Origin of the sequence: Methylobacterium sp. Leaf93 (assembly GCF_001422345.1) — a bacterium.
Classification (GTDB): Bacteria; Pseudomonadota; Alphaproteobacteria; order Rhizobiales; family Beijerinckiaceae; genus Methylobacterium; species Methylobacterium bullatum.
The window spans coordinates 1-57671 of record NZ_LMMS01000009.1 but is presented as its reverse complement, the minus strand read 5'-3'; the positions used below and the strand labels follow the sequence as shown (position 1 = coordinate 57671).

General features: G+C 64.4%; 51 protein-coding genes, 1 other RNA gene and 1 pseudogene (1 of these 53 running past the window's edge). 28 read left to right on the top strand and 25 right to left on the bottom strand.

Translation table 11 applies throughout. The features are described from left to right. From ASF26_RS08120 to ASF26_RS08070, 11 genes are all read left to right on the top strand, one after another. Window positions 1-1121, top strand: the 3' portion of a protein-coding gene (locus tag ASF26_RS08120) for a porin (protein ID WP_082477560.1). The gene continues 163 nt to the left of window position 1, outside the view; 1121 of the gene's 1284 nt are visible here — the last part of the coding sequence; its start codon lies off the left edge, out of view; its stop codon occupies window positions 1119-1121. A gap of 133 nt (window positions 1122-1254) precedes the next feature. Then, window positions 1255-1833, top strand: a complete 579-nt coding sequence (locus ASF26_RS08115; RefSeq protein WP_056251972.1) for a DUF6505 family protein — start codon at window positions 1255-1257, stop codon at window positions 1831-1833. Then, window positions 1830-2840, top strand: coding sequence for a DUF6352 family protein (locus tag ASF26_RS08110; RefSeq protein ID WP_056251967.1), 1011 nt, complete (start codon window positions 1830-1832; stop codon window positions 2838-2840). The genes ASF26_RS08115 and ASF26_RS08110 overlap by 4 nt, the downstream gene beginning before the upstream one ends. Then, on the top strand, window positions 2837-3379 hold the full coding sequence (locus tag ASF26_RS08105; RefSeq protein ID WP_056251963.1) for a DUF3305 domain-containing protein: 543 nt from the start codon (window positions 2837-2839) through the stop codon (window positions 3377-3379). Before ASF26_RS08110 ends, ASF26_RS08105 begins: the two co-directional genes overlap by 4 nt. Further along, complete coding sequence (locus tag ASF26_RS08100) at window positions 3376-4038, top strand: DUF3306 domain-containing protein (protein WP_056251960.1); 663 nt, start codon at window positions 3376-3378, stop codon at window positions 4036-4038. The genes ASF26_RS08105 and ASF26_RS08100 overlap by 4 nt, the downstream gene beginning before the upstream one ends. Window positions 4039-4169: 131 nt before the next feature. Next, window positions 4170-4781 carry a molecular chaperone TorD family protein gene (locus ASF26_RS08095; RefSeq protein ID WP_056252002.1) on the top strand — a complete coding sequence of 204 codons (612 nt, stop codon included), beginning with the start codon at window positions 4170-4172 and terminating at the stop codon, window positions 4779-4781. 43 nt (window positions 4782-4824) lie between these two features. Then, window positions 4825-5052, top strand: coding sequence for a formate dehydrogenase (locus ASF26_RS08090; protein ID WP_056251959.1), 228 nt, complete (start codon window positions 4825-4827; stop codon window positions 5050-5052). Between the two features lie 7 nt (window positions 5053-5059). Further along, complete coding sequence (locus ASF26_RS08085; RefSeq protein ID WP_056251956.1) at window positions 5060-8002, top strand: formate dehydrogenase subunit alpha; 2943 nt, start codon at window positions 5060-5062, stop codon at window positions 8000-8002. Window positions 8003-8014: 12 nt separating this feature from the next. Beyond that, window positions 8015-8611, top strand: coding sequence for a formate dehydrogenase FDH3 subunit beta (gene fdh3B / locus ASF26_RS08080; protein ID WP_018044800.1), 597 nt, complete (start codon window positions 8015-8017; stop codon window positions 8609-8611). A 47-nt stretch (window positions 8612-8658) separates the two neighbouring features. Further along, window positions 8659-9690, top strand: coding sequence for a formate dehydrogenase subunit gamma (locus ASF26_RS08075; protein ID WP_056251953.1), 1032 nt, complete (start codon window positions 8659-8661; stop codon window positions 9688-9690). Between the two features lie 63 nt (window positions 9691-9753). After that, window positions 9754-9957, top strand: a complete 204-nt coding sequence (locus ASF26_RS08070) for a hypothetical protein (RefSeq protein ID WP_056251948.1) — start codon at window positions 9754-9756, stop codon at window positions 9955-9957. Window positions 9958-10087: 130 nt separating this feature from the next. Here ASF26_RS08070 and moeB read toward each other — a convergent pair whose 3' ends face one another. Continuing rightward, window positions 10088-10855: a molybdopterin-synthase adenylyltransferase MoeB gene (moeB, locus tag ASF26_RS08065; protein ID WP_056251945.1), complete on the bottom strand. Its 768-nt coding sequence runs from the start codon at window positions 10853-10855 to the stop codon at window positions 10088-10090. 112 nt (window positions 10856-10967) lie between these two features. On the opposite strand from moeB, the gene dapE reads away from it, so the two are divergent. Continuing rightward, window positions 10968-12173 (top strand): succinyl-diaminopimelate desuccinylase, encoded by a 1206-nt coding sequence (gene dapE / locus ASF26_RS08060; RefSeq protein ID WP_056252000.1) that lies wholly within the window; start codon window positions 10968-10970, stop codon window positions 12171-12173. A gap of 45 nt (window positions 12174-12218) precedes the next feature. Here dapE and ASF26_RS08055 read toward each other — a convergent pair whose 3' ends face one another. The 5 genes from ASF26_RS08055 to recR form a co-directional block, all read right to left on the bottom strand. Then, window positions 12219-13445 carry a hypothetical protein gene (locus ASF26_RS08055; protein ID WP_156462914.1) on the bottom strand — a complete coding sequence of 409 codons (1227 nt, stop codon included), beginning with the start codon at window positions 13443-13445 and terminating at the stop codon, window positions 12219-12221. A gap of 250 nt (window positions 13446-13695) precedes the next feature. Further along, window positions 13696-14466: a tRNA pseudouridine(38-40) synthase TruA gene (gene truA / locus ASF26_RS08050; RefSeq protein WP_056251940.1), complete on the bottom strand. Its 771-nt coding sequence runs from the start codon at window positions 14464-14466 to the stop codon at window positions 13696-13698. 25 nt (window positions 14467-14491) lie between these two features. Beyond that, window positions 14492-15421 carry a methionyl-tRNA formyltransferase gene (gene fmt, locus ASF26_RS08045; protein WP_056251936.1) on the bottom strand — a complete coding sequence of 310 codons (930 nt, stop codon included), beginning with the start codon at window positions 15419-15421 and terminating at the stop codon, window positions 14492-14494. 28 nt (window positions 15422-15449) lie between these two features. Beyond that, entirely contained in the window at window positions 15450-15968 is a 519-nt protein-coding gene (locus ASF26_RS08040) for a peptide deformylase (RefSeq protein WP_056251934.1), read from the bottom strand. A 121-nt stretch (window positions 15969-16089) separates the two neighbouring features. Continuing rightward, window positions 16090-16695: a recombination mediator RecR gene (gene recR, locus ASF26_RS08035; protein ID WP_056251929.1), complete on the bottom strand. Its 606-nt coding sequence runs from the start codon at window positions 16693-16695 to the stop codon at window positions 16090-16092. 347 nt (window positions 16696-17042) lie between these two features. On the opposite strand from recR, the gene ASF26_RS08030 reads away from it, so the two are divergent. Further along, window positions 17043-18659, top strand: a complete 1617-nt coding sequence (locus tag ASF26_RS08030) for a phosphoenolpyruvate carboxykinase (RefSeq protein ID WP_056251996.1) — start codon at window positions 17043-17045, stop codon at window positions 18657-18659. 64 nt (window positions 18660-18723) lie between these two features. Here ASF26_RS08030 and ASF26_RS08025 read toward each other — a convergent pair whose 3' ends face one another. The 4 genes from ASF26_RS08025 to ASF26_RS08015 all read right to left on the bottom strand — a co-directional run bounded on the left by ASF26_RS08025 (window position 18724) and on the right by ASF26_RS08015 (window position 21474). Then, a complete protein-coding gene (locus ASF26_RS08025) occupies window positions 18724-19044 on the bottom strand; it encodes a YbaB/EbfC family nucleoid-associated protein (RefSeq protein WP_056251926.1) in 321 nt (106 codons plus the stop codon). 60 nt (window positions 19045-19104) lie between these two features. Continuing rightward, the gene (locus ASF26_RS08020) at window positions 19105-20970 is read right to left on the bottom strand and encodes a DNA polymerase III subunit gamma/tau (RefSeq protein WP_056251923.1); all 1866 of its coding nucleotides are present in this window, start codon (window positions 20968-20970) and stop codon (window positions 19105-19107) included. 87 nt (window positions 20971-21057) lie between these two features. Beyond that, window positions 21058-21154, bottom strand: an RNA gene (ffs, locus tag ASF26_RS21930) — signal recognition particle sRNA small type. Between the two features lie 56 nt (window positions 21155-21210). Next, window positions 21211-21474: a PepSY domain-containing protein gene (locus ASF26_RS08015; RefSeq protein WP_056251918.1), complete on the bottom strand. Its 264-nt coding sequence runs from the start codon at window positions 21472-21474 to the stop codon at window positions 21211-21213. Between the two features lie 145 nt (window positions 21475-21619). Between ASF26_RS08015 and ASF26_RS08010 the strand changes: the two genes are divergently transcribed. Further along, on the top strand, window positions 21620-23155 hold the full coding sequence (locus ASF26_RS08010) for a YifB family Mg chelatase-like AAA ATPase (protein WP_056251916.1): 1536 nt from the start codon (window positions 21620-21622) through the stop codon (window positions 23153-23155). A gap of 15 nt (window positions 23156-23170) precedes the next feature. Here the strand turns inward: ASF26_RS08010 and ASF26_RS08005 are convergent, their stop codons facing one another. From ASF26_RS08005 to ASF26_RS07995, 3 genes are all read right to left on the bottom strand, one after another. After that, window positions 23171-24604 (bottom strand): mannose-1-phosphate guanylyltransferase/mannose-6-phosphate isomerase, encoded by a 1434-nt coding sequence (locus tag ASF26_RS08005; RefSeq protein WP_056251913.1) that lies wholly within the window; start codon window positions 24602-24604, stop codon window positions 23171-23173. A 176-nt stretch (window positions 24605-24780) separates the two neighbouring features. Further along, the gene (scpA, locus tag ASF26_RS08000) at window positions 24781-26946 is read right to left on the bottom strand and encodes a methylmalonyl-CoA mutase (protein WP_056251910.1); all 2166 of its coding nucleotides are present in this window, start codon (window positions 26944-26946) and stop codon (window positions 24781-24783) included. A gap of 139 nt (window positions 26947-27085) precedes the next feature. Continuing rightward, window positions 27086-27523: a hypothetical protein gene (locus ASF26_RS07995; RefSeq protein WP_056251908.1), complete on the bottom strand. Its 438-nt coding sequence runs from the start codon at window positions 27521-27523 to the stop codon at window positions 27086-27088. A 98-nt stretch (window positions 27524-27621) separates the two neighbouring features. On the opposite strand from ASF26_RS07995, the gene ASF26_RS07990 reads away from it, so the two are divergent. Together ASF26_RS07990 and ASF26_RS07985 are read left to right on the top strand one after the other, a co-directional pair. Continuing rightward, entirely contained in the window at window positions 27622-28527 is a 906-nt protein-coding gene (locus ASF26_RS07990; RefSeq protein ID WP_056251905.1) for a DUF817 domain-containing protein, read from the top strand. Between the two features lie 74 nt (window positions 28528-28601). Beyond that, entirely contained in the window at window positions 28602-28802 is a 201-nt protein-coding gene (locus tag ASF26_RS07985; RefSeq protein ID WP_056251902.1) for a hypothetical protein, read from the top strand. Between the two features lie 222 nt (window positions 28803-29024). Here ASF26_RS07985 and ASF26_RS07980 read toward each other — a convergent pair whose 3' ends face one another. After that, entirely contained in the window at window positions 29025-29240 is a 216-nt protein-coding gene (locus ASF26_RS07980; RefSeq protein ID WP_018044781.1) for a hypothetical protein, read from the bottom strand. 424 nt (window positions 29241-29664) lie between these two features. On the opposite strand from ASF26_RS07980, the gene ASF26_RS07975 reads away from it, so the two are divergent. Both ASF26_RS07975 and ASF26_RS07965 read left to right on the top strand, forming a co-directional pair. Then, window positions 29665-30798 (top strand): trypsin-like peptidase domain-containing protein, encoded by a 1134-nt coding sequence (locus ASF26_RS07975; protein WP_056251899.1) that lies wholly within the window; start codon window positions 29665-29667, stop codon window positions 30796-30798. Between the two features lie 341 nt (window positions 30799-31139). Continuing rightward, complete coding sequence (locus tag ASF26_RS07965; protein ID WP_056251891.1) at window positions 31140-31853, top strand: DnaJ domain-containing protein; 714 nt, start codon at window positions 31140-31142, stop codon at window positions 31851-31853. A 146-nt stretch (window positions 31854-31999) separates the two neighbouring features. Here the strand turns inward: ASF26_RS07965 and ASF26_RS07960 are convergent, their stop codons facing one another. Further along, on the bottom strand, window positions 32000-33490 hold the full coding sequence (locus tag ASF26_RS07960; protein ID WP_056251890.1) for an SPOR domain-containing protein: 1491 nt from the start codon (window positions 33488-33490) through the stop codon (window positions 32000-32002). A gap of 300 nt (window positions 33491-33790) precedes the next feature. On the opposite strand from ASF26_RS07960, the gene ASF26_RS07955 reads away from it, so the two are divergent. From ASF26_RS07955 to ASF26_RS07940, 4 genes are all read left to right on the top strand, one after another. Further along, window positions 33791-34135, top strand: coding sequence for a phasin family protein (locus ASF26_RS07955; RefSeq protein ID WP_056251993.1), 345 nt, complete (start codon window positions 33791-33793; stop codon window positions 34133-34135). Window positions 34136-34444: 309 nt separating this feature from the next. Continuing rightward, on the top strand, window positions 34445-34891 hold the full coding sequence (clpS, locus tag ASF26_RS07950; RefSeq protein WP_244475873.1) for an ATP-dependent Clp protease adapter ClpS: 447 nt from the start codon (window positions 34445-34447) through the stop codon (window positions 34889-34891). Between the two features lie 23 nt (window positions 34892-34914). Further along, a complete protein-coding gene (clpA, locus tag ASF26_RS07945) occupies window positions 34915-37404 on the top strand; it encodes an ATP-dependent Clp protease ATP-binding subunit ClpA (protein ID WP_056251887.1) in 2490 nt (829 codons plus the stop codon). 336 nt (window positions 37405-37740) lie between these two features. Then, window positions 37741-38016, top strand: coding sequence for a hypothetical protein (locus ASF26_RS07940; RefSeq protein WP_056251986.1), 276 nt, complete (start codon window positions 37741-37743; stop codon window positions 38014-38016). Between the two features lie 3 nt (window positions 38017-38019). On the opposite strand, the gene egtD is transcribed toward ASF26_RS07940, so the two are convergent. Together egtD and egtB are read right to left on the bottom strand one after the other, a co-directional pair. Further along, on the bottom strand, window positions 38020-38994 hold the full coding sequence (gene egtD / locus ASF26_RS07935) for an L-histidine N(alpha)-methyltransferase (RefSeq protein ID WP_056251984.1): 975 nt from the start codon (window positions 38992-38994) through the stop codon (window positions 38020-38022). A 59-nt stretch (window positions 38995-39053) separates the two neighbouring features. Further along, window positions 39054-40328 carry an ergothioneine biosynthesis protein EgtB gene (egtB, locus tag ASF26_RS07930; RefSeq protein WP_056251980.1) on the bottom strand — a complete coding sequence of 425 codons (1275 nt, stop codon included), beginning with the start codon at window positions 40326-40328 and terminating at the stop codon, window positions 39054-39056. Between the two features lie 195 nt (window positions 40329-40523). On the opposite strand from egtB, the gene murI reads away from it, so the two are divergent. Beyond that, on the top strand, window positions 40524-41402 hold the full coding sequence (gene murI, locus ASF26_RS07925; RefSeq protein ID WP_056251884.1) for a glutamate racemase: 879 nt from the start codon (window positions 40524-40526) through the stop codon (window positions 41400-41402). Window positions 41403-41606: 204 nt separating this feature from the next. Then, the gene (rpsD, locus tag ASF26_RS07920; RefSeq protein WP_018044769.1) at window positions 41607-42224 is read left to right on the top strand and encodes a 30S ribosomal protein S4; all 618 of its coding nucleotides are present in this window, start codon (window positions 41607-41609) and stop codon (window positions 42222-42224) included. Between the two features lie 254 nt (window positions 42225-42478). Here rpsD and gltA read toward each other — a convergent pair whose 3' ends face one another. Together gltA and gltX are read right to left on the bottom strand one after the other, a co-directional pair. Further along, a complete protein-coding gene (gene gltA, locus ASF26_RS07915) occupies window positions 42479-43768 on the bottom strand; it encodes a citrate synthase (protein WP_056251880.1) in 1290 nt (429 codons plus the stop codon). A gap of 229 nt (window positions 43769-43997) precedes the next feature. Next, complete coding sequence (gltX, locus tag ASF26_RS07910; RefSeq protein ID WP_056251877.1) at window positions 43998-45425, bottom strand: glutamate--tRNA ligase; 1428 nt, start codon at window positions 45423-45425, stop codon at window positions 43998-44000. A gap of 178 nt (window positions 45426-45603) precedes the next feature. Between gltX and ASF26_RS07905 the strand changes: the two genes are divergently transcribed. Further along, a complete protein-coding gene (locus ASF26_RS07905) occupies window positions 45604-47865 on the top strand; it encodes a ComEC/Rec2 family competence protein (protein ID WP_056251874.1) in 2262 nt (753 codons plus the stop codon). Here the strand turns inward: ASF26_RS07905 and lexA are convergent. Further along, the gene (lexA, locus tag ASF26_RS07900; protein ID WP_056251872.1) at window positions 47859-48596 is read right to left on the bottom strand and encodes a transcriptional repressor LexA; all 738 of its coding nucleotides are present in this window, start codon (window positions 48594-48596) and stop codon (window positions 47859-47861) included. The two genes, ASF26_RS07905 and lexA, sit on opposite strands and share 7 nt — an antisense overlap. A 416-nt stretch (window positions 48597-49012) precedes the next feature. Beyond that, complete coding sequence (locus ASF26_RS07895; RefSeq protein WP_026176100.1) at window positions 49013-49705, bottom strand: GntR family transcriptional regulator; 693 nt, start codon at window positions 49703-49705, stop codon at window positions 49013-49015. 659 nt (window positions 49706-50364) lie between these two features. Here ASF26_RS07895 and oxc point away from each other — a divergent pair. Together oxc and frc are read left to right on the top strand one after the other, a co-directional pair. Then, window positions 50365-52104, top strand: coding sequence for an oxalyl-CoA decarboxylase (gene oxc, locus ASF26_RS07890; protein ID WP_056251869.1), 1740 nt, complete (start codon window positions 50365-50367; stop codon window positions 52102-52104). Between the two features lie 90 nt (window positions 52105-52194). Further along, window positions 52195-53469: a formyl-CoA transferase gene (gene frc, locus ASF26_RS07885; RefSeq protein WP_056251866.1), complete on the top strand. Its 1275-nt coding sequence runs from the start codon at window positions 52195-52197 to the stop codon at window positions 53467-53469. A 132-nt stretch (window positions 53470-53601) separates the two neighbouring features. Here frc and ASF26_RS23080 read toward each other — a convergent pair whose 3' ends face one another. The 4 genes from ASF26_RS23080 to ASF26_RS07870 form a co-directional block, all read right to left on the bottom strand. Next, complete coding sequence (locus tag ASF26_RS23080; protein WP_018044761.1) at window positions 53602-53763, bottom strand: hypothetical protein; 162 nt, start codon at window positions 53761-53763, stop codon at window positions 53602-53604. Window positions 53764-53957: 194 nt separating this feature from the next. Then, on the bottom strand, window positions 53958-55784 hold the full coding sequence (locus tag ASF26_RS07880; protein WP_056251863.1) for a zeta toxin family protein: 1827 nt from the start codon (window positions 55782-55784) through the stop codon (window positions 53958-53960). Window positions 55785-55858: 74 nt separating this feature from the next. Further along, a complete protein-coding gene (locus tag ASF26_RS07875) occupies window positions 55859-56197 on the bottom strand; it encodes a hypothetical protein (RefSeq protein ID WP_244475872.1) in 339 nt (112 codons plus the stop codon). A gap of 263 nt (window positions 56198-56460) precedes the next feature. After that, window positions 56461-56883 (bottom strand): CBS domain-containing protein, encoded by a 423-nt coding sequence (locus tag ASF26_RS07870; RefSeq protein ID WP_056251860.1) that lies wholly within the window; start codon window positions 56881-56883, stop codon window positions 56461-56463. Between the two features lie 581 nt (window positions 56884-57464). On the opposite strand from ASF26_RS07870, the pseudogene ASF26_RS21925 reads away from it, so the two are divergent. Then, a pseudogene (locus ASF26_RS21925) lies at window positions 57465-57671 on the top strand (oxalate/formate MFS antiporter); the annotation flags it as partial.

Genomic DNA, 57671 nt, shown 5'->3' with positions numbered 1-57671 from the left:
CATTTCCCAACAATGCCATGATGTTACGCATCGGCGGCCGGCTTCACCTCGATTTCGGTGTGGCCGGTATCCGCCAATCTGGCTTCGGCGACCCGTTCACCGATACCATCGCCGTGCGCCGTTCGTGGATCGAGACGACTTTGAGCCTCGGCAAGGACGTCGGCCTCGGCTTCCAATACGATTTCGCCGATCCGGTGACGCCGATCAACGACGCGGTCCTGGTCTATCGCGGCGTGCCGGACATGCTCTTCAGTATCGGCAACGAGAAAGAACCGTTCGGTCTCGATCAACTCGCTTCCAACAACACTATCCTCTTCACCGAGCGGGCCTTGTCCGACGCTTTCGTGCCGGCCCGAAACTTCGGTTTCGCCGTCGGACGACACGGCAAGGACTGGAGCGTCGTCACCGGAGTTTTCGGCGGCAACGCCAATACCGGCATCGGCACCGAAGGCATCGCCTCGACCAGCCGCGTCACCTATGCGCCGATCAACGACGACCACCGGACCCTGCATATCGGTCTCGCCGGCAGCTACCGCGACCTGCCCCGCGACGAGAGCCCGCTCTCCCTGTCCAGCCGGTCGGAGGCGTTCCTCTATACCAGACGCTTCGTCGATACCGGCGACATCCGCGATGCCGCCAGCATCGCCCGCCTCGGCGCCGAGCTGGCCTACCGCTCCGGTCCGCTGCTGGTGAGCGCGGAATACACACGGACCGAGATCGGCCGCTTCGACCGCGCTAAGCCACTGAATTTCCAGGGAGGATACGTTCAGGCGAGCTGGGTGCTAAACGGCGACAACCGGGCCTATCGCATGGCTCCCGACTTCAACGGGACGAGCTACGCGGTCTTCGGCGGCGTCAAGGTCGCCGAGGCCCAGCGCATCACCCGCGGCGGCTTCGGCGTGTTCGAGCTCGGACTGCGGTTCTCGGCCATCGATCTCGACGATGACGGCATTCGCGGCGGCATCGAGCGGGACGGCACGGTGGGACTATCGTGGTATCCCGACACCAACATCCGCATCATGGCCGATTACGTCCGGTCGCACACGTCCCCCTCCGCGCTCCAGAATGGGCGGACCATCGATGCCGATACGTTCATCGGCCGGTTCCAACTGTACTGGTGAACCCGTGCCGACCTTGTCCGCGAGCAATTGCGGACGCCCCGCACCAGATACCGGCCTTGAACGCCACGATCATCGCCGTCATCCGGAGCGCGAGTTCCACTAGCGGCGACAGGATTGGGCCTCGGAATTGTCGATGAGCAGTCTCAAACTCCCACGGACCATTCGCCTCGACCCGTCGGATACCTTCGTGTTCGTTCAGGCCGCCGAGCCCGGCGAATGGGCGGTGGCCGGGTCATTCCTTTTCTGGGATGCCAATGTCCCGTTGCTCGAGGGCAAGGAGCGGACGGCGTTCCGCTCGGGATTCCTCGGCGTGACTTCCCTGGGATTCTCCACCCTCGTCGTGGTGAGCGAGGCGAGTCCGGCCGAGCGGGACGCGGCCGTGGAGGATTTGGCGCGTCATCTCTGCGAGCGCCTCGGCGCGCCGAGCCTCGACGTGGCCCGCGTCGCGGCGGCGGAGGAGATCGAGTTCGCCGGCTCCCTGTGCCAGCCCGCCATCGGCAGCGTGATCGCCCTGCACAGAACCTTCGAGGACGGCGAGATCCGGGAGGCGTTCCGCACCTTGCACCAGCGCGGGCCCGGTGTTGCCGGAGCCGACAAGCTTCACGCTCATGCGCGGGCCTTCACCTTCGTGGAGACCGACGACGAACCCGAGGAGCGGGCGGACCTCATCGGCATGGCGACCACACCGGGATCGAAAGGCGAAGGACGATGACCGAGTTCTGGGTCTCCAGCGGCCACCATCTCGCCGGCCGCACGGAGGGGGGAGGCCTCGCCGTCAACGACGACTTGATCCTCGCCTATCTGGCCCGGCCCGAACTGGTGCCGCCCGAGGAGGCCTGCATGGCAGAGCGGGCGCTCCACCGCAGCCTCGTGACGTCACCGCGCCGGGCGGTCTCCCCCGGTGAGGTTGCCGCGATGGCGGATGCCGATGCGCGGGAGAACTGGACCATGATGCTCGCCTTCCGCGATCGGCTGACGGCCGCGCGCTCCGTGGAGGCGGCCTATCTCGACCTCGTTCGCGGCGGCCTGAACGGCACGCCGCCGATCTTCCTCAACCAGCTGGCGCATCTCATCCTGCGCAACGCACTCGACGGCTGCGACGACCCCTACACCCTTCGAGCCGGCGAGCTCTTCTTCCGGCCGCAGCGCGTCTCCTTCGTCGACGGCGCTGCCTTGCTGGCCGATGCCGAGGTGATCGAGGCGCGGGAGACCGGGGCTGCGCAATCGCCCCTCGTCGCCATGCTCGGCAAGGAAGCCGCGAACGAACTCGACGTGCTCACGGACGAGACCGCCTGGACCTATTGGAGCCGCTCCGACGCGTTCACCATGGCGCTCAACCTCGGGAGCAACCCGAAGAGTCGCGAGGGCTTGGCGCGGGCCATCGAGGCCTGGGTGCGACACCTTCTGCATGTGGAGGCGAAGGTGGAGCCGATCGCCTCTATGGACGATCCGGACTGGCGCTGGTTCGTCGGGCTCGACGCTCAAGCGACCCGAATCGGCAACGCCCTCTGGAACGGCGAGACCCTGGACGAGGCGAGCCGCATGCGCATCCTGGCCCTGTTTCGCCTCACCTTCGCCGATGACCGGCGGATCGACCCGCGTGCTGCCGGCCGTCCGGTCTATCTCCTGATGGCCATGGACCCCGACAAGCGCCTTTTCCTCAAACCTCAGAACCTCGTGGCGGGATTGCCGATCAGCGACGGTGCGGAGGCCGCATGACCGAACAGAATCCGACCCAAGCCGCAACGCCGCCCGACGACCGCTTCGAGGTCGGCATCATCGTCGCCAAGCGGGCCTTGAAGAGCCGATGGGCGAGCCATGCCTGGCTGCCGGTCTCGGCCCTTCCCGACATCCCCGCCGCTTCGCCCTGGACCCTGCTCTCGGCGACGCCCGAGGAAGAAACCTTCTACGCCGGCGCCTATGAGGTCTCGCTCCATCCCGCCGAGACGTCGCATTACCGCGACAACCTGGTCTCGGGCCGGCCCTCGCTCTGGGTCGCCCTGCGACAGGCCGCGGAGGGAAACTACGAGGTCGCGAATGTGACGGCCGATCCCTACGAGGGCGAATCCATGGCTGAGGGCATCGGCGAAGTGGTCGAGGCTGTGCCCATGCCGCTGGAGGTCCAGGCCAAGGTCCTGGCATTCTTCGAGGCCTTCCACGTCGAACAGGTCTTCCACAAGCGCAAGCGCGACAGGGCCGATCCGGAGGCCCTGGCCCGACAGGGCACCGGTACGCGCAGGCGGGGGGACAAGGGATGAGCGGCGGCGATTTCCTTTCCCGCTGGTCGAAGCGCAAGCGCGCCGTCGTCCGGAAAATTGCGCCCGCGCGCGATTTGGCCGTGAGCGAGGAGGACGGAAGCGAGCGGGCATCCCGCCCGGAGGAGCTTGCCGAAGGCGAAACCCTGCCGCCCGAGGAACTCGCCAAGCTGCCCTCCCTGGATAGTCTGACGGCTGAGACCGACCTGACCCAGTTCCTCCGGGCGGGCGTACCGATGGTGATGCGCAAAGCGGCCCTGCGCCGGATGTGGTCCATCGACACCAACATCCGCGACTATGTCAGCGAGGCGCGGGAATACGCCTATGACTGGAATGCGGTGGGCGGTGTGCCGGGAAACGGCCCGCTTTTGCCCACAGATGACATCAAGGCCATGCTGCGGGACATTTTCGATGGGAGTCCCGTCGAAGAAGCGGAGCCCGAGCCGACAACCGCCGAGGCCGAACCGATCGAAGCGGAGCGGCCTGGAGAGGAATCTATCGCCGCGACAAGCGACCACGAAATTGAATCCGCCGGTGCAGAAAAACAGCTCGTCGCGTTGCCCCAAAACCAGCCGAGCTCAGCCGTTCCGCTGGCGATTCCTTCTCCCGTGGACGCGGCTATGCCGAAACCGCGACGACATGGCCGTGCCGTCCCGCTTTGAGCGATTAAAAACTACGTTGCGCACGTCCCAATCCGGGCTATTGTGGAGAAAGTGAATTCACTTCGCTCGCGATCGGGTCGCGGCTTGAGGATGGTATGCGTTCGGTGGAGTTGTTGCGCGAGGACGAGGCGATGCTCGCTTCCGGCGCGCCCGGCATGACGCAGCCGGTCGCCGACGACGTCGATCTCCTGCGCGCCCATCTCTACGATGTTCTCGCAGCCCTCATCGGCCGAGCGCCCTCCGACGATATTTTGTCGCTTCTCGCGGCCTCGGCAGGTGACGGTAGCCCCCTCGGCAAGGCGTGTTCTTCGCTGGCGGGCGAAGCGGCCGGCGCGGACCTCGCGAAGGTCGGGCGGGAGTATTTCGATCTGTTCGTGGGCGTTGGGCGCGGCGAGGTCGTGCCGCACGCCTCCTACTACCTCACCGGCTTTCTCAACGAGCGCCCGCTTGCCCGAATCCGGCAGGATCTAGCCCGGCTCGGCATCGAGGCCACCGGCGGCATGAGCGAGCCGGAAGACCATGTGGCGATGCTTCTGGAGACTATGGCGGGTCTCGTCTCCGGCCGGTTCGAGACCGACGTCGGCGAGGACCGCATCTTTTTCGAGCGTCATCTAAAGCCCTGGGTAGGGCGTTTGTTCGACGATGTGGCCGCAAATCCCCGTTCGTCTTTCTACCGCGCCGCGGGCGACCTCGGCCGGACATTCATCGACATCGAGGCCCAGGCCTACGCGCTCGACGCGTGACCCGGGGACCATGAGACATCGGTCGCATTCAGGAGTGACGAGCATGCGGGACGATCGAAAGGACGACATGGGACGGCGCCATTTCTTCCGCGCCCTCGGCGGCGGATCGGTGGCGGCCGCCGCCGCCGCGATCACGGCCCAGCCGATGATCGCGACGCCCGCGCAGGCCTACGATCCCGGCGAGGATGAGACGAAGGCACGGTACCGCGAGTCGGACCACGTCAAGGCGTTCTATCTCACCAACGGCTACGAGACCCTGAAGAAGAATTGAGGGCGCCATGCTGATCAAGCGCAAGACCGGCGGCCCGGGCCGCACCTTCCATCCGGCCGTGGCCATCGGCGACACGCCAAGGGCCATCGACCGTCGCGCCTTCCTGCGCAATTCCGGCCTCGTCGCCGGAGGGCTCGCGGCCGCCGGCTCGATTCAACTCGGCTCCGTACGTAAGGCGCAGGCGGCGGGGTCGTCCGCGATCGGTCCCGACGTGACGATCAAGAAGAACATCTGTACCCACTGCTCGGTGGGCTGCACGGTGACGGCCGAGGTCGTGAACGGCGTTTGGGTCGGCCAGGAGCCGTCCTTCAGCAGCCCAATCAACCGGGGTACGCATTGCGCCAAGGGCGCGGCGATCCGCGAACTCGTCTCCAGCGACCGCCGCCTGAAATACCCGATGAAGATGGTCGACGGGCAATGGACCCGCATCTCATGGGACCAGGCGATCGACGAGATCGGCGACAAGATTACCGGCCTTCGCGATAAGTACGGCCCGGATTCCGTATACTGGCTCGGCTCGGCCAAGTTCACCAACGAGGCGGCCTACATCTTCCGCAAGTTCGGCGCCTTCTGGGGTACTAACTCGGTCGATCATCAGGCGCGCATCTGTCATTCCACCACGGTGGCCGGCGTCGCCAACACCTGGGGCTATGGCGCACAGACTAATTCCTACAACGACATCCGCAATGCCAAGACCATGATCATTCTCGGCGGCAACCCTGCCGAGGCGCATCCGGTCTCCCTCCAGCATCTGCTCTCCGGCAAGGAGATCAACCGCGCGAACATGATCGTCATCGATCCGCGCTTCACGCGGACGGCGGCCCACGCGACGGAATATGTCCGAATCCGCTCCGGCACCGATATCCCGGTGGTCTGGGGTATTCTCTGGCACATCTTCCAGAATGGCTGGGAGGACAAGGAGTTCATCAGCCAGCGCGTCTACGCCATGGATGACGTCCGCAAGGAAGTCGCCAAGTGGAACCCTGAGGAGGTCGAGCGCGTCTCGGGCGTGCCCGGCGAGCAATTGCGGCGCGTGGCCGAGACCTTCGCCAAGGAGAAGCCCGCGACCCTGATCTGGTGCATGGGCGCGACCCAGCACACGGTGGGCACCGCCAACGTGCGCGCGCTCTGCATCCTGTGTCTCGCCACCGGCAATGTCGGCAAGCCGGGCACGGGCGCAAACATCTTCCGTGGCCACACGAACGTGCAGGGGGCCACCGATATGGGCCTCGATGTGACGTCGCTGCCGCTCTATTACGGCCTCGTCGAAGGGGCCTGGAAACACTGGGCTCGTGTCTGGGACGTGGAGTACGACTGGCTGCAGTCGCGCTTCGACGAGGTACCGGCCAAGGCCGGCCGGAAGGCCCGCACGCGCAAAGAGAGCATGGAATCGCCGGGCATCACTTCGACGCGATGGTTCGACGGTGTGAACCTTCCCGAGGAGCAGGTCGACCAGCGCACCGGCATCAAGGCGATGATGGTGTTCGGGCATGGTGGCAATACCGTCACCCGCCTGCCCGAGGCGGTGAAGGGGCTGACCAAGCTCGACCTTCTGGTCGTCGCCGACCCCCATCCTACCACCTTCGCCGCCCTCGATGCACGGCGCGACAACACCTACCTCCTGCCGATCTGCACCTCCCTGGAGATGGACGGCAGCCGCACGGCATCGAACCGTTCGCTGCAATGGGGTGAGCAGATCGTGAAGCCGGCGTTCGAGTCGAAGAACGATTACGAGGTGGTCTACCGCCTCGCCGCCAAGCTCGGCCTTGCCGACAAGATGTTCAAGAACATCAAGGTTGTGGATGGTGTCCCCGAGGCCGAGGACATCCTGCGGGAAATCAACCGCGGCGGCTGGTCGACGGGCTATTGCGGGCAGAGCCCGGAGCGCCTGAAGGCGCATATGCGTAACCAGGCGAAGTTCGATCTTGTCACGCTGCGGGCGCCCAAGGACGACCCTGAAGTGGGCGGCGATTACTATGGCCTGCCCTGGCCGTGCTGGGGCAAGCCCGAACTTAAGCATCCGGGAACGCACATCCTTTACAACACCAACCTCCACATCAAGGAGGGCGGCGGCACGTTCCGGGCGCGGTTCGGCACCGAGCGCAACGGTGTCACCCTGCTCGCCGAGGATTCCTTTGCTAAGGGTTCGGAGCTGACCGACGGCTACCCCGAATTCACCATGGCGGTTTTCAAGAAGCTGGGCTGGGACAAGGACCTCACGGCCGACGAAATGGCGAGCATCACCAAGACCGGTGGGGCCAACATCGATGCGGTGAGCTGGGCCACCGACCTGTCGGGCGGCATCCAGCGCGTCTGCCTCGACCGTGGCGTCACTCCCTACGGCAACGGCAAGGCCCGGGCGAATGCCTGGAACCTGCCCGACCCGGTTCCGGTGCACCGCGAGCCGATCTACACGCCGCGTCCTGACCTCGTGGCGAAATACCCGACCCGCCCCGACGAACGTCAGCTGCGCATGCCGAATATCGGCTTCTCGGTGCAGAAGGCGGCGGTGGATCGCGGCATCGCTAAGGACTTCCCGATCATCCTCACCTCCGGTCGACTCGTGGAATACGAGGGCGGCGGCGAGGAGACTCGGTCGAACCCCTGGCTCGCCGAGTTGCAGCAGGACATGTTCGTCGAGATCAACACCGGCGACGCCACCGATCGTGGCATCAAGGACGGGCAGTTCGTCTGGGTCTCCGGCCCCGAGAACAACGCGAAGGCCAAGGTGAAGGCGCTGGTGACCGACCGGGTCGGCAAGGGCGTCGCCTTCATGCCGTTCCACTTCTCCGGCTGGTACCAGGGCGACGACATGCGGAAATTCTATCCGCACGGCACGGACCCCGTGGTGCTGGGCGAGAGCTCCAACAACACGACGACCTATGGCTTCGATCCTGTGACGGGCATGCAGGAGACGAAGTGCACCTTGTGTCAGATCCGGGCCGTTTGAGGGATAATCGCCATGGCTCGCATGAAATTCCTTTGCGACGCGGACCGCTGCATCGAGTGCAACGCCTGCGTCACCGCCTGCAAGAACGAGCACGAAGTGCCGTGGGGCATCAACCGCCGGCGCGTGGTTACGCTCAATGACGGCAAGCCCGGCGAGCGTTCGGTTTCCATGGCCTGCATGCACTGCACCGACGCGCCATGCGCGGCGGTGTGTCCGGTGAACTGCTTCTACACCACGGCCGACGCGGTGGTGCTGCATTCCAAGGACATCTGCATCGGCTGCGGATACTGCTTCTACGCCTGTCCGTTCGGTGCGCCACAATATCCGAAGGTCGGCAATTTCGGCTCGCGCGGCAAGATGGACAAGTGCACCTACTGCGCCGGCGGCCCCGAATCCGATTTCTCGACCATCGAATACGAGAAATACGGCTCGAACCGCCTCGCCGAGGGCAAGCTGCCGCTTTGCGCCGAGATGTGCTCGACCAAGGCGTTGCTGGCGGGCGACGGTGAGATGATCGCCCAGATCTACAAGCAGCGCGTCATCAAGCGCGGCTACGGCTCCGGCGCCTGGGGTTGGAAGACCGCCTATCGCGAAACCGTTGCCATCTAGGCGACGGACTGGACTGCCGGGGTCGAGACTTCAGGAAGGAAACGCCGATGCGGCGGACACTGACGATTTTCAGAACGCTTGTCGCAGCGACCATCCTCACGGTGGCTGTGGGCGCCTCGTCGACCTCCTCGGCGCAGCAGACGCGCGACGGACTGAACCCGACCGGGCAGAACCCGACGGCGGAATCCGTCAACGAGGAGTTCCTGTTCAAGCAGGACCCGAAAATCACCGGCCGCATCAGCATCCCCGACGGCAAGGCGGCGCATCTGATCCAGCCCGCCGGCCGCGATTATCGTGATTTCCGCGAGCGTTGGCTGCCGTGGCTCAGCGCCCTGGCGGTCCTCGGCGCCGCCGCGCTTCTCGGCCTGTTCTACTTCTTCCGGGGTCGTATCCTAATGGAGCGCGGCCCCGATACTGGCCGCAAGATCCTGCGCTTCAACGGGTTCGAGCGCTTCGCGCATTGGATGACGTCAAGCTGCTTCATCATCCTGGCCCTGTCCGGACTCAACTACATCTTCGGCAAGCGCCTGCTGATGCCGCTCATCGGCGCGGACGCGTTCGGTGTCGTGGCGCAATACGCGAAGTTCAGCCACATCTACCTGGCATGGCCGTTCATGATCGGCGTCGTCCTGATGCTGGTGCTCTGGCTGAGGGACAACATCCCGAACAAGATCGACATCGCCTGGATCAAGGCCTTCGGCGGTTTCGTCGGCGATAAGCATCCCAGCGCCGGCCGCTTCAACGCAGGCCAGAAGATGGTGTTCTGGATGGTGATCGGCTTCGGCACGGCCATGAGCGTCACCGGCCTGATGATGATCTTTCCCTTCGCCCTCACGGACATCACCGGAATGCAGCTGATGCAGGTGATCCACGCCCTCATCGGCATTGCCTTCATCGCCGGCATCCTCGCCCATATCTACATCGGCACGCTCGGCATGGAGGGCGCCTACGACGCGATGGGCAGCGGCAAGGTCGATCTCGGCTGGGCCAAGGTCCACCACGACCTTTGGGTCGAGGAAGAGCAGGCCAAGAACGCGAGCGGCCGGCAGCTAGGGCGGCATCAGGTGCCTGCCGAGTAACCTCACGGACTAATACAGGCGTTCGGCGACCGGAGCCAGCATGTCGAGGATCGGACAACGTCCATGAAAGCTTTCATCATCGCTCTCGTCGTCGCCGTCGCCCTGGGCACGCTGGCCGCTATGCTCCTCAACCAGCAGCAGCGCTTCGCTTACCAGGCCTTCACGACCTCCGGCACGCGGGTCTCCGACCCGGCGGGTCACAGCAATCTCGTCGGGCCGCAGTGGAACGGCGTCACGCCCGATCCGGAGAAGCCCTCGAAATCCTGATTTCCGGGATCTCGCGGAACACTCATGACATGGGTTCAGCGTCGCGAAAGCAGCCAGGGTTCGCAGAATGTGCGGTCCCGCATTCGGTGGGCGAAGGGCGGCGAAAGCGACCTTCCGCTTCTTACGTCGCCTATCCGTTCAGCGGATTGCCCTCGTCCCAGCCATAGCCGAGCGTTTCGAAGCGCATGGATCGGGCATCGACCATGAGTAGCCGTCCCACCAGCGGCTCGCCGAAATCCGCAACCGCGCGGATCACTTCCATCGCCATCAGAGATCCCATCACCCCGGCAAGAGCGCCGAGCACACCGGCCTCCGCACATGCGGGCACGCTGCCGGGCGGTGGTGGGTTCGGAAACAGGCAGCGATATGTTGGATTAGGGCGGCCGTCTGGTCCGGTCTCATGGGCGCGGATCGTCGTCAGCGTGCCATCGAATTGCCCGAGGGCGGCCGTGACGAGCGGACGCTTCGCGTGGAAACAGGCATCGGAGACGGCGTAGCGGGTCGCGAAATTGTCCGACCCGTCGGCGACGACGTCGTACTCGCGAATGAGGTCGACGGCATTGTCCCGGTCGATCCGCATGTGATGCGGTTCGATCCGCACATACGGGTTGAGACGCGCCACGGCGTCGGTTGCGCTGTCGATTTTCGTGCGGCCGATATCGGGGGTGCCGTGGATCACCTGCCGCTGCAGGTTCGAGAGCGAGACCGTGTCGTCGTCGGCGATGCCGATCGTGCCGATGCCGGCCGCTGCCAGATACTGGATCAGTGGAGCGCCAAGCCCGCCGGCACCGATGACGAGTACCCGCGCCGCCTGCAAACGCGCCTGTCCCGGTCCTCCGACCTCACGCAGGACGAGGTGGCGGGCGTAGCGTTCGACTTCGTCGCTGGAGAAGGCCATCCCGGTGAGATAACCCCTGCGGCGAGGCGCTGAAAGGCCATCGGGACGGTATTTGCGTCCCGCTTCTGTGCCGCTTATTCGCGACGGTGGAATGTCCCATCTCGACGAGACGATGCCCGTGTCCTCTCCCGTTATCGCCGATCACTCGCCGCTGGCCCTCGCCCAGGCCCTCATCCGCTGCCCGTCGGTGACGCCGGAGGAGGGCGGTGCCCTAAAATGGCTCGGTGGCGTCCTGGAGGAGGCGGGGTTCGTCGTCGATCGCCCGCGCTTCTCGGAGCCCGGAACGCCCGACATCGACAATCTCTACGCGCGGATCGGGACGGGCAGCCCCTATCTCCTTTTCGCGGGCCATACCGACGTCGTCCCGCCAGGCTCCGTCGAAGCGTGGCGGCACGGGCCGTTCGACGGCGCAGTAGCGGACGGCTTGCTCTACGGCCGCGGCGCGGTCGATATGAAGGGCGGGATCGCCTGCATGCTCTCGGCGGCGCTCGCTTTCGTCGCCGAGCGAGGAGGGGCGTTCAACGGCTCCATCGGGTTCCTCATCACCGGAGACGAGGAGGGGCCGGCCATCAACGGCACGGTGAAGCTCCTCGAATGGGCGAAGGCGCGCGGCGAGCGTTTCGACCATTGCCTTCTCGGCGAGCCCACCAACCCGGCGCGCCTCGGCGAGATGATCAAGATCGGTCGGCGCGGGTCTCTCACCGGCAAGCTCGTCGTCCATGGCCGCCAGGGCCACGTGGCCTATCCCCAAAAGGCCGAGAACCCCATCCCCGGCCTGCTGCGCCTCGCCTCTGCCCTCCTCGACCAGCCCCTTGATGGCGGCACCGCGCATTTCGATGCGTCGAACCTCGAATTCACCACCATCGATGTCAGCAATCCGGCCACCAATGTCATCCCGGCCGATGCCCGCGCCACGCTCAACATTCGCTTCAACGAGGGTTGGACGGCGGAAACCCTGGGTGCCGAGATCCAACGGCGGCTGGAGGCGGCCGCCGGCAACAACGTCCGGTTCACCCTGGACCTTCAGCCCTCGAACTCCCCGGCCTTCCTCACCGCGCCGGACGCGTTCACGGACCTCGTGGTCGAGGCGATCGAGGCCGAGACCGGGCTGCGCCCGGTCCTGTCCACCACCGGGGGGACGTCAGATGCCCGTTTCATCAAGGATGCCTGCCCAGTCATCGAGTTCGGGCTCGTGGGCGAGACCATGCACCAGACCGACGAATGCGTGGCTATCGCCGATCTGGATAGGCTGACCGCGATCTATGGGCGGGTACTGTCGGCCTATTTCGCGGTCGCTTCCGAGAAAGGCGAGGTCTGACCGGCGGCAGGCACGAAGTTTCAACTCCCGGAACCTCGGCAGGCGTCATGCCGCTTTTCGCGTCATTGTCCGTCGAATCCACGCGCCGCGGAAGCGATAGTGGCAATGGAACGGGTGACGGCGCGTTTGGAAGCGACGGCTTCGCGTGCCGAGCCGGTCCCCGACCGCAATGTAGATCTGCCGTAGGCGCTGGACGTGCGGATCGTCGAGGCGCAACTCGATACTGGCTCGCGTCAGACCTGCTGCGGCCTTGGGATCCTTCCCGCTCAGCGGAACGAGTGCTTCCCCGAGGATGATGCGACCGACTTCCAGAAGCAAGGCCTCGTGCATCTCGTCGCTCGCGGCGGCCAGACGTTCGAGGTCGAAGAGGGTTCGTACGCCGAGGGGCCAGAGGCGGATGATGCGGTCTCGGCCGACCGAACAGCAGAGTTGCGCCTGCGCCACCCAATCCATGATCTGATAAACTCCGTATGGAGTCTCGACGAACAGCATCAGCGGGTTGGCCGCCGCGAGATTCTGGGTCGAATGGATGTGATGGTCGTCGAGCCTGACGCGAATATCGCTGTCGATTCCGTCGATGATCTCGACCGGCGTGATCTTGAAGGCGCGGAAAACCTCCTCTTCCTCGCGCTTGAAGTTTTTCAACTGGTCCCGTTGCACGATGCTGCGCAGGACGACATCGGGCATGATGCCGGCGACGAAACAGGCTGCGACCACCACGGCGATGGTGGCCGGCGCGGTCGCGCTGGGATCGACCGTCACCAGGGCGGAGACCAGACCCGTCCCGATCCAGAGCAACGATATGACGAGGATCGGGCCGAGAACGATACTAACCAGCATCCTTATGGTTTCACCCACGATCGTCCCGGGGCTCATGTCGAAATTCTTGATCGCGCGGTAGAAATTGCGCAGCGCCGTCACGTAGCTGCCCGCGAATGCCGCGCAGATCCCGAGAAGCCAAACCAGCCCGAGACTTCCGGGCGTCGGATAGGTCACGCCCGGCCAGCGGAAACCAGATGGATGCCCCGGTTGTCCGGCGAACATCCAGAGGAGCAGCGACAATCCGTATAACATGCCGATCGCCGCGCATGCGCTGAAGGGCGCGCAGCCGATGAGCCAGGAGAGTGTCGAAAAGTCCTCGCGCTTGCGATGCGCCTCCCGCGCGATCGCGTTGGTTCTATCGCTTTCGGTGGTCCCAGCCATCGGGTCGCTGCTGCGCCTCGCACCGACGAAATACTTGTACTTCACGAATTCGAATGACGGGATCAGCATCGGACCCGGCTGATCGGTCTTGTCGAAGACCGTGGCGAGATCCGTGATGATCTCCTGCCTCTGAAGTTTGATCGCCTCTCGTATGGCGACGAAAATCAGGGGTGAGATGACTGCGAAGGCGGTCGCGAGAACGAGGATGATCTGGAATGGCGTTTCCACAGGCGAAGGCTCCAGGCCTCACGATGTCGAAAATCGTCGAGGTTGCCCGAAGATGCCTTTCTGATCGCATAATACAATCTGAAATTGCTTCCTAAGTAGATTCCCGGTCATGCCCGTAATCCACCCCCACGAAGGTCAATCCCTTGGCAGGCGCCATCGGGCCGCAGCGGGCGCGGTCGCGGCTCGCCAGGATATCGGCGACCTCGGCGATGCTGAATCGTCCGCAGCCGGCCATCATAAGCGTTCCGACCATGGCGCGGACCTGATGGTGCAGGAACGAGCGCGCCGAGGTCGAGATCACGATCTCCTCGAACAGGCCCATCGTCACCGTAGCTACTTCGAGCTGTTCGAGGGTGCGGATCGGGCTGTTCGCCTGACATTCGGCGGCACGAAAGGCGGTGAAGTCGTGGCGACCGAGGAGACCTTGCGCGGCCCTGTGCATCACCTCGGCATCGAGCGGCCATGGCACGTGCCAGACATGGTCGCGTGTCAGGGCAGGCGGGCTGCGCCGGTTGAAGATGCGATAGCGGTAATGCCGGCGGATCGCGGAGTGCCGCGCATCGAAACCCGCTCCGACTCGCTCGGCGCTGACGATGGCGACCGGAAGCGGTCGGAGATGGGCGTTCAGGGCGTCGCGCACCGTATCCGTGCGCCAGTCCTTGCTCAGGTCGAGATGAGCGACTTGATGGATGGCGTGTACGCCGGCATCCGTCCGACCGGCGCAGGTCAAGCGCAAGTCCTCCCCTGTGAAGCGTTTAACGGCATCCTCAATGGCGCCCTGAACGGTTACGTCTTCGGCCTGCCGCTGCCATCCGCAGAATGGAGCGCCGTCATACTCGATCACGAGTTTGTAGCGGGGCATCAGCGACGGCCCCCGGTCTCTGAGTTCACGGGAAGCGCGTTCCCGGCGCGAGATGCGCACCGCGCACGAATTCCGCACCCGTGACGATGCCGCCCTTGCCGGCCCGGCGCAACTCTGTGAGCTGCACGGCGCCCTCGCCGCAGGCGATGGTTCCGGCCGCATCGAGCAGAGTGCCGGGCGTGCCCTGTCCCTCCTTTGGCAGGGCGCGCAGCACCTTCACCCGTTCCGGCCCCTTGCCGAGATCGGCCTCGAAGAAGGCTCCGGGGAAGGGCGACAGCCCGTTGATATGGTTCGCCACCTCACCCGCCGGCTTGGACCAGTCGATGCGCGCCTCCTCGTTAGTGATCTTGCGCGCGTAGACGAGCCCGTCTTCGGACTGGCGCGTGAGGGGGAGGGGCTCGTGTTCCAGCTGGCGGAGGGCTCGGCTCATGAGCGCCGCGCCAATGGGCATCAGCGCATCGTGCAGGTCTCCCGCGCTCATACCGGGGGCGATGGCGACCCGCTCTTCCAGGGCTACGGGGCCGGTGTCGAGGCCCCCCTCCATGCGCATGATGCCCACGCCACTCTCCGTATCCCCCGCCATGATAGCGCGCTGGATCGGTGCAGCCCCGCGCCAGCGTGGCAGCAGGGAGGCGTGAAGGTTCAGGCACCCGTGGCGCGGCACGTCGAGGATCGCCTGCGGCAGCAGCATCCCATAGGCGACCACGACGGCGACATCGCATCCGTGTGACCGGAAGAGCGTGAGCGCGTCCGGCGACTTCAGGGTGGCGGGGGTGTGAACCGGCAGGCCGAGCCCGTCCGCCAGCGCATGGACGGGGGACGGTCGTAACGCCATGCCTCGCCCGGACCGCGCCGGGGCGCGGGTATAGACCGCTGCGATGTCGTGACCGTCTTTCGCCAGGCGCACCAGGGTCGCCACGGCGAAATCGGGCGTTCCCATGAAGACGAGCTTCATCGCGCGCGCTCTCTGTTGAAGGATGGGATCAGACGTCCTCGCCGCGCTTGGCCGCCTTGACGAATTTCTTGATGACGCGGTCGCGCTTCAGCTTCGACAGGTGATCGATGAAGAGTACGCCGTCGAGGTGATCGATTTCGTGCTGGATGCAGGTGGCAAGGAGCCCGTCCGCCTCGATCTCTCGGGTTTCGCCGGAAAGGTCGCGAAAGCGTACGCGCACCCGGTCGGGCCGCTCCACCTCGCCGTAATATTCGGGGATCGACAGGCAGCCCTCGTCATAGACGCGCTTCTCCTCCGAAGCCCAGACGATCTCCGGGTCGATGAAGACCTGCGGTTGCCGCGCGTTCTCCTCCTTCGACGTATCGATGGTTACGACGCGCTTGGTGACACCGACCTGGATGGCGGCAAGGCCGACGCCGGGAGCATCGTACATTGTCTCCAGCATGTCGGCGGCGAGGGTGCGGACCTCATCGTCGATGGTGCCGACGGGGGTCGACACCTGGCGCAGGCGGGCGTCTGGCAGGATGACGAGGGGGCGGATGGTCATGGCTTGGCCGGATCTGTCGATGGAAAGGGCCCGGCTCCCTGTCTCCCGGGTCCGCCGTGCCGGACCCGCAGATAAGGTTTGGCGGATGGTCGGTCAAATCGGCCGGGGGCAGTGATGCGGCTCAGAATGCCGTACGGCTTCGGATGGCCGCCGAGAGTGTCCCCTCGTCGAGATAGTCGAGCTCTCCCCCCACCGGCACGCCATGGGCGAGGCGGGTCACTTTCAGCCCGTGATGCGCCAGGGATTCGGTGACGTAATGCGCGGTGGTCTGGCCATCGACCGTGGCGTTCAGCGCCAAGATGATCTCGCGGACATCGCCGTTGCCGGCCCGGTCCACCAGGCTCGCCAGGTTGAGGTGCTCCGGCCGGACACCATCGAGGGCGGAGAGCACACCGCCGAGGACGTGATAGCGCGCTGTCACCGCGCCCGACCGTTCCAGGGCCCAGAGGTCGGAGACATCCTCGACCACCACCAGGATAGAGGGATCGCGCGATGCGTCGCGGCAGATAGTGCACGGGTCGCTGGTATCGACGTTGCCGCATTCCCGGCACACGACGATGCGCTCGGAGGCCACCTTCATCGCCTCCGCCAGCGGCGCGAGCAGAGCTTCTCGCTTTTTGATGAGATGCAGCGCCGCCCGCCGGGCCGAGCGCGGGCCGAGCCCCGGCATACGGGCGAGGAGCTGGATCAGGCGTTCGATTTCGGGGCCGGCAACGGCTTGGGCCATACGTGTTCCGTCAGACGGCCGCAGCCGTGCGTCCTAAATGGGATCGGATCTCCCTGTCTTGTAGTTGGTAATCTTCGCCGCCGCATGCGTTGCGACGCCGCTCCGGGCCTCGTCCAGATACCCCATAATTTATCTGACAGATCCCTTTGTTCGTCGTCGAAACGGATGCCGGCTCAATTGACCGGTGCCCTTCGCGGACTAAGCAGGTCTGATCGATAGAGTGGCGAACCTGTGCGCGGCGGACCTGAACGACCGCGCGGACACTCCATCGGACAGTCCGGAAGACGAATGGGAGATTCCGGCCAAGCCAGACCTCAAAGCGATCAGGTGTTCGAGGAGTGACGGACGTGACACATATCGGCGATTTCAACGCCAGCCATGGGTCCGAGAAAATCGGCCTGCGCAATCTCAAGGCGGTTCATTGGAACCTCGAAGCCCCACGCCTTTACGAGGAATCCCTAAGCCGGGGTGAATCGCAGCTCGCCCATGGCGGCGCCCTGGTGGCGACGACGGGGAGCCATACCGGACGTTCGCCCAAGGACAAGTTCATCGTCCGCGATGCCAGCACCGAGGACGAGATCTGGTGGGAGAACAACGGCGCGATCACGCCCGAGCAGTTCGAGACCCTGTACCAGGATTTCCTGAGCCATGCCGAGGGGCGGGAACTCTTCGCCCAGGATCTCTACGGCGGCGCCGATCCGACCCACCGCGTCCAGGCCCGGGTTTTCACCGAGCTCGCCTGGCACTCGCTCTTCATCCGCAACCTGCTGATTCGGCCCGAGCGGTCCTCGCTCGCCGACTACATTCCCGAGCTGACGATCATCGACCTGCCGAGCTTTCAGGCCGAGCCGCATCGCCATGGTTGCCGCTCGAAGACCGTGATCGCCATCGACTTCACCCGAAAGATCGTCCTCATCGGCGGCAGTGCCTATGCCGGCGAGATGAAGAAGTCCGTCTTCACCTATCTGAACTACGTCCTTCCCGGCGCGGGCGTGATGCCGATGCACTGCTCGGCCAATGCGGCGCTCGACGCCGAAGGCGACTCGGCACTGTTCTTTGGCCTGTCCGGAACCGGAAAGACCACGCTGTCCAACGATTCCTCCCGGCAGTTGCTCGGCGATGACGAGCATGGCTGGAGCAAGGACGGCATCTTCAACTTCGAGGGCGGCTGCTACGCAAAAACCATCCGTCTCTCGCGCAATGCCGAGCCGGAGATCTACGCCACCACCGAACGCTTCGGCACGGTGATGGAGAACGTGGTGATCGACCCGCTGACGCGTCGCCCCGATTTCGACGATGCGTCGCTCACCGAGAACACGCGCTGTGCCTACCCGCTCGACTTCATCGCCAACGCCAGCGCGACGGGACGGGCCGCGCACCCGAAGAACATCGTCATGCTCACCTGCGATGCCTTCGGGGTGATGCCGCCCATCGCCAAGCTGACGGGCGCTGAGGCGATGTACCATTTCCTCTCCGGTTACACCGCCAAGGTCGCCGGCACGGAGCGCGGTTTGACCGCGCCGGAGGCGACGTTCTCGACCTGCTTCGGCGCACCGTTCATGCCGCGCCATCCGAGCGTCTACGGGAACCTGCTGCGCGACCTCATCGCCCATCACGACGTCGATTGCTGGCTCGTGAACACCGGCTGGACCGGTGGCGGCGTAGGCACAGGACGTCGGATGCCGATCCGGGTGACACGGCGACTGCTCGCGGCCGCGTTGGATGGATCGTTGTCGAAGGCGGAGTTCCGCCGCGATCCGTATTTCGGATTCGCCGTCCCGGCTTTCGTTCCGGGAGTCGAGCCGCACATCCTTCAGCCGGTGAAGACCTGGGTCAATAAGGTCGCTTTCGCCGACACGGCGACACGGCTGGTGACGATGTTCAAGGACAACTTCAAGCGCTTCGAAGATCACGTGGACGCAGACGTGCGTGCCGCCGAGCCCGTGCAAGTCATCGCCGCCTGACGGCAGATCATCGCCCGATCCCGGCTCGTGTCGGGATCGGGACCTTTCGCAGCCGAAGGAAGCTTCAGAAAAGCTTCATGCCGGGTGGGATCGGTAGGCCCTTGGTCAACTCGGCCATGCGCTCGGCCGCAACGCCTTCGGCCTTGCCGCGCGCATCGTTCACCGCGGCCACAATCAAATCTTCAAGGATTTCGCGCTCGTCGGGAATCAACAGGCTCGGGTCGAGGGTCACGCCCTTGACGAGCCCCTTCGCCGTCATCGTCACCGTAACGGCCCCGCCACCGGAGGCGCCCATCACCTCAACGAGCTCGAGCTCATTCTGGAGACTCGCCATCTTCTCCTGCATGGCCTGAGCCTGCTTCATGATTCCCATGAGGTCGCGCATGGCGTGAGATTTCCGAAAGAGTTGCGGGGAACGTGATCTGGGGTGGCGCCTGAAGGAACGCTACGCTTCGTCGTCCGGTTCGTCGCCGACCGAGGTCTCCGGACCGGCGAGGTCGACGCTTTCGGCTATCTCGACAGGAGGGGCCTTGTCCCGAACATCGACGATCTGAGCGCCCGGAAAGCGTGCCAGGACCTCCCGCACCAGGGGGTGGGCGGCGGCATTCTCATGGCGTGATTCGAGAGCGGCGCGGGCCTTGTAGGCGAGGGTCGGCTCGCCCGCCTCCTTCGAGATGGCGACGATCCAGCGCTGCCCCGTCCAGGCGTCCAGGGACCGGGCGAGATCGTTGGCGAGACTCTGGCGACCGCCGTCGGCGAGACGGAATTCGATCCGGCCCTCCTCGAAACGGACGAGATGGACCTCACGTTCGAGGGCCATCTTGAGGCCGATATCGCGCCGCTCGTCGGCCATCGCCACGACGTCCTCGAGCCGCGTGAGACGCGGACCGGCCGAGACGGCGGGAATGTGCGGAATAGGCGACGGTACAAGGGCCGCCCGCACGCCGCCGCTGGCCGCCAGAGTCAAGGCCGGTCGCGGCGGCGGCTCCACCGATGCCGGGGGCGAGGGCTGGGGAGGAGACAGGGCACTGCTGGGAGCGGGCGGGGAGCTGGAGGGTGGCGCGTTCGTCTGAGGCGATGCCAGAGCCTCGGTCCTCAGGTGCCTCAGCGCCTCGTCCGGCGTCGGGAGATCGGCCGCATAGGCGAGGCGCACGAGCGCCATCTCTGCGGCGGCCAGCGGTCTTGCCGCGACCTGGACCTCGGGGATGGCCTTCAGAAGTATCTGCCACGCCCGTGACAGGGCGCGCACCGAGAGCTTGGCCGCGAATGCGCCGCCCCGGCCGCGCTCGTCGGCACTGAGCGTAGGGTCCGCGGCGGCGGCCTCGGGCACTAGCTTCAGGCGGGTGACAAGATGGGTGAAGCTCGCGAGATCCGACAGGATCACCGCCGGGTCGGCACCTGCCTCGTACTGGCCACGCACTTCCGCGAAGCTCGCCGGAACGTCGCCGCGCATGACCGCCTCGAAGAGGTCGACGATCCGCCCCCTGTCGGCGAGGCCGAGCATGTCGCGCACGCTCGCCCCGGTCACGAGACCAGCTCCGTGGGCGATGGCCTGATCGAGAAGCGAGAGCGCATCGCGCACGGAGCCTTCGGCGGCGCGGGTGATCGCCGCCAGGGCTTCCGGCTCTGCCTCGACATTCTCGGCCGAACAGATCCGCGCGAGATGCGCGACCATGGTGTCGGCCTCGACTCGGCGCAGATCGAAGCGCTGGCAGCGTGACAGGATCGTCACCGGCACTTTGCGGATCTCGGTGGTGGCGAAGACGAACTTTGCGTGAGGCGGCGGCTCTTCCAGGGTCTTCAGGAAGGCGTTGAACGCCTTCTCGGAGAGCATGTGGACCTCGTCGACGATGTAGACCTTGTAGCGGGCCGAGACCGGCGAGTAGCGGATGCCGTCGATGATGCCGCGCACGTCGTCGATGCCGGTATGCGAGGCGGCATCCATTTCCAGCACGTCCATGTGCCGGGATTCCATGATCGCCTGGCAATGGCGGCCGAGCTCCGGCATGGCGATGGTAGGGCCGGTATCGGGATGGCCGTCGCGGACGTAGTTAAGGCCTCGTGCGAGGATGCGGGCCGTCGTCGTCTTCCCGACGCCGCGCACACCGGTGAGCATCCACGCCTGCGGAATGCGGTTGGCCGCGAACGCATTGGCGAGCGTGCGCACCATGGCACCCTGGCCGATCAGGTCGTCAAAATTTTGCGGGCGGTACTTGCGGGCGAGCACCCGATAGGGCGTCACCGCCGGCACGGGCTCGGGCAAGCCCGGTAGGCCGGGAAGATCGCTCGGTGTGCCGGAAGTCGCGTCCATGCCGCCTTGCGTGGTTCGAACGGCCCCGGGTCGGGGGAATGCCGCCACGCGGGGCCTCGGACAGGTCGATCGGTGAGGATCGACGAAGGTGGGAGGCTGGACGAAGACCCGCTCGGTCTCGTTAGGGCTGCTTCCTTCCGGACCTGACCCGGTTGGCGAGTGAAACGTCCCTCGCCAACCTCCCGAGCGCTATATGGCCGGCGCTTTGGCGTAACGCAAGCGCCTCACGAGGCCGGACGTCTATTCCGCTTCGCGGGTGGTGATGGCGAAGGTCTTGGGGTCGAGCTCAAGGTCGAACTGCTTGCCGTTGGCATCGATGGCGTCGTCCACGTCGATCTCGTGATCCTCGACCTCGATCTTCTTCCACTTCACGAAGCCTTCCTTCTTCAGGGTCGCCTCGATCTTGGTGAGTTCCTCGGGCGTCGGTGCCCTGTCGGCGAAGGCGGTTACGGGCAGGAAGAAACCGAGGGCAATAGCTACGAATCCGGCGGTCTTGATCGACATGTAAATCTCCTTGGTCGGAAATCAGACGGTTGCGAACGGTACAGCCCTGCGGGAGTTCCATGACAATTCTGCAAGGACGCACGCGCTGGTTGTCACGGGCGTCGGCTCGCCATAACCTTGGCCTTAAGCTCAGAGGCTCGAAACCATGGTCACCCGCGTCGCCACCGTTGCCTTCGAGGGAATCGAGGCGCGTGCCGTCGACGTGCAGGTGCAGATCGCCCCCGGCGCCGTGGTCTTCATGGTGGTCGGTCTGGCCGACAAGGCCGTGGCAGAATCACGGGAGCGCGTCCGCTCGGCCCTGATTGCATCGGGACTGGCGCTTCCGGCGAAGCGCATCACCGTCAACCTCGCCCCCGCGGACTTGCCGAAGGAGGGATCGCATTACGATCTGCCGATCGCGCTCGCGGTGATGGCCGCCATCGGCGCGATCCCGCCCGATGCGCTCGCCGGTTATTGCGTTCTCGGCGAGCTCGCCCTCGACGGCACGATCACAGCGGTGAATGGCGTCTTGCCTGCCGCCATGGCGGCGAATTCGCGGGGGCTCGGTCTGATCTGCCCGGCCGCGACGGGGCCCGAAGCGGCCTGGGCCGGTGGCGACATGGACGTTCTTGCCCCGCGCTCGCTCATCCAGCTCGCGAACCATTTCAAGGGCAGTCAAGTCATGGCACGCCCCGAGCCGGCCGTGGCCACGACCACGGGACGGTTGCCAGACCTTCGCGACATCAAGGGCCAGGAGGGAGCCAAGCGTGCCCTGGAGATCGCCGCCGCCGGAGGCCACAACCTCCTGATGAATGGCCCGCCCGGCGCGGGCAAATCGATGCTCGCGGCCCGACTTCCCTCCATCCTGCCGCCGCTCGGGCCCCGCGAACTCCTAGAAGTCTCGATGATCCAATCGGTTGCCGGTGAGTTGAAAGGCGGAGCGCTGTCGAACCGTCGGCCGTTCCGGCAACCTCACCATTCGGCGTCGATGGCTGCGCTCGTTGGGGGTGGTATTAATGCCCGCCCTGGCGAGGCCTCGCTGGCGCATGGCGGCGTGCTCTTCCTCGACGAGCTTCCCGAGTTCACGCCGCAGGTGCTCGATTCCCTGCGCCAGCCGATGGAAACCGGCGAGGTCATGATAGCCCGCGCCAACAATCGGGTGACGTATCCCGCCCGGTTCCAGCTAATTGCCGCCATGAATCCCTGTCGGTGCGGTCAGGCGCTGGAGCCGGGCTATGCCTGCCGGCGCGGCCCCAACGACCGCTGCGTCGCCCAGTATGGCGCTCGTATCTCAGGGCCGCTCCTCGATCGCATCGACTTGCGGATCGAAGTCGGTGCCGTCACGGCGGCCGATCTGATCTTGCCTCCTCCGGCCGAAGGCTCGGCGGAGACAGCGGCACGAGTGGCCTCGGCAAGGGCGCTGCAGGCCGCACGTTTCGCGGCGCACGGCCTCACCGGCGTCATCACGAATGCGACCTGTCCGGTGCCGTTGATCGAGGAGATGGCGGCGCCTGATGCAGACGGTACGGCTCTGATCCGCAACGCGGCGGAGACAATGCGCCTCTCGGCACGAGGCTTCCACCGCGTGCTGCGCGTGGCAAGAACCCTGGCGGATCTCGACGGCGACGAGCGGGTGCGCCGCCTCCATCTCGCCGAGGCCCTGTCGTATCGCGGCCGGGTCGAGCGACCCGTAGCCGCCTGAGCCCGGCCGTCGCGCCTATCGTCCGTAGATGTCCTCGACGCGGATGATGTCGTCCTCACCGGTATAGGATCCGACCTGGACCTCGATGAGTTCGAGGGGGATCTTGCCCGGATTGGTGAGGCGATGCATCGAACCGATGGGCAGGTAGACCGCCTCGTTCTCGTGGACCAGCACGACGCGATCATCCACGGTGACCTCGGCGGTTCCGCGCACGACGACCCAATGCTCCGCCCGGTGGAAATGCTTCTGCAGCGAGAGCCGGCCGCCCGGCGTCACCATGATGCGTTTCACTTGGAAACGTTCGCCGATATCGATGCGCTGGTACCAGCCCCAGGGGCGGAACATTCGGCGGTGCGCATCGGCCTCGGGATGGGCCTTCTCGCGCAGCTGCGTGACCAGCTCCTTGACGAGGCCAGCCTTGGCCTTCGAAGTGACGAGGACGGCGTCCGGGGTCGAAACCACGACGATGTCGTCGAGACCCACCACGGCGGTGAGATGCTCGCCTTCGCTATGCACGAGGCTGCCGCGGGTCTCGACGAGTTCCACGCGACCGCGCACGGCATTACCCAACGCATCACGGGGCAACACGTCCCAGACCGCGTCCCAGGTACCGACATCGGACCAGGGGAAGGACACCGGCAAGACTCCGGCGCGATCAGTCCGCTCCATCACGGCATAATCGATCGAGGTCTTCGGCGCGCTTGCGAAGGCGGGAGCATCCAGGCGCAGGAAGTCGAGATCGGTCGTTGCCCCATCGAGAGCGGCGCGGGTCGCGGCCAGGATTTCCGGAGCATAGGTCTCCAGCTCGGCCAGCATGACGTCGGCCCGGAACAGGAAGTAGCCGCTGTTCCACAGGGCACCGTCGGCGATCAGGCTTTCCGCACCGTGGCGGTTGGGCTTCTCCACGAAGCGCCCGACCTCATATGCGCCTTCGACCCCGTCGATCGATGCGCCCTTGCGGATATAGCCATAGGCCGTGGACGGTGCGGTGGGCTCGATCCCGAGTGTCATAATCCGTCCGGCCCGGGCACCAACGGCGGCGGCGCGCGCAGCATCCACGAAGGCAGCCGTATCGCCGATGACGTGATCGGCTGCCAGGATGAGCACCACCGCTTCCGGGTCGCGCCGGGCTGCATGGAGAGCGGCAACCGCGACGGCCGCAGCTGAGTCGCGACGCTCGGGCTCAAGTACGATGTCCGCCTGGACTTCGGCCTGAAGCAGCTGCTCGGCCACGATGAAGCGGGCATCGCTGCTGGTGATTATCGTCGGTCGCGAGAACGCGGTTCCATCCGCGACCCGACGGGCGGTGTCCTGGAAGGTCGAACTATCGGCATTCACGAGTGGCGTGAACTGCTTCGGCATGCTCTCGCGCGAGGCAGGCCACAATCGCGTACCGGAGCCACCGCAGAGGATGACCGGATGGATGAGGTCGGAAAATCCTGAGGCCATCGGCGTCAACTCTCAATTCCAGATTCAGTACAAAGCAAGGAACTACAATCTTGCTGCGCCGCAACCAACCCGGTCCGGAGCAGAATATGCGATGGAGACGAATCAGGCAGGGGTCCAGCGTCCGGCAACGGCGTTGGCGCTATCCTCATGAATACCGATGGCACAATGCCGTCATCTTACTCAGCGGCCTGCTGGGCGTTGTAGCCGAGCCTCCCGTTCAACTCCTCGATCAGCTTGACGGCCGCCTCAGCAATGACCGTGCCGGGCGGGAAAATCGCTGATGCGCCCGCAGCATAGAGGGCGGGGTAGTCGCCCGGGGGGATTACGCCGCCGATCACGATCATGACGTCTCCCCGGCCTTGCTCGGTCAGGGCTGCCTTCAATTCAGGCACAAGCGTCAGGTGGCCAGCGGCCAGGGACGACACGCCAACGATGTGGACGTCGTTCTCCACAGCCTGGCGCGCGGCCTCGGCGGGGGTGGCGAAGAGCGGTCCGATATCGACGTCGAAGCCGAGATCGGCGAAGGCCGAGGCGATCACCTTTTGGCCCCGGTCGTGGCCATCCTGGCCCATCTTGGCGACGAGGATGCGGGGGCGCCGCCCGTCATTCTCCTCGAAGGTCTCAACGAGTTGACGAACGGTCTCTACCACCGGGGACATGCCACCCACCTCTCGCTTGTAGACGCCCGAGATCGAGCGGATCTCGGCACGATGCCGGCCCCAGGCCTTTTCCAGCGCGTCGGAAATCTCTCCGACCGTGGCCTTCGCGCGGGCGGCCTCGACACCTAGAGCCAGGAGATTGCCCTCTCCCTGCGCGGCTGCGGTCAGCGCCGCAAGGGCCGCATCGACGTCGACCTGGTTGCGCTCGGCGCGCAGCCTCTTGAGCTTGTCGATCTGGAGCATGCGGACATTGCCGTTGTCGACGCGCATCAGCTCGATGGCGCGGTCGTCCTCGGGCTTAAATTTGTTGACGCCGACGATGGTCTGACGGCCGGAATCGATCCGGGCCTGGGCGCGGGCCGCCGCTTCCTCGATGCGCAGCTTGGGGATACCGGCCTCGATTGCCTTGGCCATCCCGCCGAGTTCCTCGACTTCGCGCAGGTGCTCCCAGGCGCGGGCGACGATGTCCTGGGTGAGCTTCTCAACATAGTAGGAGCCGCCCCACGGATCGACGATGCGCGTGGTGCCACTCTCCTGCTGCAGGAACAACTGTGTGTTGCGGGCGATGCGGGCCGAGAAGTCCGTCGGCAGTGCAAGTGCTTCGTCGAGGGCGTTGGTGTGGAGCGATTGCGTCCCGCCCTGCGTCGCTGCCATCGCCTCGATACAGGTGCGGGTGACGTTGTTGAACACGTCCTGCGCGGTCAGCGACCAGCCTGATGTCTGGCTATGGGTACGCAGGGGCAGGGACTTGTCGGTCTTTGGCTCGAATTCCTTCACGAGCTTGGCCCAGATCAGGCGCGCCGCTCGCATCTTGGCGATTTCCATGAAGAAGTTCGTCGAGATCGCCCAGAAGAACGACAGGCGCGGGGCGAACTTGTCGATGGTGAGCCCTGCCGCGAGACCCGCCTTGATGTACTCGACGCCGTCGGCGAGCGTGTAGGCGAGTTCGAGGTCGTTCGTCGCCCCGGCCTCCTGCATGTGGTAGCCCGAGATAGAGATCGAATTGAACTTCGGCATATGGGCCGAGGTGTAGGCGAAGATATCGCCGATGATCCGCATCGAACCCGCTGGCGGGTAGATGTAGGTGTTGCGGACCATGAACTCCTTCAGGATGTCGTTCTGGATCGTGCCCGCGAGCTTCTCGGGCGGCACACCCTGCTCCTCGGCCGCTACGATGTAGAGGGCGAGGATCGGCAGCACCGCGCCGTTCATCGTCATCGACACGGTCATCTCGTCCAGCGGGATGCCCGAGAACAGCGTCCGCATGTCGTAGATCGAATCGATCGCCACGCCGGCCATGCCGACATCGCCCGAGACGCGCGGGTGATCGGAATCGTAGCCACGATGGGTGGCGAGATCGAAGGCGACCGACAGGCCTTTCTGCCCGGCAGCGAGGTTGCGCCGATAGAACGCGTTCGAATCCTCCGCCGTGGAGAAGCCGGCATATTGCCGGATCGTCCAGGGCTGGGTCACGTACATGGTCGGGTAGGGGCCGCGCAGGTAGGGCGCCACACCCGGATAGGTATGGAGAAACTCGATCCCCTCGCGATCCTCCGGCCCGTACACGCCTTTCACCGGGATGCCCTCGGGCGTCATCCATGGCTCGCCCACCGGCGGCGCTGGCGCCGTGAAGGCATCTGCCGCGTAGGGGACGTTCGCGAAATCTGGGATACGGGACGTCATGTGATCGAACTCGTGCGACGGCGTTTGGCGAAGCATTATAGTGAAGCACCGGCTTCGGGCTATCCCTCTCAAATCCATTTTGAGAAACAGTGACCTCATCGGACCGGTCAATCCCGGTTCGACGAACGGGAAAATCCCGTCACGGTCGGCGATATCGCGGTGCCGGGCCGGTGCGGTTTTCGAGCCATCCGAGACGCTCGTCGATCAGCTCGCGCAATCTGTCACGTCGCGTCGAGGCGCTCCAGCATGAATCGGGACAACTCGGCGCTTCGCCCTCGAAGGCGCCCACGACGGCGAGGACGACGAGAACGAGCGCGAGGAGGAGACCGGCCACGACAGGCCAGGCGAAGCAGAGCCCGACGAGCAGGGCTAGCCCGCCCTTGAGCACCACAGAGCCGGCGAGCTTCAGCTTCACCAGGGCGGCGAAGCTCGCGCCGCCGCCGAGCGCCCCACGGACACCGCGCATGGCCAGGGCGCGTACGCGGCGGCGTTCGAGGAGAACCTGAAGCCGGGCGAGATTCCGCCGCACGCGGCGTGTCTCGGGATCGGATTCGTCGGACAGCGTGTGGATCGTCAAACGCTCCGTCCCACGCGCGATCGATAAGGCCAAGCTTCAATGTGGGCCACGTCTCCATTTGGGTAAAGGGAGATTGCAAAAGCTTCGGAACAACCGCTGTGACAGACAATCCGACCGCCAGCGCGGCCCGCCTCTGGCGCCCCATCGCCCGGTTCGTCGCCATCGAGGCGCGGGTCGGCGCCTTGGCTCTGGCACGTGGACCTCTGGTGGCCGGGGTCTACGAATTCCTGCGTTTCGGCATCAAGCAGGGATGGGCATGCCTGTTCGGCGGATTGCTGTGCGCCCTCCTGATCGGCAGCTACCTGCTCTATCCCGCCCAGGCCACGCTCAGCCGATACGACATGTTGACCCTCTCGGCCGTGATGATCCAGGTTGCCCTTCTCGCCCTGCGCATGGAGACCTGGGAGGAGGCGAAAGTGATCGCGCTCTTCCATGCGGTCGGGACGGTGATGGAGATCTTCAAGACCGCCGTCGGGTCATGGATCTATCCGGAGGCCAGCCTGCTCCGCATCGCCGGCGTGCCGCTCTTCACAGGCTTCATGTATGCGAGCATCGGCTCCTACATCGCCCGGGTGTGGCGCCTGTTCGATTTCCGCTTCACCCACCATCCCGGCACCGGTGCGACGCTCCTGCTGGCCGCAGGGATCTACGTGAACTTCTTCACGCACCATTACGTGGTGGACATCCGCCTCGGCTTGTTCACTGCGACGGTACTTTTGTTCGGCCGAACTTGGGTGCATTTCAAGGTCTGGCGGTTACACCGGCGGATGCCGCTTCTCCTGGGCTTCCTGCTCGTCGCCATGTTCATCTGGCTGGCCGAGAACATCGGTACCGGAGCGCGTGTCTGGCTCTATCCTAACCAGATATCGACCTGGGCGATGGTTTCCTGGCAGAAACTTGGGGCCTGGTACCTGCTGATGATCGTTTCCTACGTTCTGGTCACCCTCGTAAACAAGCCGGAGGTTTATCGGCATGGCGAGATCGAACGGGGACATTACCAATAATAGCGATTGGCTTTCTTCAGTGTTTGGCAAGATCGAGCGGTCTAAGCCCGTCCGAGCCATGAGGAGCCCCGTTCATGAGTGATTCCATCGCCGGCCTCGCACAGTCGATCGTCTCGAACCAGAGTGCTGCGACGCGGGAGTCGATGCAGACGACCTTCATACGCAAGCAAGGTGAGAGTGATCGGGCCATCGCTCAGCTCTTGCAGCAATCCGCCGATCAACAGAAGGCCGTTCTTCCCGAAGGCCAGGGGACTGTCTTGGACCGGCAGGTCTGAGCCCCGGTAACCATCTTCTGGAGCTCCGGATGAGTGCCTGCATCGGGGCGGGTCATCCCGCAAGATGGGTCGTGCGTGTCGCTGAGGGTCTGGAAAAACGTAACAGTCAGCTCGGCTCGGTTGACGACATGATCGGCGCATCCGCTGCGCGGCGCGGTCGGTTCCGCGCCGGCGGCTGGGTCTTCCAGGCCTCGTCAGGAGGCCGCAAGTGGCCGCATCACCTCAGTTGAGGTAGGTGCGGATCCAGTTCGGCGAGAGAATTTCGCCTTCCTCGGTGATGATCCACGGCTGCTTTGCCGGGTCGGTCAAGGCGCCTGCGGCGGCCTCGATCGCCTCGCGAAGGGTGCCGTAGCGCGCGGGCTGGGCCAGCGGCGCCGGGACGGGGGTGGTCCGCCAGATCGTCAGATCGGCAGGACGTTCGAGGGCTTCGGTTTCCATGACGATGTTTTCCTTGAACCTGAGAGGGTCGTTCCCCGCGGGTCTGTGCTGCTGAGCCAACATACGGTGCAGCCAGCGCGGGACGTGTTTCCGTGAGAATGGAAGCATCTCTAGGGCAGCTTTGCGATCAATTTTGGCATTGCCATGGTGAGTATGGCAGACCCGATCCTTTATCCCCCGCCTTAAACATCATGTTTTGGACACAAAGCTTGAAGCGGCTGCCCTGGGACGCCCTCTTTTTATGATGGAAAGTTGAGGGTGATAGTGCTGCTTGAACTTGTAGCCTGAACCTTGGGACGGAACCGTGTGCCCGCGCACTCGGATCGTGCCGCCCGCCAAAACAGTTGAACGGAGATGGGTGACCGACCAGTTAATGCGACGGACGCAGTCCAGAATTTTTCCAAAGCTGGGAAGGGGATGTGACATGTCGGATCGCTTCGGCCGCATGGCGATCACGGCGGCCCTGGTGCTCATGGCGCTCTACGTCGGACAGCCCTATGTGGCGGCGCTCCTGTTCTCGGCTGAAACCCCTCGGGCGATCACGGCGCGGGGGGATCTGGCTTCATCCGAAACATCCACCGCGACCCTGTTCGAGCGTGCGAGCCCGTCGGTCGTGCATGTCTTCGCCCAAGCCGCCGCCCAGGGGCGTTCCCTGATGAGTCCCGATTCCGAGGAGGGCGAAGGGGGCAACGGCGCGCAGACGGGCACGGGCTTCGTCTGGGATGCCGCCGGGCATGTGGTCACCAACAATCATGTGGTGGCGGGCGCGGCCCAGCGGGGCGGATCGGTGTCCGTCCGCCTATCCTCGGGGGAGGTCCGCCCGGCGACCATCGTCGGGACCGCGCCGAGCTACGACCTCGCCGTGCTTCGCCTCGGCGGCTCCGGTGCCGTTCCGCCGCCGCTGGCCATCGGTACCTCGGCGGATCTCAAGGTCGGGCAGGCGGCCTTCGCCATCGGCAACCCGTTCGGCCTTGATCATACCCTGACGACAGGCGTCATCAGCGCCCTTCGCCGCCGCCTCCCCACGGGGGAGGGGAGGGAGCTGTCCGGCGTGATCCAGACCGACGCCGCAATCAATCCCGGCAATTCCGGTGGGCCGCTCCTCGATTCCGCGGGACGCCTCGTGGGCGTCAACACGGCGATCTATTCTCCCTCGGGTGCCAGCGCCGGCATCGGCTTCGCGATCCCCGTGGACGTAGTGAACCGGGTCGTCCCCGAACTCATTCGCAACGGCCGCACCCGCAATCCGGGTATCGGCATCATTGCCGGGCAGGAGGCCACCGCCGCGCGCCTCGGGATCGACGGTGTCGTGGTGCTGCGGATCCTGCGCGGATCGCCTGCCGCCGAAGCCGGATTGCGCGGTGTTGATGTCGAGACCGGCACGATAGGGGACGTCATCATCGGAGCGGCCGGGCAGCCCGTGCACCGCCTGGCCGACCTTACCGCCGCGATGGAAGCGGCGGGCATCGGCAAATCCATCGAGCTCGCTGTCGAGCGGGACGGGCGCATCCGCAAGGTGAAGGTCATCACGGCGGATGTGGCCGAGACGCGGCAATAAGGCTTTCCCGGTCCGGGCTGTCACAAAGGCCATTTCCGGTGCAGTAGGGTTGAAACCGCGCAGCACGACAACACGCAAGACACTGCAATGACGACGAAGGCCCTCCTGTCCCGATCCCTCGTCTGCGTTGCGCTCGTGCTTGGCGTGATGCCGGCCGCAGCGAGGGACGGGGCGCGGCGCCTGTGCCCCGACGATGCTCACGAGGGGGGGCGCCTCCCGCCGCGCGACATGTGTCCGGATCGCAGCGCTGAGCAGGTGGGGGCGCAGAGTGGTTCCCACCGGATCGGCGATGTCCAGGTCAGGATCGGCGGACGGGTCGCGATTGACCGCGACATGCGCCGATGACGTTCCTCGCCGCCCTCGTAGCCCTCTTCGTCCTGTGGTGGTACGCCAAGACCGCCAAACCCCATCTCGTCCGGCGCCTGGGTCGGCTGATCACGCCGCGGGTGGCGAAACGGATCGGCGGCTATGTCCTGCTTGCCCTCGCCGGCGTGGCTGCGGTTCGCAGTCGGATCGAACTCGCGATCCTGTTCGGGGGCGTCGCGTTCTGGTTCCTCGACGGTGTCGATGCCGTGGTCGTCCGGCTTCGCGGCCTGTTCAGGCGCGCAGCCGTCTCGCGCCCCACGATCGTACTGTTTGAGGTGATGCCCGACGGGCGGACCGCAGATGGGATCGTCCAGATCGGTCCCTATGCCGGGCGGCGCCTGTCGCAGCTTCCTGAAGCGGCGCTCATGCAGATCCTCGCGGTCTGCCGCAAGGTCGACCGCATCGCCGCACGCCGTTTACAAACGTATCTCGACGGCAGAACGGCCGCCGGGCGTGTAGACGCTGAGAGAGATTCCGACGCGCGGTCGCGCCGTCCGCCGGATCCAGGGGCGATGACGCAGGAGGAGGCCCACCAGATCCTGGGGCTTGAGAGCGGGGCGACCTTGCAGCAGATCCGCACGGCTCATCGCTCGCTGATGAAACGGTGGCATCCCGACCAGGGTGGAACGGTCGAGGGGGCTTCGCGCATCAACGCGGCCCGAGACAGGCTTGTGAGCCGACATCGCTGATACTCCACGCGCGTTGCCAGAAAATTGCTCGATCGGACCCGGCCGGCGAACAGCCGACTGGGTTCGGCGAGGACGCAAATGGCGTCGTCACCGATGTCAGGAGGGCTTCCAGCTTCTGAAAAGCTAAGCCGTCGCGATGGCGGGTTTCAGCTTCGCGTGGCGAAGCAATTGAAGCCATTGCGCTTCAGGGTCGAGCAGGCGTCCTGCGCGGCTTCCTGTTCGCTGAAGCCCGAGAACCGGGCCCGGTAGAGGATGGCGCCGCCATGATCGACCCTGACCGTGTAGGGCGAGGCCTTGGACAGGGCGCTTCCGGCGCGGCTGCGCGCCTCGGACAGCATCGACTTCGCCTTGTCTTCGTCGTCCATGGCACCGAGCTGGATCACCCAGGCGGTGGGCGTGACGCGGCTCGTGGACGCTGACTTCGGGGCCGGCTCGGGCCGGGCGCCATCGACCGATGCGAGACGTGCATCCGACTTGCCGCTGGGCGAAGGCTTGGTTCCGGGGAAAGCGGCGGGCGCGCTGCTCGGTGCATAGGCCTGAGCCGAGGTCGGGAGGGCGCCGCTCCGCCACTTGGCACCGGCGCTTCCAGGGGTCGTGGTCTGGCGCGGGCTGATGTCGAGGGGTTGGGTCGAGGCGGTGGTCTCCACCTCGATCTCCTCGTCGTCGGCCGAGGCGACCTGCGTGCGCGTCCGCGACGTGGCGTCAGCCACCACGGCCGGGCGGCCACGCTCAGCGACTTCCGTCACCGGCGGTGCCTGGCGGTTGCCGGCATAGGCGCGGGGCAGGTTCGCTCGAACGAGATCGGCCATGATGCGGTCGCGGCTGGCACCGGACTTTCCGCCGAGCACGATGGCCACGATCTGGCGGTCGTCGGACTTGGCGGCGGTCATCAGGTTGAAGCCGGAATCACGAGTGTAGCCGGTCTTAATGCCGTCGACGCCCTCGACATTACCGAGGAGGCGGTTGTGGTTGCCGATGACCCGGCCGCGGAAGGCGAAGGAGCGGGTCTGGAAGTACTTGTAGTAGCGCGGAAACCGGTCCTGGATCGCCCGGGCGAGGATGGTCAGGTCGCGCGCCGTGGTGATCTGGTCCGCATCGGGCAGGCCCGAGGCATTGGCGTAGTTGGTCCGGGTCATGCCCAGGGCCTGTGCCTTGCGGGTCATCATCTCGGCGAATTTCGGCTCCGAGCCGGCGATGTTCTCGCCGATGGCGCAGGCCACGTCATTGGCCGATTTCGTCACGATCGCCTTGATCGCGTCCTCCACCTCGATCGTCGAGCCGGGCCGGAGACCGAGCTTGGACGGCGGCCGAGCGGCGGCGAATGCCGAAATGGTCAGGGGCGAGTCGAGGTTGAAACGACCACGCTCGAGCTGTTCGAACAGCATGTAGAGCGTCATCACCTTCGTGATCGACGCAGGGTGGCGGAGGGAATCCTCGTTGACCGCATGCAGGGTGCGGCCCGTCTTCACGTCGATCACCATGGCGGCGTAGGGCGGGTTGTATCCCCCGCCGCCGCCCCGGTGATGGTGCCCACGACGCGCGTCGGCGGGCGAGGCGATGGCCGTAAGAACGGCTGCGGCCGCAATCAGGGCCGGCAGTCCATGGGTCGTCCGGGAGCGACTCGGAACGCTACGCATCGCGACGGGGTGTCCTCGACAACCGACCCTGAGGTCGGCTTGCACTGCATCATCGCTGCAAGGCCGGCGAACGTGCCGCCGTACCCTCGCAACATCTGTCAATCAGGCTAGGTCGACGCGGTTACGGCCCGGTTAATGCCTCAGCATCAATTTGCCAGCTTTCGCTGCGGTGCAATATAAATCTTGACGATCCATGGTGCATTGCACATACAGGCGACGTTGGTCGATTCCGCGGGTCGGGGAACCGGCCTTGTCGACATCCGGCCCCAGAGGAATGCCCGCAAGGGTATCTCGCATCCCATGACTTTCCAGCCCTTCGACAAGATCCCCGCCTTCGACAAGTCCGGCTTCGATTCGGCGATGAAGAGCGTGTCGCTCGTCGCCCGGACGAACCAGACCGTCGGTACCGAGATGGCGGACTTCACCAAGCAGTCCTTCGAGCAGGGTACCGCCACCATGAAGAAGCTGGCCGAGGCCAAGACTCCTCAGAGCGCCATGGAAATCCAGGCCGAGTTCATGAAGGCATCCTATGAGCGTCTCGTCGCCCAGGCGAAGCTCGTCGGCGGCCTGTACAGCGAACTCGCCAAAGAGATCGGCAAGCCGCTGGAAGGCCTGACCAAGATCAAGCTTTCCGCCACGAACTGACCCATTGTCCGGCGCCAGAGCCGGCAATGCATCGGGAAATAGCCGAAGGGCGGTCGAGCGAGGCTTGATCGCCCTTTCTCGTGCGGCACGGCACTTCCCAGCGGCATCGATGACCAATGCCCGCCCGGGACGCCACCCCATGGCGCTGCTTACCGGACAAGTGCGCGCAGGCGACTGGCGAAGTCGGGAAACGGCCTATAGATTGACGGAGAAGCAGGCGCGCGGCGCCAGCGTGCAGTCGGGAAGCCGGCGGGTTCTCACAATCCGAGTCCGGGCTCCTCTGCCACAAATGGGGTCGATGCTATTCCGATGTCCGACGACCCGATGCGTTGTCTGGTCTCCCCCGATACGGATCACGGTGACTTCGCCGCGACCGCTGGGAATGATAGCGTGATCCCTGCCGATCCTTCGACGCCGCGCTCAGCCGATCCTACAGGACCGGGCGGTAATGACGACGGTCGTTCGGGGACGGCGATCATCACGCGGACCAAGCCCAAGACCAAACGGCCGAGCCTGTACCGCGTGCTCCTTCTCAACGACGATTACACGCCGATGGAATTCGTCGTGCACGTGGTCGAGAAATTTTTCAACAAATCGCAGGCCGATGCCTACCAGATCATGATGCACGTGCATCAGAACGGCGTCGGCGAGTGCGGGATCTTTACCTATGAGGTGGCGGAGACCAAGGTGACGCAGGTCATGGACTTCGCGCGTAAACACCAACATCCTCTCCAGTGCGTCATGGAAAAAAAATAGGCACTTCACACGAGGACCCGCTTTTGCCCAGCTTCTCTCGCAGCCTAGAACAAGCTCTCCACCGCGCCCTGGCGCTCGCCGGCGAGCGCCGGCACGAATATGCGACGCTGGAGCACCTGCTCCTCGCCCTGGTGGATGATCAGGACGCCGCGGCCGTCATGCGTGCCTGCAACGTCGAGGTCGACACGCTGAAACGCAGCCTGGTCGAGTATGTGGACACCGAACTCGCCAACCTGATCGGCGACGGGCGTCAGGATGCCAAGCCGACGGCGGGCTTCCAGCGGGTGATCCAGCGCGCGGTCATTCACGTGCAATCATCCGGCCGGGAAGAGGTGACCGGGGCGAACGTACTCGTGGCGATCTTCGCCGAGCGCGAGAGCCATGCCGCCTATTTCCTGCAGGAGCAGGACATGACCCGCTACGACGCGGTCAACTACATCAGCCATGGCATCGCCAAGCGTCCTGGCGCGTCCGAGCCGAAGCCCGTCCGTGGCGCGGAGGAGGAGCCTTCCACCGAGCGTCCGAGCGGCGAGGAGTCCGAGAACCGCACTAAGAAGAAGGGGGACGCCCTCGAGGCCTATTGCGTCAATCTCAACAAGAAGGCCCGCGATGGACGGATCGATCCGCTGATCGGTCGTGAGAGCGAGGTGCAGCGCACGATCCAGATCCTGTGCCGCCGCCAGAAGAACAACCCGCTCCTCGTGGGCGACCCTGGCGTCGGCAAGACCGCCATCGCCGAGGGACTGGCACGCAAGATCATCAACAAGGAAGTGCCGGAAGTTCTAATCGACGCCACGGTGTTCTCCCTCGACATGGGCACCCTGCTTGCGGGCACGCGTTATCGCGGCGATTTCGAGGAACGCCTGAAGCAGGTGATGAAGGAGATCGAGGCGCATCCGAACGCGGTGCTCTTCATTGACGAGATCCACACCGTCATCGGCGCGGGCGCCACTTCGGGCGGCGCGATGGATGCATCCAACTTGCTCAAGCCCGCTTTGGCTAACGGCTCGCTTCGCTGCATCGGCTCGACCACCTACAAAGAGTACCGTCAGTATTTCGAGAAGGATCGCGCCCTGGTGCGGCGCTTCCAGAAGATCGATGTCAACGAGCCGTCAATTCCCGATGCGATCGAGATCGTGAAGGGCCTCAAGCCCTATTTCGAGGAGTTCCACAAACTCAAGTACACGACGGAGGCCGTGAAAGCCGCCGTCGAGCTGTCCGCGCGCTACATCAACGACCGCAAGTTGCCGGATAAGGCGATCGACGTGATCGACGAGACCGGCGCGTCGCAGATGCTTGTGCCAGAAGCCCGCCGCAAGCGGACGATCGGCGTGAAGGAAATCGAAGCGACCATCGCGACGATGGCTCGAATCCCGGCAAAGACCGTCTCGAAGGACGATGCGGCGGTTCTCAAGAACCTCACCGAGAACCTGAAGCGCGTGGTCTACGGGCAGACGGATGCCATCGAAGCCCTCACCTCGGCGATCAAGCTGGCGCGCGCCGGCTTGCGCGATCCGGACAAGCCGATCGGCTCGTACCTGTTCGCCGGACCCACCGGTGTCGGCAAGACGGAAGCGGCCAAGCAACTCGCCTCGTCGCTCGGCATCGAGATGATCCGTTTCGACATGTCGGAATATATGGAGCGCCACACGGTCAGCCGTCTCATCGGCGCTCCGCCCGGCTATGTCGGCTTTGACCAGGGCGGGTTGCTCACCGACGGGATCGACCAGCATCCGCATTGCGTGCTGTTGCTGGACGAGATCGAGAAGGCTCATCCCGACCTGTTCAACATCCTGTTGCAGGTGATGGATCACGGCAAGCTCACCGACCACAACGGCAAGCAGGTGGATTTCCGCAACGTCATCATCATCATGACGACGAATGCGGGCGCATCGGACATGGCGAAGTCGGCCTACGGCTTCACTCAGTCCAAGCGGACGGGAGACGACGTGGAGGCGATCAACAAGCTCTTCGCGCCGGAATTCCGGAACCGCCTCGACTCGATCATCTCGTTTGGACATCTGCCGAAGGACGTGGTGGCCAAGGTCGTCGACAAGTTCGTGCTGCAGCTCGAGGCCCAGCTCGCCGATCGCAACGTGACCATCGAACTCTCGGACGAGGCGCGCGAGTGGCTGACCGAAAACGGCTACGACGAGGCGATGGGCGCCCGGCCTATGGCACGCCTGATCCAGACCACGATCAAGACACCGCTCGCCGATGAGGTACTGTTCGGACGCCTCAAGGATGGCGGCGCCGTTCGGGTGGTGCTGAAGAAGGCCGAGGACGGGGTGGCGCTGGCGCAGAAAGACGCGCTGGCCTTCGAGTTCCCGGCCGGTCCGGTCACGCCGAAGCCGGAGAAAGACGTCACCAATGCCGGTGGCAACAAGCGCAAGCGTAGCAGGGCCAAGGCCGCTCCGCGGAAGAAGGACGAGACGAAGAAGGACGACAAGGGCGGTTCAGGTGGTTCGGGCGGTGTCCGGACCGTTCCGAAGGTTCCTCTCGTCCGAGCCTGACCCCGCCAGTCGTCGGTTCGATGGGGCGCGTCTTCCGCAAGGGAGGTCGCGCCCCATCTGCATTATGTGATGCGCAAATGGATCTGACCGCTGGGGCAGGCTGAGCGAGGCTTCGTATCGAGCCACGAAAACGCCGGTCCTATGGTCGACATACGCAGGATCGACCGCTAGCAACCGCGTTCGAATGGGTGCATAGGCGCCCGTCCGGTCATCAATCCTGCGAGGGGGCTCGCCAAGCGATATGACGGGTTCAGGTGTCCGGCGACGGTTCAGACCGTTGCGAGGAACATCGAGCGTATGATCGTCATACCCACTCGCGACAACAGGGTAGTATCCATGAGCGATCTGCAAGAGGGGCCCCTGACGCCGCTTTCCAGCCAGGGCACCCAGGTCGCTGCCCGTCCGCAGAAATTGACACGGCGAGAAGAACGCCGACGCCGACGTATGCGCCGGCGCCGGGGCGAGGAAATCCTTGGTTGGATCCTCGTTCCGATCATCTGCTATGGGATTTACTGGGGGATCAGCGCCGGTTTCGACGTGCTTGGCACGACTCCCGGAACGGTCTGGGACCAGCTGATGCAGGTCAAACAGATGCTCGAGAAGAAGGCTTGACCCTTATCCGCGCGTCAGGGCGTGTACCGAGAATAGGCGCTGGCCGTCGGTCCAGCTCCTCGCCACGGTCCATCCCGCCTCTCCGGCGAGGTCGCGGAAACTGTCGATCGTGTATTTGTAGCTGTTCTCGGTATGGATCGTCTCACCTTCCGAGAAGCTGAAGTTGCGACCCGCGAGCGATACGTCTTGGGCACGTAGACTCACGAGATGCATTTCGATCCGTGAAGCCTCCGGGGCGAAATATGCCCGGTGGGCGAAGGCCGACAGGTCGAAATCGGCGCCGAGTTCTCGGTTGATCCGATGAAGCAGGTTGAGGTTGAACCTCGCCGTCACTCCTGCTGCGTCGTCATAGGCCGCATCCAGCACGGCCTTGTCTTTCACGAGATCGACGCCGACGATGAGGGACGCTCCGCGCCCGAGCACTCGCCCGAAATGTGCGAGGAGATGGGCTGCCTGGGGCGGCTCGAAATTACCGATGGTCGAGCCTGGGAAGAACCCTGCCACCGCGCCGTCGGAAAGCCCGTCGGGGAGGGTGAAGGGCCGAGTGAAATCCGCGGCGACCGGCCGGATCGACAAATGGGGGAAGTCACGGGACAGGGTTTCGGCCTCGCTCCGCAGGAAGCCCTCCGAAACGTCTACGGGCACGTAGGCAGCCAGATCGGTGAGATGGGCAAGGAGCCGCCGGACTTTCACCGTCGAGCCGCTGCCGAATTCCACTAAGTTTGCGTGCGAGGGAAGAAGCGAGGCGATGTCCGGCCCTGATTCATCGAGAATGCCGATCTCGGTTCGGGTCGGATAATATTCCGGCTGCCGGGTGATCGCTTCAAACAAATCCGAGCCGATTTCGTCGTAGAAATATTTAGCGGGAATGAATTTCTGTGCTGCCGTCAGTCCGACCAAGACGTCGTCCCGGAATTGTTCTTCCGGGCTTACGGTGGACAGGGGGGTGGCGTCCGTGAAGACGGGATTGATGGTCACGGGCAAGTCTCCGAGGAACGCCGAAGGACGTAAGGTTTCGCGGGAGAGGGAAACGGAGATCAGTCGCGATAGTTCGACAGCCGCAGCCCCGTGAACTGCCAGCGCTGGTGCGGATAGAAGAAGTTGCGATAGCCGATGCGGGCATGTCCTTCCGATGTTGCCACCGAGGAACCGCGCAGAACGAATTGGTTAGACATGAACTTGCCGTTGTATTCGCCGAGCGCGCCGGGCACCGGCCGATAGCCCGGGTAGGACAAATAGGCCGAGCGGGTCCATTGCCAGACGAGGCCGAAGGCGTCGTCGATAAGCCCTTCCTTGGCAGCGATCTCCCATTCGAATTCCGTGGGCAGGTCGCGTCCCGCCCACCGGGCATAGGCATCAGCCTCGAAATAGCTGACATGGGTGACGGGAAGGGTTGGATCGATGCCCGCCCGACCCGCGAGGGTCATGCTCGACCATTGCCCCGCATCGTTGCGCTGCCAGTAGCCGGGTGCCTCCCAGCCTTCCGCCTGTACCGCGAGCCAGCCGTCGGAGAGCCAGAGTTCGGGACGCGCGTAGCCTTCATCCTCGATGAAGGCGAGCCACTGCTCGTTGGTGACAAGGCCCTTGTCGATCCGACACGGCAGGATCAGCGTATCATGTCGCGGCGACTCGTTGTCGAATGAGAAGCCGTCGCCCTCATGCCCGACTTTCGTCACCCCACCCTGGAGTTCAGCGGCTCCACCCCGCGATACCGGCCGGGGAAAGCGCCATCCGGCATCGTAGACGGGGCTCAAAGGGTTTTGCGCGAAGGCATGGAGGATGTCGGTCAGCAGCAATTCCTGGTGCTGCTGCTCATGATAGAGGCCGATCTCCAGGATCGGCAGCACCACGTCGAGTGTCGCGTCGGTAGCGTCGGACAGGAGGCTTTCCACCGCCCGGTCCACATGGGCACGGTATCCGGCGACCTCATCGGCGGTCGGGCGAGTGATGAGGCCGCGCATAATCCGCGGCTGCCGGGGACCGGCCGCCACGTAATAGGAATTGAAGAGGTAGTGCAGCCGCTCGTCATAGATGCGAAAGCCGGAGACATGATCGCGCAGGAGGAACTGCTCGAAGAACCACGTAGTATGCGCCCGGTGCCACTTCGTCGGGCTGGCATCGGCCATGGACTGGATCTGCTGGTCCTCCGGGGATAGCGGCGCGGCGCGGCGCTCTGTCTCGTCACGCACGGCGCGGAAGGCCCTAACCCAGGCCGCGCGATCCACCGGCCTTTCCGAGACGTTTGGCGGCGGGAACGCCGCGCTTTCCGTCTGACGATGCGAGGTCTCGCGGATTGCCGCTGTCGCTGCCATGTCGATCACTCCACTCGCATCCATGATGCGGAAATATGGCTCCGCCGCCATTCGGCAACGGCCGTTCGCCCGCGCCCATCGACGCGGCGTACATGGGCGAAAAATGCCGGGCCTTTTTCATGCCTCAGTGACACGGCCTTAACCCTGCCGGCCCGACACTCCTCCATTCACGCACAGTGTCCAGGCAAGGCTCGTATGCGGATCGATCTGATGGCAGGAGTGATGACGGCGGCCCTGGCGGCTGAAATCCGGCCGACCCCAACCATTCTCGTGTTCGATTCCGGGCTTGGCGGCCTCACCGTTCTCGAACAGGTGAGGCGCGCCCGGCCCGACGCGCGTTACGTCTATGCCGCCGATGACGCCGCCTTTCCCTACGGGCGTCTATCGGAATCCATCCTCGTCGCCCGCGTCCTGGTGGTGATGGAGAGGCTTCTCCTACGTCACGCGCCCGATCTCGTCGTGATCGCCTGCAACACGGCGTCGACCCTGGTGCTGCCTGCGCTCCGGGCGCGCTTCTCGACACCGTTCGTCGGCGTCGTGCCGCCGATCAAGCCGGCGGCGGAAGCGACACGCTCGCGCAGGATCAGCCTCCTTGCGACGCCTGGCACGGTGGCGCGGCCCTATACTCACGACCTCATCGAGACCTATGCGGGCGCTTGTGTGGTTACCCTCGTCGGATCGCCGAATCTGGCGGCCTATGCCGAGGCCGAACTCGCGGGGCACGCGGTCGACGAGGCGTTGATCGCCGCCGAGATCGCCCCATGTTTCGTCGAGAGCAAAGACGGACGACGTACGGACGTGGTCTGCCTCGCCTGCACCCATTATCCCCTGCTGCTCACGCGATTCCAGCGCCTCGCCCCCTGGGAGGTGACCTGGATCGATCCGGCCCCGGCCATTGCCCGTCGGGTCACGCAGCTTCTCGGTCCATCCCGGCGCAAGCCCCTGGACGACATCCCTCCGGGGCTGACGGCCTTCACCAGCGGGGCGGGCGCGACAGCCTCCCTGCGTCGCTCACTCGATGCCAGGGGCGTCGGCGACGTCGTCGTGGAGATGATGCCGCTCGCTCTGCAATAGATGCGTTGCCGCCTCGGCATTGACCTCCAGGCCTCTCTCGCCTATGCAGCGCTCAGTTACGGGGCTCCGAGAGGGGCCCCGCGGCTTTTTCAAGCGCACCCGTGAGTGGCAATGTCCGCTCTGTCGTTCCGCTTCGGCCTTAGGCCGCTTCGGAAAGAGGAGGGCGCGTTCCTCTATCAATCTCACTCGCTGAGAGGAACCGCGATGTCAAAACGTATTCAGGCGAAGCACAAGCTCGATCGCCGTATGGGCCAGAACATCTGGGGCCGCCCGAAGAGCCCCGTCAATCGCCGCGAGTACGGCCCCGGCCAGCATGGCCAGCGCCGCAAGGGCAAGATGTCCGATTTCGGCACGCAGCTGCGCGCCAAGCAGAAGCTCAAGGGCTACTACGCCAACATCACCGAGAAGCAGTTCCGCCGCTACTACGCCGAGGCGATCCGCCTGCGCGGCGACTCCAGCGAGAACCTGATCGGCCTGTTGGAGCGTCGCCTCGACGCCGTGGTGTATCGCGCCAAGTTCGTGCCGACCCCGTTCGCTGCACGCCAGTTCGTGAACCACGGCCACGTCAAGGTGAATGGCCGTCGCGTGAACATTGCTAGCTTCCTCGTGAAGCCGGGCGACGTGATCGAGGTGAAGGATTCGTCGAAGCAGCTCGAGATCGTCGTCGTCGCCTCGCAACTCGCCGAGCGTGACGTGCCGGACTACATCGAGGTGGATCACGCCAAGATGACCGCTCGCGTCACCCGCGTGCCGAGTCTCAGCGAAGTTCCCTACCCGGTCCAGATGGAACCGAACCTAGTGATCGAGTTCTATTCGCGCTGATCTCATCGGATCATTGCCGAGACAAGAAAGGCCGCCCGAGAGGGCGGCCTTTTTGTTTTGCACGCTGCCTTTTGGAACGGGGGCAGGTTGCGCTCCGCTGGCGGCCTGCGGTGCGGGGAGGGGCACAAGACAGGCGGGACAGCCTATCTGGCCACCCCGCCTTCGGTAACTCTTCTAACGGACGATCAACTCGCAGCCTGAAGTTCGCTCTCGGAAACCGAGACCGGATACGGCAGAGAGTCTGAACCCAAGTATCAGCCTCGCTGGCCGATGGGCACGTATTCGCGCTTCTCCGGGCCGATGTAGAGCTGGCGCGGGCGGCCGATCTTCTGCGAAGGATCCTCGATCATCTCGGCCCACTGGGCGATCCAGCCGGTGGTGCGGGCGAGCGCAAAGAGCACCGTGAACATCGAAGTCGGGAAGCCCATCGCCTTGAGGGTGATGCCGGAATAGAAATCGATGTTCGGGTAGAGCTTCTTCTCGATGAAGTACTCGTCCTTCAGTGCGATCTGCTCGAGTTGAACAGCGACTTCGAGCAGCGGATCGTCCTTGATGCCAAGCTGGCTGAGGACCTCATGCGTCGTCTTTTGCATGATGCGGGCGCGCGGATCGTAGTTCTTGTAGACGCGGTGACCGAAGCCCATCAGACGGAACGGGTCGTTCTTGTCCTTCGCCTTGGCGACGTATTTCGCCACGTTGTCGGGCGTACCGATCTCTTCCAGCATTTTTAGCGCCGCCTCGTTGGCGCCGCCATGCGCAGGCCCCCACAGGCAGGCGATGCCGGCGGCGATACAGGCGAAGGGGTTGGCGCCCGACGAGCCGGCCAGACGCACGGTGGAGGTCGAAGCGTTCTGCTCGTGATCGGCGTGTAGGATGAAGATCCGGTCCAATGCGCGCGCATAGATCGGGTTGACGACGAATTCCTCGCACGGCACCGCGAAGCACATCCGAAGGAAATTCGAAGTGTAATCGAGGTCGTTCTTCGGATAGACGAACGGCTGACCGATGGAATACTTGTAGGCCATCGCCGCGAGCGTCGGCATCTTGGCGATCATGCGCAGGCTGGCGATCATGCGCTGCTTGTCGTCCGAGATGTCGGTCGAGTCGTGGTAGAATGCCGACAGCGCACCGACGCAGGCGACCATGATCGCCATCGGGTGGGCGTCGCGGCGGAATCCCTGGAAGAAGCGGTTCATCTGGTCATGCACCATGGTGTGGCGCGTGACCCGATAGTCGAAATCCGCCTTCTGGGCGGGCGTCGGCAATTCGCCGAACAGCATCAGGTAGCACGTCTCGAGGAAGTCGCCCTGTTCGGCGATCTGCTCGATCGGATAGCCGCGATACAGGAGGACGCCGGCGTCGCCGTCGATATAGGTGATCTTCGATTCGCAGGAGGCGGTGGAGGTGAACCCGGGATCGAAGGTGAACATGCCGGTCTTGGCGTGGAGCTTGCCGATGTCGATGACGTCGGGTCCGATCGTACCGGTCTTGATCGGAAGATCGACTTGGTTGTCGCCCACGGAGATCGTGCTGGTGGCGCTCATGGAGACGTGGACCCTTTCTTGGCAGAAGGCAGACCTTGGCAGAGGGTAGCGCCGGCCCGCATGGCGACATCCGCCACTTCGACCCGGCGCGCACGAACAGGCTTTTGCTGCAGGTGCTCACACACCTATCGGGTTAGCGGATCGGCACACCGCCTACAACCGATCCCCCTCGCCACTCCGCCGCGCAAGCGAAAACCGGGCCGATCTGTCACTCGTCGAGCGTCGGTGATCAGGTCGGGGATGCCTGATCTCCGAGGCGCCCCAGACACTCCTCGCGTCCGAGCACGGCCATGACGTCGAAGACCGGCGGAGAGGTGGCGCGCCCGGTGAGCGCAGCCCGCAAGGGCTGGGCGATCAGGCCGAGTTTGAGCGCGTTTTCCTCGGCGAAGCGGCGTACCGCGCCCTCCGTGCTGGCCGCGTTCCATTCCGGCAGGTCGGCGAGGGCCGGAAGGATCGCCGCGAGACGCTGGCGAGCTTCCTCGCTCAAGAGTGCCTTCGCCTTGTCGTCGAGCCCGAGGGGGCGCGAGGCGGTGAGGTAATAGGCGCTGTCGAGGAGCTCCACGAGGGTCTTGGCGCGCTCCTTGAGACCAGGCATCGCCATGCCGAGCTTGGCCCGAAGCTCGGGCGACAAAGCGGTGGGTAATCCGCGATCGGCAGCGAGCGCCGGAAGGATCATCTCGATCGCATCGATCAGCACGGCATCGTCCGCCCCGCGAATGTAGAGCCCGTTGAGATTCTCGAGCTTCGCGAAATCGAATCGGGCAGCCGAGCGACCGATCGACTTCAGGTCGAAGGCGGCAATCATCTCCTCGGTCGAGAACACCTCCTGATCGCCATGGCTCCAGCCCAGGCGGACGAGATAGTTGCGCAAGGCTGCGGGCAGGTAGCCGAGGTCGCGATAGGCGTCGACGCCGAGTGCCCCGTGACGCTTCGACAGTTTGGCGCCGTCAGCCCCGTGGATCAGCGGGATATGCGCCATGATCGGCGCGGACCAGCCGAGCGCGTCGTAGATCTGCCCCTGCCGGGCAGCGTTGGTGAGGTGGTCGTCGCCGCGGATCACATGGGTCACGCCCATGTCGTGATCGTCGACGACGACGGCGAGCATGTAGGTGGGATTACCGTCGGAGCGGAGCAGGACGAGATCGTCGAGATCCTTGTTGGCCCAGGTGACGCGGCCCTGGACCTGATCCTTCACCACCGTTTCGCCGTCGGACGGAGCGCGCAGGCGGATCACGGGCTTCACGCCGGCCGGCGCCTCGACCGGATCGCGGTCGCGCCAGCGACCATCGTAACGCATGGGCCGTCCTTCGGCACGGGCGGCCTCGCGCATGGCGGTGAGCTCGTCCGGCGTCGCGTAGCAATGATAGGCGTTGCCCGAGGCGAGCAGGCTTTCCGCGACCTGGCGGTGCCGATCCGCGCGGGCGAACTGGTAGACGACGTCTCCGTCCCAATCCAGGCCGAGCCAACGCAACCCCTCGAGGATCGCGTCGATGGCGCCCTGGGTGGAGCGCTCCCGGTCGGTATCCTCGATCCTCAGCAGCATGCGACCGCCGAAATGGCGGGCATAGAGCCAGTTGAAGAGCGCCGTGCGCGCTCCCCCGATATGCAGGTACCCCGTGGGGGAGGGGGCAAAACGCGTAACGACGGGTGACGACATCGGGCGGCTAAACTTGTGCGTGAAGGTGGGAGGGCGGATCGACCGGCCCGGATCGGCGCATGTAGCATGCGTTTGCTGTGACGTTAAGAAAACGTGGCGCCGAGTCGCGAGGCGGAGGCGGTTCCGCTCGTGCGGGCTCTCTCCAAAAGGGTGAGTCCTGAGGGAGACGCAGCGGCAGATGGCCCAGGCCAGCGCGCGAGCAAAGGGCGCGACGTTTGCGGGCCTGGCCCGTCTGCGATCCCCGTCGACTATGGTAGAGGCGGCAAAACGCTGGTTCGCCGGCGGGCTCGCGGAGGAATTCGAACAGCGCCGCCTGTTTCCGTGGCTCGCCGTCGCATTCGGCCTCGGCATTCTCGTCTGTTTCACCGCCACCAACGGCGAGCCATCGCTGGCGGCACCGCTCCTCGTGGCGCTCGCCCTCTCGGCCGCCGTACCGTTCCTCGGCTCCAGGCCTGTCGCCCTCGCTCTGGTTCTCGGGCTCGCCGCGTCCTTCCTCGGCTTCTCGGCCGCTGTGTTGCGCCTGCGGATCGTGGCGGCGCCCGTCCTGGCCCGGACGACCATCGCGCCGCTCACCGGCCTCGTGGAAGCCCTCGACGAGCGGGAGGTCGGTGCGCGGCTCATCGTCCTCGTGGAGAGTTTCGGCACCCTGACGCCGGATCGCCGGCCGACGCGGGTTCGCGTGTCCTACAAAAAGGCGCTCACCCTGAAGCCCGGCGATTACATCTCGGCGACGGCGCGGCTCCTGCCCCCGCCCGAGGCGGCCCGGCCCGGCGGATACGATTTCGCGCGCGATGCCTACTTTCGCGGGATCGGCGCCGTCGGCTCCCTCGTGGGCAAGATCGAGGTGAAGCCTCCGCCGAGACCCTTGCCCTGGCAGGTCTCGCTCGCCGCTGCCGTAGACGATGCGCGCAACGCGCTGACCCGGCGGATCACCGATGCCAATGGCGGGCAGGCCGGCGCGGTGGCCGCGGCCCTGGTAACGGGTAAGCGCGGCCTTATCAATGCCGAGACCAACGATGTCCTGCGCGCGGCGGGGATCTACCACGTGGTCTCGATTTCTGGGCTCCACATGGTACTCGCTGCCGGAGTGGTGTTCTGGCTCGTTCGCGCGCTCCTCGCCCTCGTCCCGGGCCTCGCCCTCATCTGGCCGATCAAGAAGATCGCCGCCGGTTTCGCCATGGTCGGCGTCACCGCCTATTGCGTCTTCTCGGGCTGGGACATCGCCGCCGAGCGGTCGCTCATCATGACCCTCGTGATGCTGGGCGCGATCCTCGTGGATCGTCCGGCGCTCAGCATGCGCAACCTCGCCCTGGCCGCGCTGATCGCCCTCGCGCGCGAGCCCGACGGACTTCTCGGCCCGAGCTTCCAAATGTCTTTCGGCGCGGTGGCCGGCCTCATCGCCTGCGCTGGCACGCTCAATCGTTGGATGCCGCCACGCGAAGGCGATAGCCTAGTGGGGCGCGCATGGCGGTTCCTCGCCGTCGCGGTCCTTGGCACCTTGGCGACGACCATGGTGGCCCAGATCGCGACGGCGCCGTTCGCGACCTATCATTTCCAGACTGTCCAGCCGTTCGGCATCGTCGGCAACGCCCTGACCTTGCCCCTCGTATCTCTGGCGGTGATGCCGGCGGCGGTGCTCGGAATCCTCGTCTATCCCTTTGCCCTCGATCAGCCGGTCTGGTGGGCCATGGGGTTCGCGGTACGGGGGATGCTCACGATCTCCGGGTGGATCAGCGGGTTTGGCCACGCCACCCTCGTCGTTCCGGCCTATGGCAGCACGGCCCTCTGCCTGCTGGCCCTCGCCCTGCTCCTGCTGACGCTCCCCGTGTCGGGGCTGCGCTGGATCGGACTCGCTCCGGCCGCTCTCGGCGTCGCCCTCGCCGCCACACCACCGCGCTACGACCTCTACATCGATCGGGAGGGTGGGGGCGCGGCCCTGCGCGACCTTGACGGCCGACTGGCCATCCTCGGAAACCCGCCCGCGTTCGTCCTCGAACAATGGCTCAAGGCGGACGGCGATTCTCGGAAGGCCGGTGCCATATCTGCCTCCACGAAAAGCCGTTGCGATACGGTCGGCTGCACCGCAGGGACGGAGACGCGGCGCATCGTGGCGCTCGTCAAGGACAAGCGGGCCTTTGCAGAGGATTGTGAGAGGGCAAACATCATCATAGCCCGCCGCGACGCTCCCAAAGGATGCCGCGCCGGCCTCATCGTCGATCGGGCGTTCCTGGCGGAGCGGGGGGCGACTGCCGTTCGCTTCGGGCCGGACGGTCCTGTCGCGACATCGGCACGCGTACCGAACGTCGGGGCTCCATGGCGACGGGCCATGGGTGATGCCTCGCCTGTGCCCTCTACACCGGCCGAGATCGCGAAACCATCGGATCCCGAGATAGACGAAGGCGACCTATTGCCGGACACGCCCTCGGATCGGCCTCAGTAGCGGCGGACGAGGCTGACCAGGCGACCCTGGATCTGTACGCGGTCGGGACCCAGCACCCTCGTCTCATAGGCGGGGTTGGCGGCCTCCAGGGCGATGGAGGAACCGCGACGACGCAGGCGTTTCAGAGTGGCTTCCTCATCGTCGATGAGGGCCACGATGATGTCCCCCGTATTCGCGGTGTCCTGCTTCTTGATCACCACCAGATCGCCGTCGAGAATACCCGCTTCGATCATCGAATCGCCGCGCACCTCAAGAGCATAATGCTCGCCCCCCGACAGGAAGTCGGGAGACAGCGTGACCGAGTGACTTTGATTCTGGATCGCCGAGATCGGCGTACCGGCCGCGATCCGGCCCATGACTGGGATGGTGATGGCCCGGCCGGTCTCGTCCTGAGCCTGGGTCGTGGGCTGGCGCATGGATGGCGTCGCTTTGGACCGTCCGCCTTCGACGACGCTGGGCGTAAAACGGCGGACTTCGCCAGCGGGAGCCGGCTTCGGCGCGGGGGCGCCGGTCAGGCTTTCGGGCATCCGGATCACCTCGATCGCCCTGGCCCTATTCGGCAGGCGCCGCAGGAACCCACGCTCTTCGAGGGCCGTGATCAGCCGGTGGATGCCCGATTTCGACTTGAGATCGAGTGCGTCCTTCATCTCGTCGAACGACGGCGGGACGCCACTCTCCTGCATTCTCTGCTGAATGAATTGGAGAAGATCCAGCTGCTTACGCGTCAACATACAGATCACTCTTCCACCGAAGCCAATGGCCGCGACTAACGCCGCCGAAACAAAACACGAACACGGTAGACGTTCTGGAAGTGTTCTGCAAGGGTTCCGTTAACGCGATGGTAGAGTTTGTTCCTCGGCTGAAATTCGCCGCCATCCCGGCACCGGAACTCGGCTGCCGGTTCGCACCTCGCAAGTTCGTTCGATCCCGACACCATCCGATCCCGAGGGCTGTTCGCCCCGGCGTGGTCGTTCAATAGAGACGGTGCCACCGGTTGCCGGCTTCGCCTGAGAATCGGGAATCCGGCTCGACCGCAGCGACGGACCGGCGAGCCGATACAGCACCCTCAATCCGACCGGAGCCGGATGTCCTGGCTCATTCGCCGACCTCGATGGTCGCAGCGACCAAAAACCGGCGACGATGCCGTTCAGTCGAGATAGTCGCCGTACTTCTCCACATGGCTAGCGAGCCCGAGGCCGTGCTCGCGCACGAGGCGTTCGGCCAGTTCCGCATCGCGCGCCTCGAGCGCCTTGATGATCGCCACGTGTTCCTTGATCGAGTTGGCGGCGCGGTCGCCCTGGCGCATGGCCGTGTTGCGGATTCCGCGAACATGCATGAGGAGATTGCTCGTGATGTCCTTGATCACATCGCACTGGCCCAGCGAAATGATCTTCTGATGGAAGCGGATATTGGCTTCCGAATACTCGTCGAGATGATCCGACGGACGACCCTCGTAAAACTCCGGGAAATGCTCGCGCAGGCAGTGCAACTGCTCGTCTGTGGCTCGCTCGCAGGCGAGGCGAGCGGCCATGCTCTCCAGGGCCGACCAAGCCTGGATCATGCTGACGATCTCCTTCTTCGACTTCTTTATCACGAAGACGCCGCGCCGGGCCTCGAACCGTACGAAACCTTCCTGCTCGAGTACCGTCAGCGCTTCGCGCACCGGGGTGCGGCTCACTCCCAGGTTGAGAGACAGCTTCCTCTCGTCGAGCCTCACCTCCTCGCGCTGATTATAGATGTTCATATTCGTAATTGCCTCCTTGAGCGCGTCGTAGGCCAATGCACGCAAGCTCGAAGTCGCCACGATGGGTTTTACTTGAAACGTATCCGTCTTAACCATTTTTAACACCTAGAATGATTTCAACTCGCACACAGGGTCGAGCACACTTGGTGTGAAGCATGCCAAACCCGCGTTCGAAATACAAGGAACGCTTCGGGTCAAAGAAATCCTTCAGCGCAAGAATAGGAACACCTCTTGTCCAAGCAATCTGGAGGACATGCATTCGGTCGCTGAGGCCGCGGTCATGCGGCGCTCGCCATCCTCCCGTTCGTTTCGGCGCCGTACGCTCGCTGAAGCGCGGCCAAACCGGCAAGATCCTGCAAAACTGTTTGACAGTTGGTATTTGGTATGCCACCAACTATCAGCAGATCGGGGGGATATGACCGGCTCGCAGACCGGTAAGAGCGAGGTCCGGACGATGCTTCCAGCGGGTTGGCGGTGGTATCCCAGCACATCGTCGACAGAGAAATATGCATTATAAATCGAGATGCGCCGTGATGGTTGGTTCGAAAAGCGCCGGTAGAGCCTACAAGGTCAGCATGAGCTGTTTGCTTGAAGAGGTCATAATTTTTTCGGTCTGACTTAAGAAAAATACAGGTTCGCCGAGACCTGTGGTCGCGGACGCCCTCGCCTCGCGATGGGGACGTCACCTCGTCGGCCCGCCTGCCCAGCGGGTCGCAAATCATAACAAAAGAGCGAAGAATCAGGGAGAGAACACGATGTCCGCTTTGGCCCAGAGAATTGATGTCGACGTTTCGGCAGAGCCTGAGCTCACCGATGGCTTTCATCTCGTCATCGATGCGTTGAAGCTCAACGATATTCATACGATCTACGGTGTGCCCGGCATTCCGATCACCGATCTCGGTCGTCTCGCCCAGGCGGCGGGCATGCGTGTCATCTCCTTCCGCCATGAGCAGCATGCCGGCAATGCGGCCGCCATAGCGGGCTTCCTCACGAAGAAGCCCGGTATCTGTCTCACGGTTTCCGCCCCCGGCTTCCTCAACGGTCTGACGGCGCTCGCCAACGCCACCACCAATTGCTTCCCGATGATCCTCATCTCCGGCTCGTCCGAGCGCGAGATCGTCGACCTGCAGCAGGGCGATTACGAGGAGATGGATCAGCTTGCCATCGCCAAGCCGCTGTGCAAGGCGGCCTTCCGCGTGCTTCACGCCGCCGATATCGGCATCGCCGTCGCCCGTGCCATCCGCGCGGCCGTGTCCGGCCGCCCAGGCGGCGTCTATCTCGACCTTCCCGCCAAACTATTCAGCCAGGTGATGGAGGCAGAGGCCGGCGCCAAATCCCTGGTCAAGGTCATCGATGCGGCCCCGGCGCAGCTGCCGGCCCCCTCCGCGATCAAGCGCGCACTCGATGTCCTGAAGAGCGCCAAACGCCCCCTCATCGTTCTTGGAAAGGGCGCGGCCTATGCGCAGGCCGACGACGAGGTCCGGGCTCTCGTGGAGACCAGTGGCATCCCCTATGTGCCGATGAGCATGGCCAAGGGCCTCCTGCCCGACACCCATCCGCAATCGGCCGGTGCCGCCCGGTCGCTCGTCCTCAAGGAGGCCGATGTCGTGCTGCTGGTGGGCGCGCGCCTCAACTGGCTGCTCTCCCACGGCAAGGGCAAGACCTGGGGCGCCCCCGGCTCGAAGAAGTTCATCCAGATCGACATCGAGCCGAAAGAGATGGACTCCAATGTCGAGATCGTTGCCCCCATCGTCGGCGATATCGGCTCCTGCGTGACCGCGCTCCTCGACGGCATGAAGGGCGACTGGCACGCGCCGCCGACATCCTGGACCGATGCCATCTCCGCCAAGAAGGAGGAGAATCTTGCCAAGATGGCGTCGAAGCTGCGCAAGAACTCCACGCCGATGGACTTCCACGGCGCGCTCGGTGCGCTGAAGACCATCATCGCCGAGCGGCCGGACGCGATCCTCGTCAACGAGGGCGCCAATACCCTCGATCTGGCGCGTGGCATCATCGACATGTACCAGCCGCGCAAGCGACTCGATGTCGGCACCTGGGGCATCATGGGCATCGGCATGGGTTTCGCCATCGCCGCCGCCGTGGAAACGGGCAAGCCCGTCCTCGCCGTCGAGGGCGATAGCGCCTTCGGCTTCTCCGGCATGGAGGTGGAAACCATCTGCCGGTACAACCTGCCGGTCTGCATCGTCGTGTTCAACAACAACGGCATCTATCGCGGCACCGATACGGACCCGACCGGCCGCGATCCAGGAACGACCGTCTTCGTCCAGGATTCCCGTTACGACAAAATGATGGAGGCCTTCGGCGGCGTGGGCGTCAACGCGACGACGCCGGACGAGCTTTCCCAGGCCGTCAACGCAGCCATGGATTCGGGTCGCCCGACCCTCATCAACGCGGTCATCGACCCCCAGGCCGGCACCGAGAGCGGCAATATCGGCAGCCTCAACCCGCAGAGCGCAGTGAAAAAGAAGAAGTAGGCCGTCGGTCCCTCCGGCCGCTCCCGCGTCAGCGACGCAGGGGCGGTCGGCGCCCAATCCGCCGAACGCCCTTCAACGCGGAAGAGCCCCATGAATGCCCTCGAAGGCGTGAAGATCCTCGACTTCACCCATGTCCAATCCGGCCCGACCTGTACCCAGCTCCTGGCCTGGTTCGGCGCGGACGTGATCAAGGTCGAGCGTCCGGGCGTTGGCGACGCGACACGCCAGCAGCTCCAAGACATTCCCGATGTGGACAGCCTCTATTTCACGATGCTGAATCACAACAAGCGGTCCATCACCCTCGACACCAAGAACCCCAAGGGGATCGAGGTGATGTGGCGTATGGTGAAAGAGTGCGACGTTCTCGTGGAGAACTTCGCGCCGGGCGCTCTCGCCCGGATGGGCCTGACCTGGGAGGCGATTCATGAAGCCAACCCGCGCATGATCCTCGCCTCGGTGAAGGGGTTCGGACCGGGCGCCTACGAGAATTGCAAGGTCTATGAGAACGTCGCCCAATGCGTGGGAGGTGCCGCCTCCACCACGGGGTTCCGCACCGATATCCCGATGGTGTCCGGCGCTCAGATCGGAGATTCCGGCACCGGCCTTCATCTGGCCCTCGGCATCGTCACGGCGCTTTACCAGCGGACCCATTCGGGCCTTGGCCAGAAGGTCGATTGCGCCATGCAGGATGGCGTCCTCAACCTCTGCCGGGTCAAGCTGCGCGACCAGCAGCGGCTGGAGCGCGGGCCGCTCGAGGAATACAGCCAGTACGGGGAGGGGATCGGTTTCGGCGATTCCGTGCCGCGCGCGGGTAACGATTCCGGTGGCGGCCAGCCGGGTCGCATCCTGAAGTGCAAGGGATGGGAGACCGATCCCAACGCCTACATCTACTTCATAGCACAAGGCGCGGTCTGGGAGCCGATCTGCGACGTCATCGGCGAGCCGACCTGGAAGACCCATCCCGATTACGCGACGCCGAAAGCGCGCCTGCCGCATCTGAACGAAATCTTCACGCGGGTCGAAGCCTGGACGATGTCGAAGACCAAGTTCGAGGCGATGGAAACGCTCAACGCGCTGCACGTCCCCTGCGGCCCGATCCTTTCGATGAAGGAGATCGCGGAGGACGAGTCGCTGCGAAAATCCGGCACCGTGGTCGAGGTCGACCATCCGGAGCGCGGGAAATACTTGACCGTAGGAAACCCGATCCGACTTTCGGCGAGTCAGGTCGAGGTCAAGCGCTCGCCCCTGCTGGGCGAGCATACGGACGAGATCCTGCGCGACGTCCTCGGCTATTCCGAGAACGACCGGCTCAAGATCTCGGAATCAGGGGCGATCGGCGCAGTCCAGAGGATCGCCGCCGAATGATCCGCTCCTGAACGAAGCGCGAGCCGGCTGTCTCAACATCCTGGCTCGCGCGCACGACGTGAAACTCCTCCCAACTCAGCGCGGTGTCGGCCTCGGGCCCGATGCCGCGCTCTTTCGTCCACGGGTGGTCGATCAGGCGATGCCGGTGAATCGCCCGGCCGAACCGCCCACGTAACCGCGGCTCTCGGAACCGGTCTTGTCGGGGCGCACCGACAGGAGATCGGCGGCTTTCACCACGAGAACGACCTGAAGAGCGATCATGCAGAGAACGGCGGCGAAGATAGTGACGAGCATGGTGGGCTCCCGATGGCGCGTTGCAACATCGTGATGCCATGGTGCGACGCAAACTGATATATCACATTCCTTCGACCAAGCATGTCTCGGACGCATGCTGAAATTGGTTGCAGCCGGGAGCCGGCGTCGGGCGCATCCGCCAAAGCCACTTTTTCATGTGATCGCGGGACTGAGAGGCATTCGCCGGCCGACAGTCAGGACCTGGCCGCGTCGCCCCACCGGCCCAGCGTGTGGGTGTCCTCCGGTCGAAGCCATTCTCCTGGTTCCGCGATGGCCGGACAATGGTCCGCTACGCCCATGAGGACCAAGGCCGCCTGCACGTCAGGGTCCTCGGCCGCGCGTGAGACGGCGTCCGCGGAGAGATGGGATAGGCGGCCGCTTTCGAGCCGCGCATAGACCCGCCCCGTTCCGTGATCGGCGAATCGGATCGTCGTCATCCGGCGCACGCAATCGCGCAGGAAGCTCATGTTCTGTTGAGCTTCCATCGAGCCGGCGGCTGCATAGACCTCCTCGGCCGACCGCGCGGAGATATCGATCTTGCGGTACCGATCGATGTCGAAGATGAATTTCAGGTCGAGGATGGTCATCGCGCCGTTGATGCCGAAGGCAATCGTTCTCGGCCGCTCACCCTCCGGCACGCTGTTGTCGAGAAACTCGAAATGGACCTGCTTGTCCGTTCTCAAGGCCCAGGTGAAAAACAGGCGCGGCATGCCGGTATAGGCTTCGACATTGTGGGCGAGCAGATCCTCCACCGCCTTGTAGCGGCCGAACTGTTCGCCGCGCTTCCAAGCCCGCTCCACCGTAGCCTCCGGCGGCGTGATCATGAACTGCATGTAGACGCTGTGACCGAAGCGGGTCAGGAGCTGGCTGCCGCTCTCGGCGCCGGCATCGACGGTGAAGCTGTCGAAACGAAACCGGTCGATCAGCAGATGCGAAATGCGGCCTTCGGCAGCCTTCACCGCCATATGCCGGTCGAGCTTGCGATCGATGATCTCGACCTCTCGCCCTGTCAGGGTCCCGGCATAGCGCCGCGCCGGACCGAGGCTGTCGTAATCGAGCAGGAACTTGCGCCAGACGTCCGGCGTGATCACCGCGAAATCCGATTCATCGAGGCCGAGCCGCCCGGCAAGCGCCCTCTGATAGGGCCGGATCGTGCTCTTGCCCGATGCCGAGGCACCCTTGACGTTCATGACCACCGGCCGGGCCTGGGCCTTCAGCACCTGGTAGCCCTGGCTGGCGACGACGTCGCGAACCCATGGCTCGATCAGCTGTCCGATCCGGCTGCTGCCATATTGGTTCGAAACGAGCGTGCAGGCGAGACGTGAGAGAAGCGCCTTGTCGCGGATGAGGAAACCGCGCCGGCTGACGATACTCGTCACCACCTGACGCATTGCCGTGCAGGCCGCCGCCTCGATGGGTTCAGGCGCTGCCGCACATCGGGCTTGCCATGCGTCGAGATGCAGGAGTGCAGACTGCTCCGGTGTGAGAGTTACCCCCCGGCACCCTGCATGTCCGGACGAGCCGAGGATCGTCTGCCACAAGGACGCCCGTATCCTGACCGGTTTCTCCGGACCTTTCGACAGGAACATCGCGGAAAGTTCCCGCTCGAGGACCTGCGTCGCATCGCTTCGAACGCGGTCGAGCAGGTCAGAGATCTCATCCTCATGGGACGCGATTCCGTCGCGCAGGATGGTGCCGACCATGGCGCGGAAATTCACTCCGAGATCGCCATAGGTCCGGCCGACCGGAACCGACAGGTCGGCCATGACACGGATGAGAACTTCGTGGACGACGAGGCGCTCTGCCCGGAACCGGACCAGTTGCATCAGCGGAAGCCCGCTAACGTCCATCATCTCGCGAGCGTCCGCGAGGGTGGTCTCGACATTGTCGGGCCGGTGGATCGTCTCCAGGGCGAGGAACGCCCTGGGCAGGTTCGATTCGAGACCCGGATTCCAAGGGCCGTCTTCTTCCCGTGACCTTGGCTCAGCCAGATCCGCGATTCTGCTCTCCGGGATGGACATGACCGACCGCTCCGAGATTCAGCACCTTCGCTGGCGGTCGGGCGTCGTCGTCAAGAAATCCAGCTCGCCTGAACTTACGCGACAGCTGCCTCGTCAATGGCCTCGAGACGCAGTTGATAGCGGTCCCCCCAGAGGACTCCCGCCTTCTCGTACCAATCCGCGTCGAAGAACAGCTTGGCGCAGAACTCGCTCTGCCAGATACAGACGGCGATGACCCTGGAATCGATCACTTTTACATGTCGGCTGATAAGACCGCGTGTGATGCCCGCCGAGGGACACATGTCCATGCTGGTCATCCCATTGGGAGATTCACCACCGAAGATGACGGGACATTCAAGAATGGCCAAGTAACGCATCGCTGCTAACCCTGTTGTCCACGAGATGCGCAGGGCCGGTCTGTTGCCGACCGGCACGATCTCGTAGCGTCTCCCTGCCTCGATACCCAGTCTGAATCGCGCCTCGTTCGAAGGCCGAAATGCCTGGGCACCTTGGATAAATTTTGAATGCAAAACGGGTGTGGGTCAATGATCATGCGCAGGATATCTTGTCCTGCGGTTGCGATACGTTTGTTTTGCGCTGCAATACTACAATACGAAGATCGATTGCGCATAACCTAGTCTGCGGCACCAGGGGCTACAATTGTGGGTTGGTTACGATCCCGGCACTGAATACGCGTTCATGCTCCGGCCTCGGCCGGTCCACCGCCTGCGGACATCTCATCGACGCAGTTCCAGATGCTCTGGACCTCTGTGAGGACGAAACCATCCGTCACCGCGAGATGATCGGTTTTGTGGGCGCAGAACTGCTTCAGCCTGTCGGCCCGGGACATTCCGACGTCGACGGAGGTGAAATCCTCTTTCGCCAGCATCCAAACGAGGTTGTCCAGCGCTTCGAGACCGCGCGCCCCCATGGCGCGGAAGATCTCACGCTCGGTGACGATCCCGATGATGGCTCCATCTGTCGGACGATCACCGTCGATCACGACGAGGGCCTCGACTCCAGGACTGCGCAGCAACCGCAATGCGTCCCTCACCGACCGATCCATGCGGATATACTGGAGTCGGGCCGCGCCATTGCCGGTCCACTGGCTGGCTTCCATGGCGTCGCCTCCCTCATGGATCGCTTGTTGGAGGAAGACTCTGGTATGCAGAATACCTATTGTCAATGAAAGAAATAGAACTATTGTGCCGGTGCCTGGACCGGGAAGAGCGCCACCCTCGATTCCATCGATGGGTGGCGCCTGAGAACCGTGGCGTGGGGAATCCCCAGGGGCAGGATCCAGGCGTACGGATGGACCCACCGCACGTATCTTCGTTTCCAGCTAATGACGTGTCTGCCTGTCTCCGATTTGAGATCCAGGCGGTTTCCGTTCGCGTGTAACGTAATATGAACGAACGAGCATGGCGAGTTGGTGTTCGACCATTAGTGTTGTTTCTATTGCATGGCTCACATCGAACTTTGTCCGATTTGATGATATCTTGAAAATAATCCCTGTTTGCTGCGTTGCGGAATCGATTTTTCTGTATCTCGCTCTTGACGAGCCGACACGTCCGAGAGAGGCTGGTATTCCACATACCAGAATGTCGGCAGCGCCAATGGCCGGCTTTCTCCAGGATCAGATGCCGGTCAACCGGCTCCAATGCCTCGAATGATGCACAATAGAACAACGTGGAGGACGCGATGACGAGGGCGGAAACAACGACCGGGCGAGTATCCGATGGATACCGCTGGGGTCAGCTGGTGATCGGCGTGATCTGCATGGTGATGATCGCCAACCTACAATACGGCTGGACGTTCTTCGTCCCCGACATCCAGAAGAAGTTCGGCTTCGACCGGGCGGCGATCCAGTGGGCCTTCACCCTGTTCGTGCTGTTCGAGACCTGGCTG

Coding starts and splice junctions, on each gene's coding strand:
- ASF26_RS23080 (WP_018044761.1), bottom strand. CDS start 53,763: ATGCTCGTCACTATCTTCGCCGCCGTTCTCTGCATGATCGCTCTTCAG.
- truA (WP_056251940.1), bottom strand. CDS start 14,466: ATGCCCCGCTACAAACTCGTGATCGAGTATGACGGCGCTCCATTCTGC.
- clpS (WP_244475873.1), top strand. CDS start 34,445: ATGTCCGACGACCCGATGCGTTGTCTGGTCTCCCCCGATACGGATCAC.
- ASF26_RS08075 (WP_056251953.1), top strand. CDS start 8,659: ATGCGGCGGACACTGACGATTTTCAGAACGCTTGTCGCAGCGACCATC.
- ASF26_RS07960 (WP_056251890.1), bottom strand. CDS start 33,490: ATGCGTAGCGTTCCGAGTCGCTCCCGGACGACCCATGGACTGCCGGCC.
- ASF26_RS08025 (WP_056251926.1), bottom strand. CDS start 19,044: ATGCGCGACCTCATGGGAATCATGAAGCAGGCTCAGGCCATGCAGGAG.
- ASF26_RS08110 (WP_056251967.1), top strand. CDS start 1,830: ATGACCGAGTTCTGGGTCTCCAGCGGCCACCATCTCGCCGGCCGCACG.
- gltX (WP_056251877.1), bottom strand. CDS start 45,425: ATGTCGTCACCCGTCGTTACGCGTTTTGCCCCCTCCCCCACGGGGTAC.
- lexA (WP_056251872.1), bottom strand. CDS start 48,596: ATGTTGACGCGTAAGCAGCTGGATCTTCTCCAATTCATTCAGCAGAGA.
- ASF26_RS07955 (WP_056251993.1), top strand. CDS start 33,791: ATGACTTTCCAGCCCTTCGACAAGATCCCCGCCTTCGACAAGTCCGGC.
- ASF26_RS07985 (WP_056251902.1), top strand. CDS start 28,602: ATGAGTGATTCCATCGCCGGCCTCGCACAGTCGATCGTCTCGAACCAG.
- ASF26_RS07940 (WP_056251986.1), top strand. CDS start 37,741: ATGAGCGATCTGCAAGAGGGGCCCCTGACGCCGCTTTCCAGCCAGGGC.
- ASF26_RS07965 (WP_056251891.1), top strand. CDS start 31,140: ATGACGTTCCTCGCCGCCCTCGTAGCCCTCTTCGTCCTGTGGTGGTAC.
- ASF26_RS08100 (WP_056251960.1), top strand. CDS start 3,376: ATGAGCGGCGGCGATTTCCTTTCCCGCTGGTCGAAGCGCAAGCGCGCC.
- frc (WP_056251866.1), top strand. CDS start 52,195: ATGAATGCCCTCGAAGGCGTGAAGATCCTCGACTTCACCCATGTCCAA.
- oxc (WP_056251869.1), top strand. CDS start 50,365: ATGTCCGCTTTGGCCCAGAGAATTGATGTCGACGTTTCGGCAGAGCCT.
- moeB (WP_056251945.1), bottom strand. CDS start 10,855: ATGGCCTTCTCCAGCGACGAAGTCGAACGCTACGCCCGCCACCTCGTC.
- ASF26_RS08085 (WP_056251956.1), top strand. CDS start 5,060: ATGCTGATCAAGCGCAAGACCGGCGGCCCGGGCCGCACCTTCCATCCG.
- murI (WP_056251884.1), top strand. CDS start 40,524: ATGCGGATCGATCTGATGGCAGGAGTGATGACGGCGGCCCTGGCGGCT.
- ASF26_RS08015 (WP_056251918.1), bottom strand. CDS start 21,474: ATGTCGATCAAGACCGCCGGATTCGTAGCTATTGCCCTCGGTTTCTTC.
- ASF26_RS07975 (WP_056251899.1), top strand. CDS start 29,665: ATGTCGGATCGCTTCGGCCGCATGGCGATCACGGCGGCCCTGGTGCTC.
- gltA (WP_056251880.1), bottom strand. CDS start 43,768: ATGAGCGCCACCAGCACGATCTCCGTGGGCGACAACCAAGTCGATCTT.
- scpA (WP_056251910.1), bottom strand. CDS start 26,946: ATGACGTCCCGTATCCCAGATTTCGCGAACGTCCCCTACGCGGCAGAT.
- dapE (WP_056252000.1), top strand. CDS start 10,968: ATGCCCGTGTCCTCTCCCGTTATCGCCGATCACTCGCCGCTGGCCCTC.
- ASF26_RS08090 (WP_056251959.1), top strand. CDS start 4,825: ATGCGGGACGATCGAAAGGACGACATGGGACGGCGCCATTTCTTCCGC.
- ASF26_RS07980 (WP_018044781.1), bottom strand. CDS start 29,240: ATGGAAACCGAAGCCCTCGAACGTCCTGCCGATCTGACGATCTGGCGG.
- ASF26_RS07895 (WP_026176100.1), bottom strand. CDS start 49,705: ATGGTTAAGACGGATACGTTTCAAGTAAAACCCATCGTGGCGACTTCG.
- fmt (WP_056251936.1), bottom strand. CDS start 15,421: ATGAAGCTCGTCTTCATGGGAACGCCCGATTTCGCCGTGGCGACCCTG.
- fdh3B (WP_018044800.1), top strand. CDS start 8,015: ATGGCTCGCATGAAATTCCTTTGCGACGCGGACCGCTGCATCGAGTGC.
- ASF26_RS08055 (WP_156462914.1), bottom strand. CDS start 13,445: ATGCTGATCCCGTCATTCGAATTCGTGAAGTACAAGTATTTCGTCGGT.
- ASF26_RS07870 (WP_056251860.1), bottom strand. CDS start 56,883: ATGGAAGCCAGCCAGTGGACCGGCAATGGCGCGGCCCGACTCCAGTAT.
- ASF26_RS08040 (WP_056251934.1), bottom strand. CDS start 15,968: ATGACCATCCGCCCCCTCGTCATCCTGCCAGACGCCCGCCTGCGCCAG.
- ASF26_RS08020 (WP_056251923.1), bottom strand. CDS start 20,970: ATGGACGCGACTTCCGGCACACCGAGCGATCTTCCCGGCCTACCGGGC.
- ASF26_RS08105 (WP_056251963.1), top strand. CDS start 2,837: ATGACCGAACAGAATCCGACCCAAGCCGCAACGCCGCCCGACGACCGC.
- ASF26_RS07905 (WP_056251874.1), top strand. CDS start 45,604: ATGGCCCAGGCCAGCGCGCGAGCAAAGGGCGCGACGTTTGCGGGCCTG.
- recR (WP_056251929.1), bottom strand. CDS start 16,695: ATGGCCCAAGCCGTTGCCGGCCCCGAAATCGAACGCCTGATCCAGCTC.
- rpsD (WP_018044769.1), top strand. CDS start 41,607: ATGTCAAAACGTATTCAGGCGAAGCACAAGCTCGATCGCCGTATGGGC.
- egtB (WP_056251980.1), bottom strand. CDS start 40,328: ATGGCAGCGACAGCGGCAATCCGCGAGACCTCGCATCGTCAGACGGAA.
- ASF26_RS08095 (WP_056252002.1), top strand. CDS start 4,170: ATGCTCGCTTCCGGCGCGCCCGGCATGACGCAGCCGGTCGCCGACGAC.
- ASF26_RS08115 (WP_056251972.1), top strand. CDS start 1,255: ATGAGCAGTCTCAAACTCCCACGGACCATTCGCCTCGACCCGTCGGAT.
- ASF26_RS08005 (WP_056251913.1), bottom strand. CDS start 24,604: ATGGCCTCAGGATTTTCCGACCTCATCCATCCGGTCATCCTCTGCGGT.
- ASF26_RS08070 (WP_056251948.1), top strand. CDS start 9,754: ATGAAAGCTTTCATCATCGCTCTCGTCGTCGCCGTCGCCCTGGGCACG.
- ASF26_RS08010 (WP_056251916.1), top strand. CDS start 21,620: ATGGTCACCCGCGTCGCCACCGTTGCCTTCGAGGGAATCGAGGCGCGT.
- ASF26_RS07880 (WP_056251863.1), bottom strand. CDS start 55,784: ATGTCCATCCCGGAGAGCAGAATCGCGGATCTGGCTGAGCCAAGGTCA.